General features: G+C 68.6%; 51 protein-coding genes (1 of these 51 only partly in view). 28 read left to right on the top strand and 23 right to left on the bottom strand.

All coding sequences use genetic code 11. The features are described 5' to 3' along the window. The 6 genes from BSZ40_RS05000 to glf form a co-directional block, all read left to right on the top strand. Positions 1–169, top strand: partial view of a DUF6541 family protein gene (locus BSZ40_RS05000; RefSeq protein ID WP_073823934.1) — the end only. Its footprint begins 1,811 nt before the window's first position; the window shows 169 of its 1,980 coding nt (coding positions 1,812–1,980); its start codon lies off the left edge, out of view; it ends in the stop codon at positions 167–169. Positions 170–233: 64 nt separating this feature from the next. Further along, positions 234–1,115, top strand: a complete 882-nt coding sequence (locus tag BSZ40_RS04995) for an ABC transporter permease (RefSeq protein ID WP_073823932.1) — start codon at positions 234–236, stop codon at positions 1,113–1,115. Continuing rightward, positions 1,116–1,844 carry an ABC transporter ATP-binding protein gene (locus tag BSZ40_RS04990; protein WP_073823931.1) on the top strand — a complete coding sequence of 243 codons (729 nt, stop codon included), beginning with the start codon at positions 1,116–1,118 and terminating at the stop codon, positions 1,842–1,844. Between the two features lie 2 nt (positions 1,845–1,846). Beyond that, positions 1,847–3,436 (top strand): glycosyltransferase, encoded by a 1,590-nt coding sequence (locus BSZ40_RS04985; RefSeq protein WP_073823929.1) that lies wholly within the window; start codon positions 1,847–1,849, stop codon positions 3,434–3,436. After that, positions 3,433–4,320 (top strand): glycosyltransferase family 2 protein, encoded by an 888-nt coding sequence (locus BSZ40_RS04980; RefSeq protein ID WP_073823928.1) that lies wholly within the window; start codon positions 3,433–3,435, stop codon positions 4,318–4,320. Before BSZ40_RS04985 ends, BSZ40_RS04980 begins: the two co-directional genes overlap by 4 nt. 45 nt (positions 4,321–4,365) lie before the next feature. Beyond that, on the top strand, positions 4,366–5,529 hold the full coding sequence (gene glf, locus BSZ40_RS04975; RefSeq protein WP_222842748.1) for a UDP-galactopyranose mutase: 1,164 nt from the start codon (positions 4,366–4,368) through the stop codon (positions 5,527–5,529). A 42-nt stretch (positions 5,530–5,571) separates the two neighbouring features. On the opposite strand, the gene BSZ40_RS04970 is transcribed toward glf, so the two are convergent. After that, the gene (locus tag BSZ40_RS04970; RefSeq protein ID WP_073823926.1) at positions 5,572–6,210 is read right to left on the bottom strand and encodes a TIGR03089 family protein; all 639 of its coding nucleotides are present in this window, start codon (positions 6,208–6,210) and stop codon (positions 5,572–5,574) included. A gap of 162 nt (positions 6,211–6,372) precedes the next feature. On the opposite strand from BSZ40_RS04970, the gene BSZ40_RS04965 reads away from it, so the two are divergent. From BSZ40_RS04965 to BSZ40_RS04955, 3 genes are read left to right on the top strand one after another with little or no spacing between them, the layout of a single operon-like run. Then, positions 6,373–6,705: a WhiB family transcriptional regulator gene (locus tag BSZ40_RS04965; protein WP_073823925.1), complete on the top strand. Its 333-nt coding sequence runs from the start codon at positions 6,373–6,375 to the stop codon at positions 6,703–6,705. After that, entirely contained in the window at positions 6,706–9,930 is a 3,225-nt protein-coding gene (locus BSZ40_RS04960) for a glycosyltransferase (protein ID WP_073823923.1), read from the top strand. Continuing rightward, positions 9,927–11,471 carry a DUF5719 family protein gene (locus BSZ40_RS04955; protein ID WP_073823922.1) on the top strand — a complete coding sequence of 515 codons (1,545 nt, stop codon included), beginning with the start codon at positions 9,927–9,929 and terminating at the stop codon, positions 11,469–11,471. The genes BSZ40_RS04960 and BSZ40_RS04955 overlap by 4 nt, the downstream gene beginning before the upstream one ends. A gap of 3 nt (positions 11,472–11,474) precedes the next feature. Here BSZ40_RS04955 and BSZ40_RS04950 read toward each other — a convergent pair whose 3' ends face one another. Beyond that, complete coding sequence (locus BSZ40_RS04950) at positions 11,475–11,921, bottom strand: metallopeptidase family protein (RefSeq protein ID WP_342741911.1); 447 nt, start codon at positions 11,919–11,921, stop codon at positions 11,475–11,477. A gap of 71 nt (positions 11,922–11,992) precedes the next feature. On the opposite strand from BSZ40_RS04950, the gene BSZ40_RS04945 reads away from it, so the two are divergent. Beyond that, on the top strand, positions 11,993–12,343 hold the full coding sequence (locus tag BSZ40_RS04945) for a DUF3499 domain-containing protein (protein WP_073823918.1): 351 nt from the start codon (positions 11,993–11,995) through the stop codon (positions 12,341–12,343). Here the strand turns inward: BSZ40_RS04945 and BSZ40_RS11540 are convergent. Next, positions 12,340–13,200, bottom strand: coding sequence for an RDD family protein (locus BSZ40_RS11540; protein WP_073823917.1), 861 nt, complete (start codon positions 13,198–13,200; stop codon positions 12,340–12,342). The genes BSZ40_RS04945 and BSZ40_RS11540 overlap by 4 nt on opposite strands. An 18-nt stretch (positions 13,201–13,218) precedes the next feature. Here BSZ40_RS11540 and BSZ40_RS04935 point away from each other — a divergent pair, with 18 nt between their 5' ends. After that, positions 13,219–14,214, top strand: a complete 996-nt coding sequence (locus BSZ40_RS04935) for a stage II sporulation protein M (protein ID WP_073823915.1) — start codon at positions 13,219–13,221, stop codon at positions 14,212–14,214. A gap of 3 nt (positions 14,215–14,217) precedes the next feature. On the opposite strand, the gene BSZ40_RS04930 is transcribed toward BSZ40_RS04935, so the two are convergent. The 5 genes from BSZ40_RS04930 to BSZ40_RS12535 are packed head-to-tail and all read right to left on the bottom strand — an operon-like array spanning position 14,218 to position 19,360. After that, positions 14,218–15,507: a DUF58 domain-containing protein gene (locus BSZ40_RS04930; RefSeq protein WP_073823914.1), complete on the bottom strand. Its 1,290-nt coding sequence runs from the start codon at positions 15,505–15,507 to the stop codon at positions 14,218–14,220. Continuing rightward, positions 15,507–16,472, bottom strand: coding sequence for an AAA family ATPase (locus BSZ40_RS04925; protein ID WP_073823912.1), 966 nt, complete (start codon positions 16,470–16,472; stop codon positions 15,507–15,509). Before BSZ40_RS04925 ends, BSZ40_RS04930 begins: the two co-directional genes overlap by 1 nt. 2 nt (positions 16,473–16,474) lie before the next feature. Then, the gene (locus BSZ40_RS04920; RefSeq protein ID WP_073823910.1) at positions 16,475–17,638 is read right to left on the bottom strand and encodes a DUF4350 domain-containing protein; all 1,164 of its coding nucleotides are present in this window, start codon (positions 17,636–17,638) and stop codon (positions 16,475–16,477) included. Next, the gene (locus tag BSZ40_RS04915; protein WP_084542635.1) at positions 17,635–18,240 is read right to left on the bottom strand and encodes a DUF4129 domain-containing protein; all 606 of its coding nucleotides are present in this window, start codon (positions 18,238–18,240) and stop codon (positions 17,635–17,637) included. Before BSZ40_RS04915 ends, BSZ40_RS04920 begins: the two co-directional genes overlap by 4 nt. A 1-nt stretch (position 18,241) precedes the next feature. Then, the gene (locus tag BSZ40_RS12535) at positions 18,242–19,360 is read right to left on the bottom strand and encodes a glycerophosphoryl diester phosphodiesterase membrane domain-containing protein (RefSeq protein ID WP_073823907.1); all 1,119 of its coding nucleotides are present in this window, start codon (positions 19,358–19,360) and stop codon (positions 18,242–18,244) included. A gap of 187 nt (positions 19,361–19,547) precedes the next feature. On the opposite strand from BSZ40_RS12535, the gene mtrA reads away from it, so the two are divergent. The 6 genes from mtrA (at position 19,548) to secA (ending at position 28,181) form a co-directional block, all read left to right on the top strand. Beyond that, positions 19,548–20,234 (top strand): MtrAB system response regulator MtrA, encoded by a 687-nt coding sequence (gene mtrA, locus BSZ40_RS04905; RefSeq protein ID WP_073823905.1) that lies wholly within the window; start codon positions 19,548–19,550, stop codon positions 20,232–20,234. Further along, complete coding sequence (gene mtrB / locus BSZ40_RS04900; RefSeq protein ID WP_124853184.1) at positions 20,231–21,931, top strand: MtrAB system histidine kinase MtrB; 1,701 nt, start codon at positions 20,231–20,233, stop codon at positions 21,929–21,931. Before mtrA ends, mtrB begins: the two co-directional genes overlap by 4 nt. Continuing rightward, entirely contained in the window at positions 21,928–23,580 is a 1,653-nt protein-coding gene (locus BSZ40_RS04895; protein WP_073823901.1) for an LpqB family beta-propeller domain-containing protein, read from the top strand. The genes mtrB and BSZ40_RS04895 overlap by 4 nt, the downstream gene beginning before the upstream one ends. Before the next feature lie 126 nt (positions 23,581–23,706). Then, positions 23,707–24,399: a ComF family protein gene (locus tag BSZ40_RS04890; RefSeq protein ID WP_073823899.1), complete on the top strand. Its 693-nt coding sequence runs from the start codon at positions 23,707–23,709 to the stop codon at positions 24,397–24,399. A 167-nt stretch (positions 24,400–24,566) separates the two neighbouring features. Continuing rightward, on the top strand, positions 24,567–25,220 hold the full coding sequence (gene hpf, locus BSZ40_RS04885; RefSeq protein ID WP_073823898.1) for a ribosome hibernation-promoting factor, HPF/YfiA family: 654 nt from the start codon (positions 24,567–24,569) through the stop codon (positions 25,218–25,220). Between the two features lie 171 nt (positions 25,221–25,391). Beyond that, positions 25,392–28,181 carry a preprotein translocase subunit SecA gene (gene secA, locus BSZ40_RS04880; protein WP_073823896.1) on the top strand — a complete coding sequence of 930 codons (2,790 nt, stop codon included), beginning with the start codon at positions 25,392–25,394 and terminating at the stop codon, positions 28,179–28,181. Positions 28,182–28,227: 46 nt separating this feature from the next. Here the strand turns inward: secA and BSZ40_RS04875 are convergent, their stop codons facing one another. Both BSZ40_RS04875 and BSZ40_RS04870 read right to left on the bottom strand, forming a co-directional pair. Then, on the bottom strand, positions 28,228–28,638 hold the full coding sequence (locus tag BSZ40_RS04875) for an Rv3235 family protein (protein WP_073823894.1): 411 nt from the start codon (positions 28,636–28,638) through the stop codon (positions 28,228–28,230). Next, entirely contained in the window at positions 28,635–29,378 is a 744-nt protein-coding gene (locus tag BSZ40_RS04870) for a LysM peptidoglycan-binding domain-containing protein (protein WP_073823892.1), read from the bottom strand. Before BSZ40_RS04870 ends, BSZ40_RS04875 begins: the two co-directional genes overlap by 4 nt. Before the next feature lie 170 nt (positions 29,379–29,548). Here BSZ40_RS04870 and BSZ40_RS04865 point away from each other — a divergent pair, with 170 nt between their 5' ends. Beyond that, complete coding sequence (locus BSZ40_RS04865; protein WP_073823891.1) at positions 29,549–30,052, top strand: hypothetical protein; 504 nt, start codon at positions 29,549–29,551, stop codon at positions 30,050–30,052. On the opposite strand, the gene BSZ40_RS04860 is transcribed toward BSZ40_RS04865, so the two are convergent. Then, positions 30,039–30,260, bottom strand: a complete 222-nt coding sequence (locus BSZ40_RS04860; protein WP_073823889.1) for a helix-turn-helix domain-containing protein — start codon at positions 30,258–30,260, stop codon at positions 30,039–30,041. The genes BSZ40_RS04865 and BSZ40_RS04860 overlap by 14 nt on opposite strands. A gap of 185 nt (positions 30,261–30,445) precedes the next feature. Between BSZ40_RS04860 and BSZ40_RS11535 the strand changes: the two genes are divergently transcribed. Both BSZ40_RS11535 and BSZ40_RS04850 read left to right on the top strand, forming a co-directional pair. Continuing rightward, positions 30,446–31,009, top strand: coding sequence for a hypothetical protein (locus tag BSZ40_RS11535; protein WP_143180883.1), 564 nt, complete (start codon positions 30,446–30,448; stop codon positions 31,007–31,009). Next, entirely contained in the window at positions 31,006–32,268 is a 1,263-nt protein-coding gene (locus tag BSZ40_RS04850; RefSeq protein WP_073823886.1) for a CpaE/TadZ family protein, read from the top strand. Before BSZ40_RS11535 ends, BSZ40_RS04850 begins: the two co-directional genes overlap by 4 nt. Here BSZ40_RS04850 and BSZ40_RS04845 read toward each other — a convergent pair. From BSZ40_RS04845 to BSZ40_RS04830, 4 genes are all read right to left on the bottom strand, one after another. After that, positions 32,253–32,795: a dihydrofolate reductase gene (locus BSZ40_RS04845; RefSeq protein ID WP_073823884.1), complete on the bottom strand. Its 543-nt coding sequence runs from the start codon at positions 32,793–32,795 to the stop codon at positions 32,253–32,255. The two genes, BSZ40_RS04850 and BSZ40_RS04845, sit on opposite strands and share 16 nt — an antisense overlap. Beyond that, positions 32,792–33,592: a thymidylate synthase gene (locus BSZ40_RS04840; protein ID WP_073823882.1), complete on the bottom strand. Its 801-nt coding sequence runs from the start codon at positions 33,590–33,592 to the stop codon at positions 32,792–32,794. Before BSZ40_RS04840 ends, BSZ40_RS04845 begins: the two co-directional genes overlap by 4 nt. A gap of 10 nt (positions 33,593–33,602) precedes the next feature. Then, positions 33,603–34,028, bottom strand: a complete 426-nt coding sequence (locus BSZ40_RS04835; RefSeq protein ID WP_073823880.1) for an OsmC family protein — start codon at positions 34,026–34,028, stop codon at positions 33,603–33,605. Between the two features lie 66 nt (positions 34,029–34,094). Further along, positions 34,095–34,589, bottom strand: coding sequence for a DUF2505 domain-containing protein (locus BSZ40_RS04830; RefSeq protein ID WP_073823877.1), 495 nt, complete (start codon positions 34,587–34,589; stop codon positions 34,095–34,097). Between the two features lie 83 nt (positions 34,590–34,672). On the opposite strand from BSZ40_RS04830, the gene BSZ40_RS04825 reads away from it, so the two are divergent. Beyond that, positions 34,673–36,133, top strand: coding sequence for a sensor histidine kinase (locus tag BSZ40_RS04825; RefSeq protein WP_073823875.1), 1,461 nt, complete (start codon positions 34,673–34,675; stop codon positions 36,131–36,133). A gap of 212 nt (positions 36,134–36,345) precedes the next feature. Then, a complete protein-coding gene (locus tag BSZ40_RS04820) occupies positions 36,346–38,112 on the top strand; it encodes a DUF7926 domain-containing protein (protein ID WP_073823873.1) in 1,767 nt (588 codons plus the stop codon). 169 nt (positions 38,113–38,281) lie between these two features. On the opposite strand, the gene BSZ40_RS04815 is transcribed toward BSZ40_RS04820, so the two are convergent. Next, positions 38,282–38,530, bottom strand: a complete 249-nt coding sequence (locus BSZ40_RS04815) for a WhiB family transcriptional regulator (protein WP_073823871.1) — start codon at positions 38,528–38,530, stop codon at positions 38,282–38,284. A 191-nt stretch (positions 38,531–38,721) separates the two neighbouring features. Between BSZ40_RS04815 and BSZ40_RS11530 the strand changes: the two genes are divergently transcribed. After that, positions 38,722–39,120, top strand: coding sequence for a hypothetical protein (locus BSZ40_RS11530; protein WP_143180882.1), 399 nt, complete (start codon positions 38,722–38,724; stop codon positions 39,118–39,120). On the opposite strand, the gene BSZ40_RS12060 is transcribed toward BSZ40_RS11530, so the two are convergent. The 6 genes from BSZ40_RS12060 to BSZ40_RS04785 form a co-directional block, all read right to left on the bottom strand. After that, positions 39,028–42,000, bottom strand: a complete 2,973-nt coding sequence (locus BSZ40_RS12060; RefSeq protein ID WP_073823869.1) for an FHA domain-containing protein — start codon at positions 41,998–42,000, stop codon at positions 39,028–39,030. The two genes, BSZ40_RS11530 and BSZ40_RS12060, sit on opposite strands and share 93 nt — an antisense overlap. A gap of 33 nt (positions 42,001–42,033) precedes the next feature. Beyond that, positions 42,034–43,371, bottom strand: a complete 1,338-nt coding sequence (locus tag BSZ40_RS04805; protein ID WP_073823867.1) for an ABC transporter permease — start codon at positions 43,369–43,371, stop codon at positions 42,034–42,036. Beyond that, positions 43,368–44,735, bottom strand: coding sequence for an ABC transporter permease (locus BSZ40_RS04800; RefSeq protein ID WP_073823865.1), 1,368 nt, complete (start codon positions 44,733–44,735; stop codon positions 43,368–43,370). Before BSZ40_RS04800 ends, BSZ40_RS04805 begins: the two co-directional genes overlap by 4 nt. Continuing rightward, positions 44,732–45,472 carry an ABC transporter ATP-binding protein gene (locus tag BSZ40_RS04795; protein WP_073823863.1) on the bottom strand — a complete coding sequence of 247 codons (741 nt, stop codon included), beginning with the start codon at positions 45,470–45,472 and terminating at the stop codon, positions 44,732–44,734. The genes BSZ40_RS04800 and BSZ40_RS04795 overlap by 4 nt, the downstream gene beginning before the upstream one ends. Positions 45,473–45,560: 88 nt before the next feature. Next, a complete protein-coding gene (locus tag BSZ40_RS04790) occupies positions 45,561–46,229 on the bottom strand; it encodes a response regulator (RefSeq protein ID WP_073823861.1) in 669 nt (222 codons plus the stop codon). Beyond that, entirely contained in the window at positions 46,226–47,563 is a 1,338-nt protein-coding gene (locus BSZ40_RS04785) for a sensor histidine kinase (RefSeq protein WP_084542632.1), read from the bottom strand. The genes BSZ40_RS04790 and BSZ40_RS04785 overlap by 4 nt, the downstream gene beginning before the upstream one ends. A gap of 82 nt (positions 47,564–47,645) precedes the next feature. On the opposite strand from BSZ40_RS04785, the gene ligA reads away from it, so the two are divergent. Beyond that, positions 47,646–49,982: an NAD-dependent DNA ligase LigA gene (gene ligA / locus BSZ40_RS04780; RefSeq protein WP_073823859.1), complete on the top strand. Its 2,337-nt coding sequence runs from the start codon at positions 47,646–47,648 to the stop codon at positions 49,980–49,982. Positions 49,983–50,088: 106 nt separating this feature from the next. Here ligA and BSZ40_RS04775 read toward each other — a convergent pair whose 3' ends face one another. Further along, entirely contained in the window at positions 50,089–51,375 is a 1,287-nt protein-coding gene (locus tag BSZ40_RS04775) for a phospholipase D-like domain-containing protein (RefSeq protein WP_073823857.1), read from the bottom strand. Positions 51,376–51,432: 57 nt separating this feature from the next. Here BSZ40_RS04775 and gatC point away from each other — a divergent pair, with 57 nt between their 5' ends. From gatC to BSZ40_RS04755, 4 genes are all read left to right on the top strand, one after another. After that, the gene (gatC, locus tag BSZ40_RS04770) at positions 51,433–51,732 is read left to right on the top strand and encodes an Asp-tRNA(Asn)/Glu-tRNA(Gln) amidotransferase subunit GatC (protein ID WP_073823854.1); all 300 of its coding nucleotides are present in this window, start codon (positions 51,433–51,435) and stop codon (positions 51,730–51,732) included. Beyond that, complete coding sequence (gatA, locus tag BSZ40_RS04765) at positions 51,729–53,237, top strand: Asp-tRNA(Asn)/Glu-tRNA(Gln) amidotransferase subunit GatA (protein ID WP_073823852.1); 1,509 nt, start codon at positions 51,729–51,731, stop codon at positions 53,235–53,237. Before gatC ends, gatA begins: the two co-directional genes overlap by 4 nt. Beyond that, positions 53,234–54,733: an Asp-tRNA(Asn)/Glu-tRNA(Gln) amidotransferase subunit GatB gene (gene gatB, locus BSZ40_RS04760; protein WP_073823850.1), complete on the top strand. Its 1,500-nt coding sequence runs from the start codon at positions 53,234–53,236 to the stop codon at positions 54,731–54,733. The genes gatA and gatB overlap by 4 nt, the downstream gene beginning before the upstream one ends. 300 nt (positions 54,734–55,033) lie before the next feature. Further along, entirely contained in the window at positions 55,034–56,416 is a 1,383-nt protein-coding gene (locus BSZ40_RS04755; RefSeq protein ID WP_073823848.1) for an NAD(P)-dependent malic enzyme, read from the top strand. The last annotated feature ends 401 nt before the right edge of the window (positions 56,417–56,817 follow it).

Here is a 56,817-nt window from a genome sequence, read left to right as displayed (position 1 = left end):
CCACGTTCTAGACTTCGGCGAGGACTACCTGTGGGGCGGGGATCACTACGGCAAACACGAGCAATTCCCGGGGCTGGAGGGCCTAGAGGCTGCCGGGGTGGCGGAAGTGGTGGATCAGGAGGGCACCGCCCGGCTGTTGCACCTGCGCGTGTGTGATGAAGCGCCGTAATGGGGCGCACATACCGGGCCGACACCTGCCCTAGACTGGCGCGGAAAGAAAGTGGAGGAACTGCGTGAGTACTGCCATTGAACGTCAGGACTTCCGGCGCCCTGGCCGGTCGGTGGGATTGTTGGAGGTGATCCGGCAGCCCTACCTCACTAGTCTGATAGTCCACAAGGAGCTGCGCGCCCGCTACCGGGGCTCGGTATTTGGCATGCTGTGGTCGTACGCTAAGCCGGCCACCCAGTTCGCGGTCTTCTACTTCGCGATCGGCGTGTTCATGAACATGAACCGCAACATTCCTAATTTCGTGATCTACATGTTTTCCGGCGTGATCGCGATCAACTACTTCTCCGAGGCCTTTGGTAACGCCACCCGCTCCATTGTGGGTAATGCCCCCTTGGTGAAGAAGATCTATCTGCCGCGGGAACTCTTCCCCATGTCTGCCCTGTGGGTGGCCTTCGTGCACTTTTTGCCGCAGCTTGCGATCCTGCTGATCGGTGCGCTGTTTTTCGGCTGGCAACCCTCCCTGACCGGCATCGGTGCCGTCCTCATCGGCTTTCTCATCATTTCGTTCTTCTCCCTCGGGCTCGGCTTGTTTGCGGGGGCCATTAACGTTTTCTTCCGCGACGCAGAGAACTTCGTGGATCTCATTTTGATGGTGGCGACCTGGACCTCGCCGGTGCTCTACAAGTGGAGCATGGTGCACGATAAGCTCAGCCAGCCGCTGGGCGGCTTCTTCTGGTTGCTCTATCAAGCCAACCCGCTGACGGCGGCCGTGGAGCTCTTCCACTACGGTTTTTGGCATCCGACTCTTGGCCCTGACGCGGCCGATCCGTTGCCCCCGCACCTATTGGAATGGGGCCTGCTTGGCCTCGGGTTCTCGGTCCTAGTGCTGGTGATCGGTGAGGTGGCCTTTAGGCGGATGGATCCTCGTTTTGCCCAGGAGCTCTAAATGACTGCGGTTATCAAGGTTGACGACGTCGTCAAAGAGTTCTCGCTGCGTAGCACCCACACGTTGAAGGACCGCCTGGTGTGGAGCTTGACCGGCAGGCGCGCGCAACTGGTCAACAAGTTCCGGGCCCTAGATGGGGTGTCCTTCACCGTCAACAAGGGGGACTCGATCGGGCTGATCGGCTTCAACGGCTCCGGTAAGTCAACGATGCTGAAGCTGATCTCGGGTGTTATGCAGCCCGACGCCGGGGGCGTGCAGGTGCGCGGCCGCATGGCGGGCTTGATCGAGGTGGGGGCAGGCTTCCACCCTGACCTGACCGGCAAGGAAAACGTCTTCCTCAACGGCGCTATCCTGGGGATGAGCCGGGAAGACATAGAAAACGCTTTCGATGACATCGTCGCCTTTTCGGAGATCGACAAGTTCATCGACACCGAGGTGAAGTTTTACTCCTCCGGGATGTTCCTGCGTTTGGCATTCTCGGTGGCGGTACACACCTACCCTGATGTGTTCCTCATCGACGAGATCTTGGCGGTGGGCGACGAACCTTTCCAGCGCAAATGCCTGGACCGGATCGGCCAATTGCAGGAACTCGGTACCTCTCTAGTCATTGTTAGCCACGACTTGGACATGATTAAGCGCCTGTGCAACCGCGGGGTCATGTTGGAGCGCGGCAAACTCATCGTCGACGGCACCGCCAGTGAGGCTGTGGACCGGTTGCGGGAAGGATAAAAATGGACGTGCAGGAGTTCGCCACCCAGCTGCGGGAGGCGCTGGATGGGCAGGATGTGGGTTTTTCGCTCACCAAGTCGGCGACCGAGGTGCTGGAGCACCTCGGCCCGCAGTGGTTGGCGGCCGCCATGAAGCCGGTGCTGCTGATAAACCAGGGGCGCATGCAGCACTTTGAGCTGCACACGGAGGGAGCCGAACCGATGCGCAACCTCGCCGAATCCGGGGGCGGTCCCCGGCGGGGGATTGCGGTGGTCGGCAGCGGGGAGCGCGCCCCGCGGGCGGCGCACCTGACGCTCCCGACGCCGGAGATCCTGGCGGGCGAGACCAGCTTCTCCTTCGGGCAGCGACCGAACTTCGTGGCCAAAACCATCTCCGCTATCTACACCCGGGCCTACTGGCAGGTGCCCCTGGCGTTGGACTCCTACCGGCAGTGGCGCAACAAGCGGGCCGGGGGGCGCGTGCGCGGCGAACGCATGACGACGGTGCCGATGCAGCAGCACACCGACGTGGCGGGCCGCACGATGTGGGTCGCGATGCACTGGGCCGAGTCCGGGGGGGCCGAGTCGTGGGCCTGGGAGCAGGCGCGGCTGGCCAAGGAGGCCGGTTTTGCGTTGGTCATCACCTTCGACCGGGCGGCACCGCAACGGCAGTTGGCCAAGGCCTTCGCCCTGACCGAGGATGTCTACTTGGTGGGCAACAGCCTGGAGCGGCCCCACTGGCCCCTCTTCGTTGCTGAACTGTTGCGCAAGCACGACATCTCCCACCTGCACATCCACCACTCCGAACTGGCCTACGCGGCGTTGGCGTCGCTGCGGCTGACCCACCCGCAGATCCGGGTGGAGGATTCGACCCACATCGTGGAGCACCGGGGCGGCGGTTTCGTGGGCACGTCGATCGAGCTGAGCGACTACCTCGACCTGCACCACGTGATCTCCCCGCAGCTGGTGGATCTCTACACCGCTAACGGGGTGGACCCCGCCAAGCTGGCTTTCCACCCGCTGACCGGTTTCTCGGCCGATGCGCCGTTGCCGCGCACCAGCCGTGGTGGGGGGTCGTTGCGGGTGGGCTTCCTGGGCCGGTTGTCTGCGCAAAAGCGCCCCTATCTGTTCCAGCGCACCGCGGCCGCCTGCAAGCTGGCGGGGGGCAGCGAGCTGCGCTTCATCATGCAGGGGGCTGGGGAGCTGGAGAAGATGGTCGAGCGCGACCAACGGCGCCTGCGCCTGGATTCCTATGTGGAGCGGCGCGACTGGGCCCCGGTGGCGGGTTTCTTGGCGGATATCGATGTGCTGCTGGTGACTTCCGAGAACGAGGGGTTGACTCTCACCGCCCTGGAGGCGAACGCGGCGGGCGTGCTCGTGCTGTCCGCGGACGTGGGCTCCCAGCGCAGCGTGGTGGCCGACGCCGCCCTTCTGCCTGCCCAGCCGGTGCAGTTTGTCTCCCAGGCGGTGCGCCTGTTGCGGGCCCTGGCCAAGGATGAGGCCCTCTTTGCCTCCCTGCTGGCGCAGCAGGGGCGTAAAGTGGAGCAGATCGCGGCGCAGCAGAGCGCCTCGGAGTTCTACGCCCAGCATTACCAGGAGGTCATGGCGCGATGAAGGTCGCTGCAGTTGTTGTCACGTTCAACCGGTGCGCTCTCCTGCAGCGGGTGCTGGACGCCTTGGAGGCGCAGGAACGTGCCTTGGATCACCTGTACGTCATCGATAACGCCTCCACCGACGACACGGCATCGGTGTTGGCTACCCGCCCCTGGCAGGTGCCGACCACGGTGCTCACCGCCAGCGTCAACACCGGGGGAGCCGGCGGCTTCACTAAGGGAATCGAGGCGGCCTACGCCGGCGGGGCGGATCTCATCTGGTTGATGGACGACGACACCCTGCCCCACCCCTCGGCCTTGGGGGAGCTGCTGGACGGCTATGCGGGAGCTACCCAGTTGCGGGGGGCGGCACCGAGCTTCGCCTGTTCGCAGGTGCTGTGGACCGACGGCTCGTTGTGCGAGATGAACACCCCGGAGACCACCTGGGACTGGCCGCGGCCGCTGGTGGCGGGCAAGAACTGGTTCGACGTGAAGTCGTGCTCGTTCGTCTCGTGCCTGGTCTCGCGCGAAGCGGTGGCTGCCGTCGGCCTGCCCTACCGGGAGTACTTCATCTGGTACGACGACTCCGAGTACACCCAGCGGTTGTCGCGGTGGCGGCCGGGCATCTTCGTGCCCTCCTCGCAGGTGGATCACCTGCTGCCGCAAAACCGCGGGGTTAACTGGGGCGATGTGAACGAAAAGACCATCTGGAAGTTCGAGTACGGCATTCGGAACCAGATCTCGGCCGCCTGGGCCCTGCGACGCCCGCACCTGGTCGCCGAGCTGGTGGAGAACATCGTCGGACAGATGCGGGGGGCGGGGGTGCCGCGGCACCTGAAGCTGCGCCTGGCCAAGGCAGCCGCCAAGGGATTGTTCTTCCACCCGGCCAAACGTTTTCCCCAGTAAGGGTCCCGACAGCGCCGCTGGTCGGGGGAGCTGAACTTTTAACTCATGGAGGTTGTGGTGGACTATGACATCGTGGTGGTCGGGTCGGGCTTTTACGGCCTGACGGTGGCCGAACGTTGCGCCAACGAGCTGGGCCTGCGGGTGCTGGTGTTAGAAAAACGGGCGCACCTGGGGGGTAACGCCTACTCGGAGGCCGAACCGACCACCGGCATTGAGGTGCACCGGTACGGCGCGCACCTCTTCCACACGTCCAACGAGCGGGTGTGGGAGTACGTCAACCGCTTCACGAGTTTCACCTCGTACGTGCATCGCGTCTACACCACGGTCGGTGGGGTGGTCTACCCGATGCCCATCAACTTGGGAACCATCAACCAGTTCTTCTCGGCCGCCTACTCGCCGAGCCAGGCCCGGGCCCTGATCGCGGAGCAGGCCAGCGAACTGGGGGATAAGGAGCCGGAGAACTTGGAGGAGAAGGGGGTCAGCCTCATCGGCCGGCCCCTCTTCGAGACCTTCATTAAGGGCTACACCGCCAAGCAGTGGCAGACCGATCCGCGGGAGCTGCCGGCGGGCATCATCTCGCGGTTGCCGGTCCGCTACAACTACGACAATCGTTACTTCGCGGACAAGTACGAGGGGCTACCGGTCGACGGCTACACGGCCTGGCTCGAACGCATGGCTGACCATCCGCACATCACGGTGGCCCTGAACACGGACTTTTTCGACACCGTGCAGCCCTTCCATAAGGAAGCGCTGGTGGGGCGTGTGCCCGTGGTCTACACCGGCCCGCTGGACCGCTACTTCGACTACCAGGCCGGGCCGCTGTCTTGGCGCACGCTCGACTTCGAGCAGGAAGTGGTGGAGGTCGGCGACTTCCAGGGCACCTCGGTGATGAACTACGGTGACGAGGACGTGCCCTACACGCGCATCCACGAATTCCGGCACTTCCACCCCGAGCGGGACTACCCGACGGACAAGACGGTGATCATGCGCGAGTATTCGCGCTTCGCCGGGCCGCAGGACGAGCCGTACTACCCGGTTAACACCGCCACCGACCGCGAGCGGTTGGCGGCGTACCGGGAGCTGGTGGCCCAGGAAGAGGGCGTGCACTTTGGGGGGCGGCTGGGTACCTACCAGTACCTGGACATGCACATGGCCATCGCCTCCGCCCTGACCGCGTTCGACAACGTGATCGCCCCCCAGTTCCGCTAGCGCGCGGGCGGCGGGGGTATACCCCCGCCGCTCTGCCTGCCGTTAGTCCTGCCTGGTGGCGCGCTCTATCTCGGCGATGCGCGCCAGGTCGTCGTCGGCGCGGGCCAGCACGAGGGAGCCGCCGCTGAGCAGCTGGCTCAAGCAGCGGTGCGCCAGGTCCGCCAGGCCTGCCGCATCGTCCCGGGCGGGCACGGTCAGCAAAATGCGTGCGGGGTCGGCCTGCTGCTGCCAGGTGACCGGGCGGTCGGCCAGGTCTCCGGTGGGCGGCAGGGGCGGTGGGGTATCAGGATGCACCGCCACCTCGGCTGCCGCGTCCAGCCAACCGGGCGGAATGTCCGCCGCGGGGGCGCGCAGCACTCCCGGGTCCATGATCTGCAGCAGGGCCAGTTCGGCGTCCGGCTCCGGGTGGGCAGCTGGCCGATCAGACACGAGGAGGTGGGCCGGGGCCGGCGTGAACGTCACGGCGGCGCCCCCGGCCACCGCGCCCAGCGACCACACCACCAGCCGCCAGGAAGGGGGCAGATCGAGGTAGACGTCGGCGGCGTCCTCTTGTACCACCAGGTCGGAGATCTTGGAGACCCAGCGCATAACTACCGTGCCGGTGAGTTCGGTGCGCCGCGCGGTGTAGTCGGTGATGGCGGGGCCAGGGCGGACCGTCAAGGCATCTAGGGCTTTCTTCACGGGTACGAGCCTAGGCCCAGAGCCTGCCTGCCGCGAAACAATTTCAACTTGATATCGGCCCGGCGTGTCGCGCGCCAGGCTGCGGAAAAGTCGCTTCGATGTTGTCTGCCTGTGGCCAGCGGCGTCTTGACGGATGTGAATCCTGTCGTTGTAATTATCCTCATGGCAGGGAACGAAGCCGCAGAGGCGAGTACGTGGAACATCTTTGGGGACGGCCCCATCGCCCGCTCAGCCGACCGTGCCTTGGCCACGGCTCTCGGGTTTGGGGAGTCTGATCTGGCCTGGTTGGGTTTGGCACTGTGCGCGCAGACCGATCCCGAGGCCTTCTATCCCGACAAGGGCGGCTCCACCCAACCGGCTAAGGCGGTGTGCGAGAACTGCGAGGTGCGGCAACAGTGCCTGCAGTACGCCTTGGACAACGACGAACGCTACGGGATTTGGGGCGGCATGTCCGACCGGGAGCGTCGACGCTACAAGCGGTCAGGGCGCCGCTAGGTGGCTTACGCCCGGCGCCCGAACCTGACGGTGACGGCGGTGGTGGTCACCCAGGGGGCGAGTGAGTTTTTGCCCCGTACGCTGCGGGGGCTGGCCGCGCAGACCATCGCCCCCCAGCGGGTGGTGCTGGTCGATGCGGGTCCGCGTCCCAGCCCGTGCCCGGCCCCCGACGGCGGCGAGCTGGTGGAGGCCCCCAGCCCGAACCTGGCAACCGCGCTGGCAGCGGTGCCGGACATTGCCGACGAGTGGCTCTGGATCCTGCACGACGACTCCGCCCCCGCGCCGGACTGCCTGGAACAATTGCTGCGGTTGGCGGATTCCGGTCCCACGGTGGGCATGGTGGGGGCCAAACAACGTGGTTGGACTGGTACCGACGTGCTGTTGGAGGTGGGGCTGCGCACCACCGCCTCTGGGCGGCGCACCACCGACATCGACGACGGCGACATCGACCAGGGCCAGCTCGATTCCCGCTCCGATGTGTTGGGAGTAGGCACGGCCGGTGCGTTAGTGCGCCGGGAGGCGTTAACCGCGGTAGGCGGCTTCGACCCGGCCCTGGGCCCGTTCGGCGACGGGCTGGAGTTATCGCGGCGCCTGTGGCGCGGCAAGTGGCGCGTGGTGGTGGCCCCCCGCGCCATCGTGTACCACGCGCGCGCCAGTTACCGGGCGGTGCGGCACGGTGCGGACCCGGACCCGCGCCGTTCCTTCGCTGCCCGACGGCGCGCGCAGCTGCACTACTGGCTGAGCGGAGCGCATTGGTGGGCCCTGCCCTTCCTCCTGCTCTGGGTGGTGCTTCTGGGGGGCGCTCGGGCCCTGTGGCGGATAGCCACCAAACAATCGGGCTTGGCAGTGGCGGAGTTGCAGGCCGTAGGGGAGTTGCTGACGCACCTGCCCGCCTTGCGCCACACCCGGCGGCGCAGCCACCAGGTTGCCCAAGTCGGTCCGGGGATCTTGCGGCCGCTACAGGCCACCTCCCGCGAGCTCTTCCAACGCGCCTACGAGGCCAACCGGCACAATCGGGCCGAGCAGCGTGCCGCGCAGGCCCCCTCGAATCTGGAGCTGCAGGAATTGGCAAGCCTGGCGCGGCAGCGCCGCTGGACACTGGGCGCCGTCCTGGCCATAACGGGCCTAGCCAGCGCCGTGGTCTTTGGGCCCCTGGGGTGGCAGCTGACGGGCGGGGCCTATGCGGGCTTTAGCGGCTCGTGGCGGGACCTCGCCCAGTACGTGCGGGCCGACATGGTGGCCGACGGGTTGCAGCTAACGGGCGGGTTGGATCCGTTCGCCTTTGTCGTGCTGGGCCTGACCCTGCCGTTCGCACTGGTGGGCGTAAACCCCGGCCCGGTGCTGGCCCTCCTGCACGCCGCCGCCCTCCCGCTGGCGGCGCTAACCGCCTGGGCGGCCGCCGGGGCGGCCACCCGGCGCGTGAGTTTGCGGGCGTGGGCGGCCCTGGTGTGGGCAGTCCACCCCAGCTTGCTGCTCGGCCTGAGTGCCGGGCGCACCGCGCCGGCCTTAGCCCACGTGTTCTTACCGCTCGTCGCCCTGTTCCTGGCGCGGACCTGGCGCCTGGAGCGCGTGGACGTGCTCGCTCCCGTCGCGGGGCGAGGACGCGGGCGCGTGCAGGCCCCCACCCGCATGGTGGCTGTCACTGCCGCCGCCGGGGCGGGGCTGGCGCTCGCGATAGTACTGGCCGGGGCTCCCTCACTGCTTGGGGCTGCCGTGCTCGCGGTGGGGGTGCTCGCCTGGCGGGTGCGCCGCTCCCGGTGGCGGTTGGTGTGGGTTGTGGCGCCCGCGGTGGCGCTCCTGGCCCCCCTGCTGTGGCAGACGGTGCGTCAGCCGGCGAGTTCGACGTGGCGCGCCTGGTTCGCCAGCCCTGGCCTGCCGCTCGGTGAGCAGAGCACGCACCCGCTGTGGGCGGCCCTCGGCACCGCCCCCGGGCGGGTCATAGCGGCCTGGCAGCAGGCTGATCTGCCCGGTCCGGCCCGGCTGCCTCTGGGCCTGTGGCTGGTGCCGGTGGCGGTCCTGGGGCTCCTGGCCTGCTGGCAGCTGGTGGGCGCCCGGCAGGCCCGGGGAGCGGTGTGGCTGGGAGTGGGTCTCGCGGGCATGGGGGCGCTGCTGGCGGTGATCGCGCCCTGGATAGCGGTCGGGGTCGGGCCGATGGCCGGGGTAAGTGACCAGTTCGTGCTGGTGCGGGGTTGGAGCGGACCGGGCGCTAGCCTGCTGACTTTTGGGTTGGCGATCGCGGCCCTGGCCGGACGGCCGCAGCCGGTGCACAACCGGTGGTGGGTCCCCGCCCGCCGGGTAGGCGCGGTGGTGGGCAGCGTGGGCTGCGTGGCCGGTCTGGTTGCTTGGGTGGCGCTCTGCCAGCTGACTGCCGACTTCCGGCTCGTGGAGCGGGCACCGCAGCTGCCCGCCGCTGTCGCTTACGCGCAGGATGCGCCCTATCGGTCGCGCGTTTTGGTGCTGGAGCCGGGCACGGAACTGCGGGTGGCGGTACGGCGGGGCACCGTCGCCCAGCTGACCGACATTTCGGCACTCACCGCGCTGGCCGAGCTCCAGGGGCCGGGGCCCACCGGAGACCGCTTTGGCGCCGGGGTACGCCCCGTGGCGGACGCCAACCTGGAGGTCCTAGTGGCCCTGACCTCGGCCCTCACCGGCACATCGGACGCCCAGGCCGCTAGCACCCTGGCGCACTACGCCATCGACGGGGTGGTGGTGCGGCGGCACGCCGACACGGGGGCGGACGGGCTTACTCCCTGGGCCACCACCGCTCGGCTAGCCACCGCGCTGGACACGGTTGGGGGCCTGCGGCGCGCCACGCGCACCGAGGACGCGATCTTGTGGCGGGTGGGCAGCGCCGACCCGCAGGCCCCGTCCGCTCACCTGGTGGCGGCCCGCGTGCGGCTGCGCGGCGAGAGCGGGGTCAGCCCCCTGCCCGCCGGGCCAGTGCACGCCGACGTCACCCTGCCCGCGGGGACGTGGCAACAGGTGGAAATTGCCGAGACCGACCCGAGTCGGTGGCGGCTGCTTATTGACGGCCAGGACCGGCCACTGCGGGCCGAAGAAGGCATATTGCGCGCCGACGTGCCCGCAGGCGCGCAGACGCTCAGCCTTAGTCCGCGGCACCCGGGGGCCACGCTGTGGTGGCTGGTCCGGGCCGGGGTGTTCGCACTGGCAGCGCTCTTGGCGTTGCCGCTGCGCCGGGCGAAGAGCGGAGGGCAAGCGGCATGAGGAAACTGGCGGGCAAACCGGTGCGGCTGCTGGCCGCGGCGGGCCTGGGGGCGGCAGGGCTGGTCCTGTTATTTACCCCGACGCCCCCGCAGCAGTACGTCGCCGCGCCCGACATCAAGGTGCTGCCGGGAACCATCGTCGACGTCTGCCCGCGCCTCAGCCTGCCCGACCTGGGCCAGGACATTAACGTCGACGGCTCCCTAAGCGCGGGGCAGAGCACCGGTCGAATCCAGGCCGGCAGCGTGCCGCAGGCGGCCCCCACCCCGGGAGAGCTGAGCCTGGTGCCGCTGCCGGAGCCGGAGGCGACAACGTCCTCCGCAGACGAGGCCGCCGTCGGCCAACAGCTTGGCAGCTATCAGCTGGCGGAGCTGGCCGGGACGAGCGGGGCGTGGCTACAGGCACCGCCGGTCGGGCAGCAGGCCGCCCAGGTGGCGGGCTACGCCAGCGTGGCGGTGACCGAGTCGCTCTACTCCGGTTTCGCGGCTGCCCCGTGTACCGGAGCAGCCTCCGAGGTCTGGCTGGTGGGCGGTTCGGCGAGCGCGAGCGACGGTGGCACCCTGCGGCTGGCCAACCCCGGGCGGCGGCAGATTGAAGTTGAGGTCGCCTACTACGGGTCGACGGGGGAGGTGCAAGACGCGCACCGGGAGCTGACGTTGGCGCCGGGGGCGGTAAGCGAACTGCAGCTCGAAGCGGCGCTGGTGGGGGAGGAGCGCCCGGCCGTCCGGGTCTCCGCCTCCGGGGGCGGGGTGGCGGCGGCCCTCCTCAGCTACACCGCCACCGGTTTGCAAGGAGAGGGCATCTCGGTGCTGACCGGCAGTCACCTGCCCGCCCCGCTCCAGGTGATCCCCGGGGTGCTCACTGGGGGACAAGACAGCACGGTAGTGCGGTTGGTCAATCCAACCGCGGTGGAGGCCAGCGTCGAGGTCAACGTGTCTGGGGAGCAAGGCATGGCCCCCCTGCCGGGGGCGGAGGCGGTGCGGGTGCCGCCCGGGGTGGTGGTGGACGTGCCGCTGACGGGAGTGGTGGGCAAGACGGCGATCGTGGCCAGAGCAGATCAACCCATCGTGGCCAGCGCCCGCACGAACGGGCAGGCGGCCGGGACGACGGGCCGGGCCACCGCGTCGCCGGACAGCCCGAGCCCCGGGGCCGCCAGCGCGGCGCCGACGAGTCCGGCGGCTGCCGGGCCCGAGCCGCAGGCCGGGCAGGTAGTCGACCATGCCTGGATTCCCGCTGCCAGCGCGGCGGGAGCCGCCGTCAGTCTGCTCCCGCCCGATGTGAGCGCCGAGCTCTATTTGACTAACGCCGCAGACGCGGCGGCCGAGGTGCGGGTGGGCGGCCAACAGGAGCCGGTGCGGTTAGCGCCGGGCGGCACCCAGGTGTTACCGCTTGCGCCCCAGACGGTCTGGCTGACCATCGACACTGATGCCCCCGCCGTGCACGCCATGTTGCTGTTGACCGGGCCGCAGGGGCAGATCGAGGCCCTGCCCCTGACGCAACCCGCCGATCGGCTCCGGGACGTGCCGGCCTGGCGCGGCCGCTAGCGGCTACCGTCCGGCTATCTCGTCGGGGGAGCGGCCGAGCGCCCGCGCCACCTGTTCGACGAGCACGGCGTAGACCAGCTCCTCCCGCTCGTGCCCCTCGGCTGACCGCATCTCACACGGGCGCCGGTAGATGACTATGCGGTCGGCCAGCCGGGTGCGGCGGTCGGCCGAAAATAGGCGGCCGAGCGGCACTCCGCCGGTCTCCCACGGGGACGGATCAGAGGGGGGCACGTCCTCCACGGCGAACTCCATGTGCGCCACTGGGGGCCACTGGCGAGCCAAATCGCGTGCCAGCTCCACGACGAGGTCGTCAAAACGTTCGCGGCGGGTGCGGGCGGCGGGCAAGCGGTGATCCAGCAGCGGGCCCCGCAGGCCGCGTCCGCGGCGATCGCGGCGCCGCCGCCAACCGTGTTCGGGCATTGTTTGCCCGGCTCCTGGTGTACCGTTCACAGCGCTCACCCTAGCTTCGCCTCGGCGTGGAGGACACGCGGACCACCCGAAGGACTGTAGATTGGGGCGCCGTGAGAACCTTTCGGAGCTGCTCCCGGTCCGGCTGCCCACGGGCCGCCGTCGCGACGCTCACCTACGACCACGCGGCCTCGACCGCCGTGCTGGGGCCGTTGGTGGCTAACTGCGATCCCCACGCCTACGACCTGTGCGAAGAGCATGCCCAAAGCCTCACCGTGCCGCGCGGCTGGCAGGCCGTGCGGTTGATCAATCAGTTCCCGCCCCGCCCAATCGGTTCCGAGGACCCCACGGCCCTGTCGTTGGCGCTGCAAGACCGCGACGCCGCGGCCGCCTCCCGCCTGCGGCCAGAGGGCGACCCCGAGCCCGGCACCCCGCACCTGCGGGTGGTGCCCGATCTCACCTAGGCGCCGATCCCGTAGACGCCGCGCTCCAGCTGATTGCTCTCCTGCTGGCGGCGCTGCGCTTGGTTGCGGAGGAAGACATACTCGCGGTCGCGCCGCGCCGTGAGGGTGGCCGCCAGGAACCGCTCCGGGTGGGTGCCCCACGGCGGCGGCGGAGAGACGTAACGCTCGAATTGGGCGGCCAGCTGCCTGGCTACCACCGCGCGCTGGGCCAGGGCCCCCTCGCCGCCTGCCAGCAGGAGGCGACGGCCCGCCAGCGCCAGGTGCGGTGGCAGGCGGTGCACATCCGCCTGCCGCGCCCACTGCTCTAACTCGGGCGGACACACCAGCGGCAGGGTGATGCCCGCGCTGTGCGCCGTGGCCACCACGTAGGTCCCGGCCAGCAGGTCACCGCCGCGCTTGGAGCGGGGGGAAAACAGGGTGAACAGGAACGCCACGATGCCGAAGGTCAGCCACAGCTCGATCACCGCCGTCACCGTGCGAATCAGCACGTGCCGGGCGGCGACCGGCCCACCATCGTCGCGTACCACCCGCAACCCGGTGGCGTACTTGCCCACTGACCGGCCTGCGCTCACCAACTCGACTATGAACGGGCAGAGCACGGTGATGCAGACTACGAGCACGGTCACAGCGATGAAACGCTGGGAGTCCGTATCCGGGCCGAACTGGTGCGTCGTGGCGATGAACAGACTTAGGCAGACCAAGAAGTACAAAGTGAAGTCGATGACGGTGGCGATCGCGCGCAGCAGGGGAGAGGCGGGAGCCGCCTCAATCTCGACCGCCTCGCCGGTCACGAGCCGTTCAGCGACAAGTCGCCGACCGAGAACGTCTTCAGTGTCGGGGTGCTGTGCCTGGTTCACATGTGGCAGGGTACAAGGGTGGATGTCGAAGCAGTGCGGGCCACGCGCCAAAGTCAATGGGATGAGTTGACTCTCCTGCGGGCCAAGCGATCGTTGACGGGCCCCGAGGTCGACCGGCTGGTGGAGCTGTATCAGGACACGGCCGCGGACCTGTCGCTGCTGCGCTCACAGGCCCCCGACCCGGACGAAATCGCCGCCCTGTCGCAGCGAGTGGCGGAGGCGCGCCACCGGGTGACCGGGGTGAAGTCACTAAGGTGGGCCGACCTGCGTGACTTCTTCCTGACGGACTTTCCCGTCGTCCTGTACCGGTTGCGCTGGTGGACGCTGACCTGCACCCTCCTGTTCGCGGTGGTGGCGGCCCTGCAGGCGTGGTGGTTGGCCACGCAACCCGCTGCTTTCGCGGCCCTGGGCCCGTACGCGCAGCTGGAGCGGTACGCCAACCAGCTGTTCGCCGAGTATTACTCGAAAGACCCGGCCCTGGAGTTTACCTCCATGGTGTGGACGAACAACGCCCGCATCGCGGCCCTCATGGTGGGGGCGTCCGTCACTGGCATCGGTCCCGGGGCGGTGTTGGTGCTAAACGCGCTGCAGGTCGGGCAAAGCGCCGCGATCATGCACCACTTCGGGCAGCTGGACAAGTTTTTCCTGTTGATCGCCCCCCACGGCCTGCTGGAGTTGACCGCGGTGTTTATCGCCTGCGCGGCGGGCTCGCGCCTGGCGTGGCGCCTGTTGGTGCCGGGTCCGCAGCGGCGGGTGACGGCGGTGGCCGCTGAGGGACGCAGCCTGGTCACGGTGGTGCTGGGCTTGGTGGCGGTGCTCGGGGTGGCGGGCCTGCTGGAGGGCTTCGTGACTCCGGCCGCCCTGCCGTCGGCCTTGAAGGTGGGTCTCGGGGCCGGAGCGTTGGCGCTGCTGTGGTGGTACACGCTGGCCGCCGGGGGGCGGGCCGCGCGGGCGGGGCACACCGGCGACCTGGCGGCCCCCCGCGCCGGCTACACGACGCGGGAGGCGGGCTGAGCGCTAGAGCCTGCCCTTTGCCTTGAGCTCCAGGTAGTGGTCGGCCAGGCGAGGGGCAAGCTGCGCGGCCGGGGCCTCCACCACCGAGGCGGCCCGCCGCTGCAGGCGGAGGCGGGTGTCTTGCCGCCCAATCTCGGCCATCTCGGCCGCGGCCGCCGTGTAGACCGCGGCGACGTCGAGGCGCGTGGCGCGCAGCGTGACCTCCTGCGGGTCCCCGGCCCCGGCGACCACCACGACGTGGCGGGTAGACAGCGCCTGCACCATGTCCAGCAGGCCCATGGTCAGGTGGGCTTCCACGCCCGTCAATAGCACCACCAGCGAGCGCTGGGACAGGGTCTGGAGCACCTCGTCGGTCAGGCGGGCGTAGTCGGCCTCCAGCAGCTGGGGCGTCAACCCCGCCAGGCCCGCCGCCACCTCGTGCAGGACCCGCTGCCCCCGGCTGGGAGCCACCCGCACCCGCACCTCGGTGTCAACGGCCAGCAGTCCCACCTGGTCGCCCGCCCGCTCGGCCAGCGTCGTCAGCAGCAGCGCGGCCTCAATGTGCTGTTCCAGGCGGGTGGTGTCGCCAATGCGGTAGGCAGCCGAGCGGCCGCTGTCGACTACGAGCAGCACCTGCCGGTCGCGTTCGGGGCGGAACGTGCGCACCATCGTTTGGCGGCTGCGGGCGGAGGCGCGCCAGTCGATGGCGCGCACGTCGTCGCCGGGAGTGTACTGGCGCAGCGAATCGAATTCGCTGCCCTGCCCGCCGTGCAGCACCAGGGCATTGCCGTCTAGTTCCCGCAGGCGCGCCAGCCGACTGGGCAGGTGGCGCCGGGAGGCAAACTCCGGCAGGACCTTGACGCAACCTGCCACCCGCACCGAGTGCTGCTTGCCGGCCAAACCGAGCGGGCCGAAACTTCGCACGGTGACGCGGTCGGCGCAGTGCACGCCCCGCCGCTCGGGGGTCAACGTGATCGCCAGGCGCCTGCCGCGGCCGCCCGCCAGGCGCACGGAGAAGCGATTGTTGACCGCTCCCGCCGAGGGCGGCCAGGCGTCACGCACCTGCAGGTCCAGCGTGCGGCGGGTAGGGTTTCGCAGCTGAAGCTGCGTGGTCAGCGACTCGGTCAATCGCACCGGCGGCAGCGGGCTGCGTTGCAGTTCCAGGCGCCGCGGATGCACCGCCACCAGCGCATCCAGGCACAGCAACCCCAGCCAGGTCACCGCGACCAGCGCCACCCCGGCCAGCGTGGGTGCGAGCAGGAGGGCGACGGCGGCCAAGCCAGTCACCGCGACGGCACGCCGAGAGATGACCATCAGCGGGGCACCGGCACCGTGGCGAGCACCGAGTCGAGCACTTTCTCGCTGGTGATACCTTCCAGTTGGGCCTCAGCACGCAACACCAGGCGGTGGCGCAGCGTCGGCAGGGCCAGCGCCTTCAGATCGTCAGGGGTGACATAGGACCGGCCGCTGAGCCAAGCCCACGCCCGCGCCGCGTGCAACAGGGCGGTAGCCCCCCGGGGCGAGACCCCGAGCTGCACGGACGGGGACTGCCGGGTGGCGCGCACCAGGTCCACGGCGTAGGCCAACACCTCGGGGGCCACCTGCACGGTGGTGATCGCCGCCCGCGCCGCGGCGATGTCCCCCTCCTCCACCACGCCGCTCACCCCGACGCTGTCCAATTCCCGCGGATTAAAACCAGTCAGGTGGCGGTGCAAGATCTCCACCTCTTGTCCGCGTTCGGGCAGCGGCATCACCACCTTGAGGAGGAACCGGTCCAGTTGGGCCTCGGGCAGGGGATACGTGCCCTCGTACTCGACGGGATTTTGGGTGGCCACCACCAGGAACGGCTCGGGCAGGCGGTGCGTGGCACCCCCCACGGTCACCTGCCGCTCCTCCATGGCCTCCAGCAGCGACGCCTGCGTCTTGGGGGGAGTGCGGTTGATCTCGTCAGCCAGCAACAGGTTGGTGAAGACCGGGCCACGACGGAACTCAAACTCGCCATCCACGTAGACCAGCGAACCGGTGACATCACCCGGCATGAGGTCGGGCGTGAACTGGACGCGTTTCATCTCCAGGCGCAGGCTCTGCGACAGGGCGCGCGCCAGCAGCGTCTTGGCCACCCCCGGGACGCCCTCAAGCAGCACGTGTCCACCGGTGAGCAGGCCGATTACCAGACCGGTGATGGCGGCCTCCTGCCCGATAACGGCCTTGCCTACCTCGGTGCGGATTTGGCCGATGCGCTGGCGGACCGCCGACGCGGGAGAGAGTTGGTCTTCCATGGTCACTTCCTTTGCTGCTGCTCGAGGGCGGCGAGATCTTGGGCCAGTTGCACCAGGGCGGCATCCGTGGTGGGGGCCTCCCCGTAGAAAAGCTCGGTCAGCTCGTGCCGGTTGCGGCCGGTGGCGGGCACGAGACGGTCGAGGAACGTGTGCGGATCGGTGTGGGCGGGCAAGCCGAGCGCCTTGCCTAGCCGCAGGGCGGTGGCGGCGCGCAGCACGCGGGCGACGTGGCGGCGGTCGCGGGCGCGCCGGTAGAGCGCGGCCCGCCCGTGGATGGTTTCGGCGGCCGGAATGACGGCAGGCAGCTCTTCGACCACCACCGGACCGAAGTGCTTGCCGCGCCACCAAGCCACCGCCAGGGCGAGGAACAACAAGTAGGCCAGCAGCGGCAGCAGCAGGGGCGGCAGGGTCGGCGTGCCCGCCTGGCTGGCGGTGGCCGTGGTCGGCAGGTACCACACGAGGTGGGAGGTTTTGCCGAGCAGGCGCAGCAACAGGGCGGCGTTTGCCTCCTGCGTGATCTGCGAATTGGCGGCCAGGTAGCCGTCCGCGAGCACCCGCACCGTGGCAGGCGAGCCGCCCGGAGCGGGCAACACCAGATAGAGCGCCTGCCCCCGGGCGACAAAACAGGCCGTGGCCCCCGGCGGGGGCGGGAAAGCCCCCGCCACGTGGGCCAGCCGCCCGGCCGCCTGGGCAGCGGGGTCCTTACAGTCCACGGACAGCTCGTCGGCGTCCAGGTAGGTGTAGCTCTTTTCGATGCTCTGGGGCACCAGGGGCTCGCTCAGCCGGTCGGGACCGAGCAAGACGATGTCGCCGCCGCCCTGCCCCAGCTGCCGCCAGGCGCTCGCGGGCAGGTCGGTAAAGGAGGAGACGACGATGGTGGAATCCGGACCGGCCTGGGCGGCGACATCGGCGGCGGTGTAGACCACGTCGACAGTGACACCGCGCTGGCGCAGCACCTCCGCCAGCGCCATGGTGCCGTCCGGGCCGGGATTGGTGGGGGACAGGGGGCGGGTGGACAGCGGGCGGGCCGTGAGGCTCAACAGCCACACCGCCCCGACAGCGAGCGCCAGGGCGAGCAGGGCCAGCTGCAGCCAGGCCCGCCGGTTAGAGAGGGCCGGGCCGGGCGAGGGGGTGCCGTAGGCGGCGGGCAGACCGACCGCGCTCACGGGGTCACCCGGGTGGTCGCTTGCGCCAACTCACGCAGGAACGCGTCGCTGGCGGCACTCGCGGGGGCATCGCCGTAGACGACGCTGTCAAAGAGCTGACCCGCGGCAGCAAACTGGGCAGCCAGGGGCGGCAAGGCGCCACCCGCCAACCGGGCGGCTTGGGTGGCGGTCAGGCCGGGCTGGTCAGCGATCAGCAGCTGCTCGTCCAGGTCCCGGATGAGGGCCCGGTAGCGTTCCAGCACCGCCAAATCCCAGTTGCCGGTCGCGGCCGCGGCGTCGGCGGCCGCCCGCAACTGCTGGGAGTTGCGCGCGTCGTCGAAGAGCAGGGCCGAGCCGGGGGCGGCAGTTGGGGCCGCCCGCCAGCGGGAGCGGGCCACGGCCACCGCCACCCCGCTCACGACCAGCACCAAAGCCAGCAACGCCAGTGCTGCGGCGGGCCGAAATCCGGCCAGCCCCTCGCCTGAGTCGGAGAAGGCGCTGGCGAGCCACTCCAAGAGCTCCTGATACCAGGGGCGGCGCGAGTGGTAGACGGGCTTGGCCAGCTCGTCCAGCAGCCACTGCCGGGCCTCGTCGGGGTCGGGCGTTACCGGGGGCGCATACATGTCACTGCTGCGCGGCGCGCGCCAGCTCCACATCCAGGCTTTCGCGGCGGATGCGCTGGTCGATGTAGAGCAGGGCCGTGGTGGCGGCCGTGAAAGGCACGGTAAAGGTGGAGGCCAAGGCCTGGCCGAGGTAGAGCACCGCCACCGCGGCCGGTGGTGTGGCCTGGCTCGGGTCGCTGGAGATCGACATAAACGCCAGCACCGGGAGCGTGATAAAGCTGGAGATGAAACCGGAGACGATCCCCGCCAGAATGCCGGTGACGATGATGATGCCGAACAGGCGCCAAAATGACCGCCGGGTCAAGGCCAGGGAGCGTTTGATGGCCGCGCCGACCGTGGTTTTTTCCAAGATGAGGACCGGGGCCGCAAACAGCAGCCGGATGGACAGGTAGGCCGAGGCTGCCAGGCCGCCGAGGCCCGGCACCACTAGCAAGAAGAGGGCGGCACCGGGGTCCCAACCGCTGTCGCGCATCAGGGTGGCCAGGCCAGCGAGCAGCGCAATGATCACGGCGGCGGGCAGCAGCTGCAGCACGTAGACGATGACGGTCAGACCGAGCAGGGCAGGGATGCGCCCGCGCACTTGCTTCCAGACCGCCCCGGGTCCCAGCACCCGGCCCAGTACGGCCCGTGAGACGGCCAGCACAATGAGGCCGGAAAGCACGGTGGTGGCCAGCAGCGCGAGGAGCAACGGAACCAGCATCGGCAGGGTGCTTGGCAGGATGCTCTCCCACAGCTCTTCCAGGTTCGCGTCGGCGGAGGCCTGTGCCAGCAGCTGCCGCTCGGTGTAGTAGCTGAACACTCCTCCAATGGCCGCCACCACCAGCATGACCAGAAACGACATGCCGAACATGACGGCCGGGTTGGCGCGAATGGCCCCGAAGGCACCATTGACTATGTCGCCAAAACGCAGCGGGCGCAGCGGGATGATCCCCGGTTTGGGCACCCACAGGCCGGGCGGGTAGTTGCCCGGGCCCCCGCTCGGCCCGCCGCCTGTGGGGCCGGTGGCGTACTGGCCGTAGGCGGGTAGCCCACTGGGGGTGCCCGTCGGCTGGCCGGGGGTGGCCGACGACGGCGGGCCCGGGACTTGTTGGTCGTCGCCCCAACTCCATTCGTTAGCCATACCAGTCCTTTCCGCGCCGTGCCGTGTCGCATTTTGACTACTGCCTGACCCTATCGTGTTCGGGGCGGGCATTTGGCGACAAACCGCCGCCGCGGGCGCCTGGCGCGGGCAAAGCGTGACCAAAAACCCGGCAGCACGCCCGGCCACAATCTGCCCTTCCCGGCCCACTGTGGGGGACAATGCGCCTATGACTGCGCGAATCCTGGTGGTAGACGACGACACCGCGTTGGCGGAAATGATTGGCATCGTGCTTGAACGCAGCGGTTTTCAACCGGCGTTTTGCGCCGACGGGGCGGCGGCGTTGGCGGCGGTCGCGGAGGTAGACCCAGACCTGATCCTGCTCGACGTGATGCTGCCGGGAATGGACGGCATTGAGATCTGTCGGCGGGTGCGGGAAACCTCCGGGGTGCCGATCGTGATGCTGACGGCGCGGGCGGACACCACGGACGTCGTGGCGGGCTTGGAGGCCGGCGCTGACGACTACGTGCCCAAGCCTTTTAAGCCGGCCGAGCTGGTGGCCCGGGTGCGGGCCCGGCTGCGGCGGCAGGACGAGCCGACGAGCGAACAGCTGACCATCGGCGACCTGACGATCGACGTGGCGGGTCACGAGGTGCGGCGGGGAGACGAACTTATTCCCCTCACGCCGCTGGAGTTTGATTTGATCGTGGCGCTGGCCAAGGCCCCGCGCAAGGTCTTCACGCGGGAGGAACTGCTGGAGCAGGTGTGGGGCTACCGGCACGCCGCCGATACCCGCTTGGTTAACGTGCACGTGCAGCGCCTGCGTTCCAAGATCGAACGGGACCCGGAGCACCCGGAGATAGTGGTCACCGTCCGGGGGGTGGGCTACCGATCCGGCGGTTCGAAGGCCGAATGAACTGGGCGCCCAAACGGTGGCGGGCGCATCTGGGGGAGCGCGTCGCCCTCATATTGACAATGTCCGGGGTGGCATTGACGGTGGCCATCTACCTGGGCTTGGCCGGTGTCGTGCGGCAAGACACGTACGACTCGCGGGTGCAGACCCTGCTAGGTGACGCCGCGGTGCGGGTGGCCTCGGCCCAAAGTCGCCTGGATGGCGCGGCGTTCACGAGCGCGGAACAGGTGCAAAGCGCGGCCAACGAAACGGTCGCGGGACTCTACGAGTCGGCCCGCGGGGTGGGGGCCACCGGGGTGATGCTGCGGCGGGCCCCGGCGGAAAACAGCGCAGTGACGATCAACGACCTGCAGACCTCTAGTCAAATACCGGGGTTGGTGACGGCCGAGCTGCGCGGGGCGGTCCACGACCTGGACTATGCCCAGCATTGGCAGGCGGTGGCGCTGCGGGGACCAGGGCGGCAGGTGCCCGGCATCGTGGTGGCCTCCCGGCTGGTGCTCCCGCTGGCGGGGGTGCACGAGCTGTATATCGTCTACACCTTGGCGCCCGAGGAACAACTGGTGGACCAGTTGCTGAGTTTCCTGCTGGTGGCCTCGGTGGCCGTGGTGATCTCCCTGGGGGTCATCACCTACCTGGTGGTGCGGCGTCAGCTGCGGCCGGTGGCCCAGATATCCGACGCCGCCGCCCGCTTGGCGGAGGGCAACTTGTCTGAGCGGGTGCAGGTGCGGGGCGAGGATGAAGTGGCGGTGCTCGGCCAATCGTTCAACAACATGGCCGATTCCTTGCAGGATCAGATCGACCGCCTGGGCGAGCTGTCGCGCCTGCAACAGCGCTTTGTGTCCGACGTGTCGCACGAACTCCGCACCCCGTTGGCCACCATCACCGCCGCAGCCCAGATGCTGCACGACTCCAAGGAGGAATTCGATCCCCTCCACCGCCGCCCCATCGAACTCTTGGCGGAGCAGACGACGCGGTTTGACGAAATGTTGGCCGACTTGCTGGAAATTTCCCGCTTTGACGCCGGAGCTGCGGTGCTCACGCTGGAGGACCGCGATATCCGCGAGGTGGTGCACCGCACCGTGGAGTTGGTGCGGCCGATCGCCACGGATCGTGGCAGCGATATCGTCGTGCACGAGCCGCAGGAACGCTGCGGCGTGGCCATCGATCCGCGGCGGATCGAGCGGGTGCTGCGTAACCTGTTGTTCAATGCCGTGGAGCACGGCGAGGGGCGGCGCATCGACGTGACGGTAGCCAAGTCGGCTACCGCGGTGGCGGTGCGGGTGCGGGATCACGGTGTCGGGATGCGCCGGGAGGTCGCCGAGCACGTGTTCGATCGTTTCTACCGGGCGGACCCCTCCCGGGCCCGTACCTTGGGCGGCACGGGCCTGGGTTTGGCGATTTCGCTGGAGGACGCCCGCCTGCACGGCGGCACCCTGGAGGCCTGGGGCCGCACCGACGAGGGGGCCTCCTTCCTGTTGACGCTGCCGCAGGGGCCCGACACTCCGATCGGGGAGCCGCCGCTGCAGGTTGAACCGCCCGACCGCGAGTTTGTCACCCCGCCGCTTGGCACCGCGCTCAATCCGATGCTGCTGCAGGAGATCACGCAGGCCGCCGACGTGCCGCCGCCGCCCGAGACCGGTTGGCAACGGTGGCGCAGGCGGTGGCGCGAGTTCTGGTCGACGGGCAAGGAGCAGTCATGAAACGTGCTAGTCACTGGTTGGCGCTGGTGGTGCTCCTGGCCGGGTGTGCGTCGTTTCCCACCGACGGTCCGGTCAATGCCGCCAACCCGGAACTGCCGCAAGGGGCCGATATCGCGCAGCAGGCGTCCGGCCCCGGGCGGGACGCCAATCCCCGGCAGATACTGGAGGGCTTCCTGCGGGCCAGCGCGGCTGGCTTCGACGACGACTTTGCCACCGCCCGCCTCTTCCTGACCAAGGAAGCAGCCCGCGCCTGGCTCCCGACCGACTCGGTGCTCATCTATCCGACCGACAAGAGCCCGGAGCTCGCGTTGACGCTCGGAGGGACCGCCAGCGACGAGTCGGCTTCGATGCAACTGTCGGCACCGGTGACCGGGGTGGTGGACGCGCGGGGGGTGCGTACCTCTCCCGCCTCCTCGACCCCCACGCAATTGTCTTTCGAGCTGGTGCGGGACACTGACGGACAGTGGCGCATCTCCCGGCTGGACGACGGCCTGCTGTTGTCGTCGGTGGCCTTCCAGACGGCATTCACGGAGCGGACGCTGTCCTTTATTTCGGTGGACCAGCAAGCCTTCGTCCCCGACGTGCGTTACCTGCCGCGGCGTCGCCTGCCTACCCACATCGTCAACGCCCTGCTGTCCGGGCCGGTGAAGTGGCTGGAGAACGCGGTGACCACCGCGGTGCCGTCGGGGGCGGTGCTCACGCTGCACTCCGTGGAGGTGACCGACGGGGTGGCCCGGGTGGAGCTGACCACCGACACCTCGGGACTATCGGCCAAGGACCGGGCACTGTTGCGGGCCCAAGTGTTGCAAAACCTGACGGGAGTTCCCGCCGTCGGCTCGGTGGTGGTGACCGTCAACGGGGCCTCCATCACCGAGCGGGAGGTTACCCTCGGCGCCACCCGGCGCCAGGGGGCCCTGCTGGCCGTGCGCGAGGGGCAGATCGTGCGCCGTGATGGTGACAAGTTTGCCCCGCTGCCGCTAGCCGTCAGCGTCGACAATCCGCAGCACCCAACCTACGTTGGCGACCGCGTGGTCTTCCTCGCCAACGGCAAGCTGTGGCAAACCACCCCGGAGGGGCAGGTGACGGAAGTTGGCGTCGACGCTAACCTCCCGCCCTCAGTCGACCGGTTCGGCTGGATTTGGGCCGTCGGCCCCACGGCCGCGGGCGAGCTGCAGGTGGTGCAGTTACCTGGCAACGGCGGCAAAGTGCTGGCCCCGTGGTTGGCGGCCGCGCGCATCCGCCGCCTGGCTCTCTCCCCCGAAGGAACCCGGGTGGCCGTGGTGCGGGAGGTCGGCTCCGGTTCCCGCGTCGAGGTGGCGGCGGTCAGGCGCGATGCCCTCGGGGTGCCCCTGTCGCTCGGGGATCCCATCGTCTTGGGGGAGTATCCCCAGGTGGTGGAGGAACTGGGCTGGGAAAACCCGACCCAGTTGTTGGCCCTGCGGCAGGTCGAGCAACATGCAGTGCTTGAGTCGCTGTCGGTCGGCGGCACCCGCAACTCGGTGCGCATCAAGGACACGGCCGTCGACTTAGCCGTGTCGCCGGAGCGCGGCCTCTTCATCAGTACCGCCGCGGGCGAGCTCTACGAACGGCAGGGGGGCGTGTGGCGGCTGCTGGCCACCGGCATCGCGCAACCCTCCTTCGGGGATTAGGCGCGGGCAGCGCGCCCCCGGGGTGGCCGCGGTTTAGGGGATCCACCGCCCCCGCCCGCGCGCCGGGCGGCCGCGGTCTGGGGATAACCGGCGAGGTTGCGCGGCGGCGGTAGGCAAACTAAGAGCATGCTGCTGCCATCGTCCTGGCGGGCCCTGGGCGCCGCCGCCTGGGACCTGCTCGCTCCGCACTGCTGTGCCGGGTGCGCCCAGCCCGGCCACCGGTGGTGCCAGTCCTGTCGAGCAGACTTCGCCACCTTGCGGCTGGTGGAGACCATGCCGGTGCCCATCTGGGCCCTCAGCACCTACCGGGACGGAGCCCGGCGCGTCGTGCTGGCCTATAAAGCCCGCCGCCGCCCCGACCTCGACGAGCCACTGGCGGCCCTGCTGCGGGGGGTGGGCCGCCAGCTAGCCCCCCGGCTGGCGCCCGGCGGCCACCTGCAGGTCATTCCTGCCCCCTCCGGGTGGCAGCGGCGGTGGCGGCGCGCCCTCGTGGCCACCCGCCTCGCCGAAGCCTTCGCCGCTGGGGCCCGCGCGGCAACGGTGTCGGCCACCACCCGGCAGGTGTTGGCGCGCCGCGGGGCGGGCGGTAACCTGCACCACCTCACTGCCCGCCAGCGTTCCCGTCGCCGTCGCGGACACCTGTACGTGCGCCGCCCCCCAGCGAGTGACGCGCCCGTGGTACTGATCGACGACGTGCTCACCACCGGGGCGACCCTCAGCGCGGCCAGCGCCGCCCTGACGGCGGTGGGCTGCCACGTCGTCGGGGCCGTGGTCCTGGCCGCGACCGCCCGCCCCGCTCCGGAACTACCGGACGATTAGCGGCCGTCAACCGGCAAGTTGGAAGGGGAAAACCGCTATGCTGTTGCGATCAGCTTCACCCGCAAAGTTGCGGGGTGAAAGGAGGTGGGAGACACACACATCGCCCACCGCCGTGGTGGGCGCTCAGACAGCCGGGGCACCGTCCCCGTTCACACGTGGAGGACACCATGGACATCACGATCAATGCCCGTAACGCCGAGATTCACCCGAACTTCCGCAGTTACGTCGAAGAGAAGGTCCGCAAAGTCGAGCAATACGACCCCCGCGTCCAGCGCGTGGAGGTCGAGCTCACGCACGAACGTAACCCGCGCCAAGCCGACACCGCCGAGCGCGTCGAGATCACCGTCATCTCCAAGGGCCCCATCATCCGCGCGGAAGCCAGTTCCTCGGACCGTTACGCCGCATTGGACATCGCCGCCGGGAAGCTGACCGAGCGGTTGCGGCGCGCGCGGGACCGCATGAAGAACCACCACCGCGGCCCGCTGGCCGCCGAGGTGGCACCGTCCGCCGCAGAAGTTGAGCAGGAGACGACGCCGACGGCCCCGGCTCCCGCCGCCCCAGCGGTGCCCAGCGATGTTGGCCAGGCCGTGGAGTCGCAGCTGGGGGATTCCCCGGTTATCGTGCGGCAGAAGCTGCACGAGGCCTCCCGTCTGACGGTGGACCAAGCCCTCTACCAGATGGAGCTGGTTGGGCACCCCTTCTTCCTGTTCATTGACGAGGACACCCTGCAGCCCTGTGTCGTCTACCACCGGCACGGCTGGACCTACGGGGTCATCCGCCTGGATGCCACGGTGCTGCCCCCGGAGACGGCCGCGGAATAACTACCTCTGCCTGGGGGCGGCCACCGGTTCGTGGCCGCCCCCAGGTGCGGCGTGACCTACGCCCGGCGCGAAGGTAGGCCAACCGGGGCGGTCGGCGCGGCTAGGATGGCAGCGCCCGTAATGGGTGTGTCCAGCGAGGAAACTCGCGCGAACTGGGGTAGGAGCGAAACCGTGGGTCTTATTGACAGGATCTTGCGCATCGGCGAAGGCCGGACGCTGAAGCGGTTGGAGCGCATCGCCGACGACGTCGAGGCGCTCGCTGAGGATTTCCGGGCGCTCAGCGATGAAGAATTGCGGGCGATGACCGACGAATTGCGGCAGCGTTTGGCGGCAGGGGAGACCTTCGATGACATTCTCGCTGAGGCGTTTGCCACCGTGCGGGAGGCCGCGGATCGGGTGCTGGGCCTGCGCCACTTCCGGGTGCAGCTCATGGGTGGGGCCGCCCTGCATTTGGGCAATATCGCCGAGATGCGTACCGGGGAAGGTAAGACGTTGGTGGCGACCCTCCCGTCCTACCTGCGGGCCCTGGACGGCAAGGGTGTGCACGTGGTGACGGTCAACGACTACCTGGCCAGCTACCAAAGTGAACTGATGGGCCGCGTCTTCAGGTTCCTGGGGCTTACCACCGGCTGCATCTTGGCGGGGCAGAACCCCGCGCAGCGGCGCGAGCAGTACGCCTGCGACATCACCTACGGCACGAACAACGAGTTCGGTTTTGACTTCTTGCGCGACAACATGGCCCAGCGCACCGAGGACCTGGTGCAGCGGGGGCACAACTTCGTGATCGTCGACGAGGTCGACTCGATCCTCATCGACGAGGCCCGCACCCCGTTGATCATTTCCGGTCCCGCCACCGGGGATGTCAACCATTGGTACGCCGAGTTTGCGCGGATCGTGCTGGGGCTGGAGCGCGGCTACCACTACGAGGTGGATGAGAAGAAGCGCACGGTCGGGGTGCTGGAGCCCGGGATCGAGGAGGTGGAGGACCTCCTCGGCGTGGACAACCTTTACGAGGCTGCGCACACGCCGCTGATCGGTTTCCTCAACAATGCGCTGCGGGCCAAGGAGCTGTTCAAGCGCGATAAGGACTACATCGTGCACGACGGCGAGGTGCTGATCGTCGACGAGCACACCGGCCGGGTGCTGCCCGGGCGACGATACAACGAGGGCATGCACCAGGCGATTGAGGCCAAGGAAGGGGTGGAGATCAAGGCGGAGAACCAGACCTTTGCCACCATCACCCTGCAGAACTATTTCCGGCTCTACCCGGAGGGCTCGCGGGCGGGCATGACTGGTACCGCCGAGACCGAGGCGGCCGAGTTCGCCTCCACGTACAAGATCGGGGTGGTGCCCATCCCGACGAACAAGCCGATGATTCGGCAAGACAAGGACGATCTGATCTACAAGACCGCCAAGGCCAAGCTGGCGGCGGTGGTGGACGACATCGTCCAACGACACCGGAAGGGCCAGCCGGTCCTAGTGGGCACCACGAGCGTGGAAAAGTCCGAGGAACTGTCGCAGCTGTTGCGCCAGGCAGGGATCCCGCACGAGGTCCTGAACGCCAAGCAGCACGAACGGGAGGCCGCCGTGGTGGCGATGGCCGGCCGCAAGGGAGCGGTGACGGTGGCCACCAACATGGCCGGTCGCGGTACCGACATCATGCTGGGCGGCAACGCCGAACACATCGCACGGGCCAACCTGGCCGCGCGCGGCATCGAGCCGGGCGACGACTCCGATGCTTTCGACGAGGCGTGGCCGCAGGCGTTGGCGGAGGCCCGGGCGGCGGTGGCCGCCGAACACGACGAGGTCAAGAGCCTGGGGGGCCTGTACGTGCTGGGCACCGAACGGCACGAATCGCGTCGCATCGACAACCAGCTGCGTGGGCGGTCGGGGCGGCAGGGCGACCCGGGCGAGTCGCGTTTCTACCTGTCGATGGAAGACGACCTGATGCGGCTGTTCAACCAGGGACTGACGCAGCGCGTCATGCAGATGACGAGCTTCCCGGAGGATCTGCCGCTAGAGCACAGCTTCGTCACGAAGGGCATCGCCTCGGCGCAGCGGCAGGTGGAGGCCCGCAACTTCGACATTCGCAAGAATGTGTTGAAGTACGACGACGTCATGACCGAACAACGGGAAAAGGTCTACGAGCAGCGGCGGCAGGTGCTGGGCGGAGCCGACCTGGGCAATCAGGTGTTGGCTTTCATTGACCTGGTGGTGCCTGCGGCGGTGGCCGCGCGCACGGCCGAGGGAACGCCGGCGGATTGGGATCTGGAAGGTTTGTGGAGCGCGCTGCGGTCGCTCTACCCAGTGCAGGTGAGCCTGGAGGAGTTCCTGGAGGAGGTCGGGGGACTGCAGGCGGTCACGCCCGAGGCCGTCACGGAGGAGCTGCTGGCGGACATTCGCCACGCCTACGAGATGACCGAGAGGGCCATTGAGGCCAACCCGGTGGCCCTGGCCCAGCTCGGGCAGACCCCGATGCGGGAGTTAGAGCGGCGGGTGCTGCTATCGGTGGTGGACGCCCGGTGGCGCTCCCACCTGTACGAGATGGACTATCTCAAGGAAGGCATCGGCTTGCGGGCGATGGCCCAGCGTGACCCGCTGGTGGAGTACGCCAACGAGGGCTCGCAGATGTTCAAGGCGATGATGGATGCCATCCGGGAGGAGACCATCCAGGGGGTCTTCGCTTTCGCCAAGCGGTTCGAGGCTGCCTACGCTCAGCAGCAGGCCAGCCAGGCGGCGGTTGACAAGCCGGCCGAGACCGGGCGGCACGCCGGGGCGAAGAGCGTGATGGGCGATACCGGACACAAGGCGGCGGAACAGAATGTGGCCTACTCCGGTCCCGATCCTGACGATTCTTCGACGGCGGTGAACGAGGAGGATGCCGCCGAGCTAGATGCCACCGGCACCGTGCCGCGCAATCGCGCGGAGCGGCGCGCCGCCAGGCGCAAACGGCGCCACTGATGCAGGAGGGTTCGGCCAGGGGCCGGGCCCTTTTGCTGTAGGCCAGTTAGCCGATCTCCAGGGCGGTGGCGCGCCACCGGCTGTGGAAGAGCTCGACCCGCACCGCGACGGCTCGCACCCGGTGGCCGTCCGACAGCGAAATGGAAACCTCGTGGGTGTCGCTGTCGAGGGAACACACGTGGTGCGACAACACGAACACTTGGGTGCCCGGGGCGGCGGCCCCGCGAATGCGGTAAGTCAGGCCGGCGCGCCGCGCCAGGGCGGTGAAGAGCCGGGGGGTGAGCCAGCGGCTGAGCTGGTGCACGTCACGCACGCCGATTATGGCCTCCAGGCAACATTTGGCCAGCGCAGCTGCCCACGGGCCGGGTTCCGGCAGCGGTCGCAGGCGCGGGCGGGGGAACGGGGAGGCGGGAGCGGTAACGGGGGCCAGCGGGCGCCGGGCAGCGGTGGCGGTCATGGGGTGAGCTCCTTCGGGATGGTCAGGGTGTGCCCTGGCAGCAGGAAGTCGGGGTCAGGGCCGATCTGGGCCGCATTAGCGGCGTATACCAAGCGCCACGCAGCATCTATCTCGGTGGGGGTGGCGGTGGCGGGCAGGTACTGGGCCGCGATGTGCCACAGGCTGTCCCCTGGCTGGACCAGGTGGCGGGCCGGGGGGCAAGACGTGGGCGGGGTGGGCGGGGGAGAGGTGGTTGGCCAGGTGAGGGTCGGAGCCGTGGAACTGGGCGGCGCAGTGAGCGGCCAGGTGAGGGCAGGTATTGGGTCGGGGGGTTCCGGGACCCCGGGCAGCGCCAGGGCGGGAGTTAGCCAGGTGGCGGTGGCCAGCGTGCCGGCCGTGAAGCCGCGGGCCAGGCGGCGGAGGAATGGGGCTCCCCAGTGCCGCACAACCTGGGCGAGTCGCTGCGATCTGGTTAGTCCCGCCAGCAGCAGGAGCAGGCAGCTCACGCAGTACCAGGCGGCTAGCGCCACCCCACTGGCCCCCAGCACCAGGGACAACACCTCGCTGATGAGGCTCTCGGACGCGGTGGCATCCCACCAATGGGGAGGCAGGTTCTGCCAGCTGCGATAGGTACCGACAGCGGCGAGACTTCCTAGGGTCATGCTGGCCAACAGCGTGCCGCCGCTGGCCACGACCAGCACCGGCAGCGGCGGGTGGCTTTGCTGGGGTGGCGTGGCAGACAGCCAGCGGACCGTTGGCATCTTTTCCCCTAGTTCGTGTCAGTTCGTGTCGGTTTTTGTGACTAGGGTCATGGCTAACCGCGGCGATGTCAAGAGGAGTGGCGCGAACTGTGCATAACCGAGGCGAACTGCGCGGTACTTGCGGGTGCGTATCCGGCGCGCACCCGGGCACAGGCGAGTAGGGTGCGGGCATGGACCTTGAGTTCTTCCTGGCAGATCTGGCCTCGCGGCTGGAAGCGGTCGAGCGCGCTGGGCTGGCACAGGAAGCGGCGGAACTGGCTGAGGCGGAGCGGGCCACGGTGGCCTTAGCGCAGCGCCTGTGTGCAGCGCAGGGGCTGGCGGTGGGCTGCGTATTTTCGGATGGGGCGCGTCTGACTGGGTGCGTGCAGGAAGCCGGCAAAAACGTGTTGGTGCTCGAAGAAACGACGCGGGTGCACTACGTGCAAGTTCCCCGGATAACCGCCGTTACCGGCTTAAAGATGAGTGCCAGTGACTTGGGGGGAGTTTCCGCCAAGCGGACGCTGGGTTTCTATGCGCGGCAGCTGGCGCGTGCGCGGCGCCGCGTCATTGTCAAGGCCGCCGGAACCTACGCCGGGCTGCTAGTTAATGTGGGGGCAGATGTTCTAGACCTCCGGGCCGATAACGGCATCCTCACCGTCTCCACCCGGCAGGTCGACTATGTCACTGCGCTTTAGAGCTGCCCTTGGAGGCAATGCGTTCGCGTTGCGTGGCGTAAGCCCGCTGGATATAAGCATCCAACTCGCTCTCCTCGATGCGCCAGGTCCCCTTCCCGCCCACCTGGATGCCCAGGAGCTCACCACTGTGCAGCATGCCGCGCACGGCGGAGGAGGTGACGCCCAGTTGCTCGCAGACGTCCGCAATCGACAAGAACCTACGTGTCATGTCCCCGATTATCGCACTGGCTGGCCCGGTTTTGCCAACCGCCTGTCTGCTTGTGGATAACCATTATTGCCCCCTGTGGATAGCGTCCGGACGCGGCGGATTTTTTGCATTATGGAAGGGTGAATGTGAGCCAAGCGCAAAGATATAGGCGGCCCAGCTGGGGCGATCCTCGTTTCATTATGGGGGTGCTTTTGATTGCTGTTTCGGTGGCCGCCGGGGCACTGGTCGTGGGCAACGCCACTGCCAGCACCACCTTCTACGTCGCCACGCGCACCGTCGAGGTGGGGGCCGCAGTGCAGGCGGCCGATTTCGTGCCCGTCAACGCCAACTTGGGCAGCGCTGCCGACGCCTATGCCACGGCGCTCCCGGAGCGGGCAGTAGCCAGGCGCACCATCGAGCAGGGCGAACTGCTCGCAAATGGCGCGATCGAAGCGGAAGGCGCCGGAAGATGGCGCCGGGTGGTGGTGCCGGTGGAGGGCACCCTGCCTGCCTCCGCCCAGCCCGGTGCCGTGGTGGAGCTGTGGGCCACTGCCGCGGGGGCGCCGGTGGAGTCTGGGCAGGCACCGACCCCCGCGTTGATCGCGGAGTCTTTGACGATCGCCCGCATCGCAGACGACGAAGCCGGCCTGGGGCTAGTGCGGCGCGGGACGGCGGTGGAACTGGTGGTGCCGCGGGAGACGGTGCCCAATATCCTGGCAGCGGTGGCACAAAAGGGGACGTTGACCATCGTCCCGACGGGCCAACAGTGAGCGCCCGAGTCCTGCTGGCCGTCCAAGGCCCCGGCGAGGCAGCGCTCGTGCGCGCCATCGAAGAGAGCCCCCAGCTGGTGGTGGCACGGCGGTGCGCGGATCTGCCAGAGCTGTTGGCCGCAGCGGCTGCCGGGCACGGCGACATCGCGCTCCTGGACCTGGAACAGGAGGGGGTGGACGCCGCCACCCTGGCCGACCTCAAAAAACACCAGGTTCGGGTGGTGCTCAACGCCCCGCCGGGACAGACCGGTCGAGCCCACGCCCTGGGGGTGGCGGTCACCACTACCGACGCGCCGCCCAGCAGCGTGGTGGCGGTTCTGGAACGGGAGAGCGGCGGACGGCCTACCGTGCCCGTGGAGCTGGTGGCCCAGATCGAGCAGGCCAGTGCCCCGGCGGTCGGGGCCGGACTGACCATCGCCTTCTGGTCGGGGGCGGGGGCGCCCGGACGCACAGTATTGGCGATCGAGACGGCGGCGGCCGTCGCTGCTCGCGGGCACCGCACGCTCCTGGTTGACGCCGACACCTTCGGGCCGTGCCTGGCCCAGAGCCTCGGTTTGCTGGAGGAGACCTCGGCGGTGGCTGTCGCCTGCCGATACGCCGCCCACGGCCGCCTCACTGCCCAAAACCTGCCGGAAATGGCCGTCCGCCTGGCCGAAAACTGGGAGCTACTGCCCGGCCTTACGCGGGCCGATCGGTGGCGGGAAGCCCCCGGCGCGGCCCTTGCCAGCGTGCTGGAGATCGCGGCCCAGATTTACGACGTTGTCGTGCTGGACCTGCCCGGTGGCCTGGCGGAGCCAGGCAGCGATGGGTTTGGATCTACCCGCGATGACGCCACGCTGGCAGCTCTCCAGGCGGCCGACGTCGTGGTGCTCGTGGGAGCGGGCGACCCCGTGGGTCTGCGCCGTCTGGTGCACGCGACCAAAGACCTGGAGGACTATCAGCTACTCGCCGCACCGGTGCGCCTCGTCGGCGCCATAAACCGGGTGCGCCCCACCCTCGCCGGTCGCCACCCGCACGCGGAGGTGGAGGCAATTGCCCGCCGCTACACCGCCCTGCCCGAGATCGTCACTATCTGCGAGGATCGCGAGGGCTGCGACGCTGCCCTCATGCGGGGCCAGCCGGTGCGCAGCAGCAACTCGCACGGCATGGTGGCCAACGTCGAGGCCCTGGTGGATGTGTGTCTCGCCCATAGTCCCCTGGCTGCCGTCCCCCTAGCCCCGCGCGGTCGCCGGGTGCGGCGCCATCAGCGGCGCCGGTAGGTGGTCACCCGCCAGCGGGCATCGCCTGAGCGCGGCCGCCACTGCGGGTCAGCCTGCACCGGCTGCCACTGCGCGGCAGGCAAGGGCGGCGCATAGACGAGGGCCGCGTCGGCCACCTGCCGCGTCGGATCGGAGCGCACATCCAGGTCGATGGTGGTCACCACGCATTCATCGGTGAACGGCAGCGCGGCCTGGTAGATCGTCCCGCCGCCCGCGATCCACACCTGCCCGGTGGGGGCCGCGGGCGCCAGCTGCCTAGCGGTGGCCAGCGCGCTAGCCAGATCGGGCACCACGTGCGCGCCGGGGGCACGGTAGGCGGACTGAGAGGTGATGACCACCATCTCGCGCCCGTCCAGCACGCCCCCGATCGACTCGTACGTTACCCGCCCGAGCACCAGCACCCCGCCGAGGGTGGAGGTGCGAAAAAAGCGAAAGTCCGCGGGCACCCGCCACAGCATGTCGCCGGCCGCCCCAATGACACCGCCCCGATCCTGCGCCCAGATGGCGCGCACCAGCCCGCCGCTCATACGGCGATCGGCGCGCTGATCGCGGGGTGGTGGCGGTAGCCGAGCACTTCGACGTCGGCGGCGGTGTAGTCGTCAATGCTGGCGGCGCGCCGGAGCCGCAACTGGGGGAAGGGATACGGCTCGCGGCGCAACTGCTCGGTGACCTGATCGACGTGATTGGCGTAGATGTGGCAGTCGCCGCCCGTCCAGACCAGGTCCCCCACCTGCAGGTCGGCCTGCTGGGCCAGCATGTGGGTCAGCAGCGCGTACGAGGCCAAATTGAAGGGCACTCCGAGGAAAAGGTCCGCGGAACGTTGATACACCTGGAGCGAGAGGCGGCCGTTGGCGACGTACAGCTGGAAGAAGGCGTGGCACGGTGCCAGAGCCATTTGGTCCAGCTCGGCGACGTTCCAGGCCGAGACCAGCATCCGCCGCGAATCGGGATCGGTTCGCAGCAGGTGCAGCATCTCGGCAATCTGGTCGCGGGAGTGCGCATCGCGGGTCGGCCAGCTGCGCCACTGCACGCCGTAGATGGGGCCAACATCGCCGTCAGCGGCCGCCCACTCGTCCCAAATGTGCACGTTCTTTTCTTGCAGGGAGGTGACGTTGCCTTCCCCCCGCAGGAACCACAAAAGCTCCTCCACCACCCCGCGCAGGAAGACCCGTTTGGTGGTTATCAGCGGAAAATGTTGCCCCAGGTCGTAGCGCAGTTGGCGCCCGAAGAGGGAACGCGTGCCGGTGCCAGTGCGATCAGTCTTGGTTACTCCGTGCTCCAACACCTCAGCGAGCAGCGCCTCGTAGGCGGGACGGGCAGGCATAACTGTCTCCTTAGTCTGCGGCAGCTTCGTCGACCAGCCGGAACGAATACTCGGCGCCGTGGCGCAGGGTGTGGCCGATGGTGCAGTTCTTCTCGATAGCCGCCGCCACACGGCCCCGCAGATTCTCCTCCGCGGTCGGCTCCAGGCCCGACAGGTCGGTCAGCATCTCCATCGAGATGGTGTCGTAGCGGTTCTCGTCGGCAGGTTTGGTGGATTCCACCCCGATGTGGGCCGAGAAATCCTCGCCCAGTGCCTGGGCAAACCGACGATCGGCCGACAATGTGTGGCAGGTGGCCAGCGCTAACTTCAGCAGCTCGCCGGGAGTGAACTGGCCGGGGCCATCGCCTATCTGTACCTCTGCGCCGGATTCGTTGCGGCCAACGTAGCTGCGGTTGCCTGTGCGGGTGGCCCACAGGGCCGGGTGTTGTTCAGTCATGCCCCCATGGTGACACGCAGCGGGCGGGGGGCGCGTGCCAGCACGCCGCCCCCCGCCCAGCCCAGGTCAGCCCAGGAGCTTTTCCACCAAGGCCGCGTCCATGGCAAAGGCCCGCGGCACCCGGGCCACGGCCTGCTTCTCCACCGTTCCGCCCAACAGCGGAATCTTGACCTCCAGGTCGCCGTCGATCACTCGGCGAGACCCGGTGGCGGTGGCCTCGATGCGGGTCGTGGCGTGGAACGAAACCGTCGGCTTTTCCATCACCGCGTGCAGCGTGCCGGTGCGGCTACCGTCCGCGCCGGGGGCGGACCAGGTCTCCTCGATCTGCACGTCGCGCGAGCCGGGGATGAACTTGCGGAACTTTTCCGGCGCCATCTCCGGGGTGAGGCTCACGGTGAAGGCCAAGCGGGAGGAGCCGTCGGCGGCCACCTCCACCTGGGGGACGGCGACGTCTCCGCCGGCCAGGGCGGCGCGCGCCTCGACCAGGGACTGGGAAGTCAGGACCTCGCCCAGGCGGGCGGGGGTAGCGGAGAAGTCGTCAGCGTGGGACAACGTTGTCATGGAAACTCCCGAGACTAGGGTGTTGATGAAACCCCGATAGGCTAGCAAGCGTGCCGCACTTAAATGACATATTGCACGTTGCAATGTCGGATCGATTTTCCCAAGAGGACGCCGTCTGGGTGCATCGCCTGGTCGCTGACTGGCAGGTGCTAGCAGACCTGTCTGCTTCGGACCTGTTGTTGTGGCTACCTATCGCTGAGTCGCGTTTCGTGGTGGCTGCTCACTGTCGACCCGCCACCGGCCAGACGGTCCACATTGACGACCTCATCGGACGGCACCAGCCGACGGCGCGCGCCGAGACCCTGGTGGAGGCCCTGGAGACGGGGGCGATCGTCGGGCCGTTGGATACCCGCTGGACCGGGTCCTACGCGGTGGCGGAGCGGCTGATTCCGGTGCGGCACAACGGCCGCACCATCGCCGTGCTGGCCATGCAAACCAACCTGGGGGCCGCCCACGCCCCCACCTCGGAGCAACTGTGGAAGTCGCAGGCGGCCGAGATTTTGTGCGACATGATCGTGGCCGGCACTTTCCCGTGTGAGGAAAGCCCGGGTTTGCGGCGCGGCAGCCCGCGCGTCGTGGACGGGGTCTTGCGACTAGACACCGACGGGGTGGTGTTGCACGCCAGCCCCAACGCTATTTCGGCATTCTCGCGGTTGGGCGTGTGCTCCCCGCTCGTCAATTCCGTCCTGGCCGAGTGCGTCACCAACGCGCTGGAGGACTACACCCAAGTCGACGAGACGCTGGCGGTGGTGCTGATGGGGCGCGCATCCTGGCGGACGGAAGTCGAGGCGCGGGGGCAGCACTTGTCTTTGCGGGCAATCCCGCTGACGGACGGGGCCGAGCGGCTGGGGGCCGTGGTGCTGGTGCGCGACATCACCGAGATCCGGGATCGGGAACGGGAGTTGATGACGAAGGACGCCACCATTCGCGAGATTCATCATCGGGTGAAGAACAATTTGCAGACGGTGTCGGCGCTGCTGCGATTGCAAGCCCGGCGCTCCGATAACTCCGAGGTGCGGCAGGCCCTCGGGGAGGCCGAGCGCCGGGTGACGATGATTGCGATGGTGCATGAGGCGCTGTCGCACACCATCGACACCCGCGTGAGTTTCGATGAGGTAGTGGGGAGAATCGTGCGCCTGGCGGCGGCGGTGGCAACTTCGGACCACACGGTCACCACCCGCATTGAGGGAAGCTTTGGGCAGGTGGACGGTGATGCCGCCAGCGCGCTCGCGGTGGTGCTCTCGGAGCTCGTGTCTAACGCTGTTGAGCACGCCTTCGCCGATCGGGATGGGGAGATCCTGGTGACGGCCGCCCGCGATGAGGAGCAACTGGAGATCCACGTGTTGGACGACGGCGCGGGAATCAGCCCCGGCGCCTCTGGCTCGGGGTTGGGCACCCGGATCGTGCAGACGCTAGTGCGGGGGGAGTTGGCTGGCTCTATCGAGTGGCGCGCGCGCAGCACCGGGGGGACGGACGTGAAAATTCGGGCCCACTGGTTGGGGGCCCACGGGCGGCGGCAGGCCCGGGCGCAGGCGAGGAACTAGCGCGCGGCGAGCCGCATTTTGCCGTGCCGCGGGGCCGAAACCGCCCTGAAGCGTTTCAAGTTCGGAATATCACACCCTCTCAACCGTTACAGATGTTACACAGGGGCAAATCGGGGCAAATTAGGGGCGTTCACAGGCTAGTCTCAGGGATGGGGTTAGCTACTCTTTTTAGAACGCATGTTTAAGCACCTGTGCTTGGAAGGAAAACACTGATGACGAGAAGTCGCTCGATCAGGACGTGGCTGGGGGCGGTAGCTACCGCTTTCGTCGCCCTGGCCGTGGTCTTTGGGTTCGTCAACGCCGCCACTGGCTCGGCGGCCGCGGACGTCAACCCGCAAATCAAGATTGAAAACTTGAGCTGGCAAAAGACCGACATAAGCGGCAAGGTCCACCCGGACCAGACCATGCTGCGTCGCTGGCAGTTCATGACCGCCTCCTTCGACTGGAACGGCACCGCCGCAAACCTCAAGGCTGGCGACCAGTTCCGGATCGAGATCCCGAAGGACTCCGCGTTCAAGATCTGGGAAGGCCAGACCAAGAACCTGGAAGTTGACTACGACGGCGGCAAGGTCTCCATCGGGACCTGCACCCTGACCTCCTCGGCCGTGGACTGTGTCTTCGACCAGAAGGTTGACGAGCTGCGCGCCCAGGGCTTCTCCGAGTTCCGCGGTTCCGGCTCTGTGCTGCTGGAGGCCTACAAGGCCACCGACGTCGGCACCCTGACGTTCACCGTCAACGGGGAAGAAAAGGTGCTGAAGGTGCCCGGCGGCAAGGTCGGCGTCTGGCCGTTCCAGAAGAGCGAGTTCTACAAGTGGGCCAACGGCCTGACCAAGGAGTCCAACCGGATCTACTGGCACATCGAGTTCGGTACCGCCTACGTGGCGAAGAAGCTGAACGAGGCGGGCAGCAAGGTCGTGTTCGATGGCAACCAGCGCTCGACCCTGGTTTTCGAGGACACCCTGGAAGACGGACACACCTTCGTCCAGGACCCCTCCAAGTGGCTGCTGGTGTTGCGCGACCAAGACCAGAGCACGGTGGGGCGCTGGGAGGCGTTGGTGCGTGGTGACGGCTCCGACGTGTCCACTAAGTACGGTGACTACGACATGTCCGTGACCTACCCGGCGCCCAACCAGGTGCGCATTGAGGTCACTGGCCCGTGGCAGAGCGACGTCAACATGCGCCTGTCCTACGAGTCGCAGCCCACCACCGACAACGGCCTCATCGACCAGAACCACACCTACCGCAACGCCGTGCGGCTGCTGCAGACCGATGTGGTCTCGTCGAACTCCATCAAGTACAGCTCGACCTTCGACATCAACGCGCGTATGGCGCCCGGCTTCGGCTCGCTGAAGTTCGTCAAGAACGTCACCGGTAACGCCGCTGACAAGGTTCCTGCCGACCAGCAGTACAGCCTGAACCTGCGCTACGTGCTGCCGGGTGGGGCCACCGCCAGCGTTTACGAAGGCTGGAAGGTCCCCGGCACCCTGGACGCCGACGGCACCGGAGGCAACGTCAACGTCAAGGTGACCAAGGACTCCCCCCTTGACCTGACCGACACCTTCCCGGTGGGCACCACGGTGACCATCACCGAGGAGGCCCCCGCCGCCACCGACGACTACACCTGGAACGCCCCCGTCATCAAGATCGACGGCAAGGACGCCACCTCCGTGGTGATCAAGGACCAGGTCCGGGCCGAGGTGCAGCTGACCAACGAGACGGTGGCCAAGCCGAAGCCGACTCCGACGCCGACGCCGACCCCGTCGGCCACGCCGTCGGCAACTCCGACGCCGTCGGTGACCCCGTCCGCCCCGGCGCCGGTCCCGAGCACCACGCCGTCCGCCCCGGCGCCGCAGCCGTCGGGCAAGCCGAAGCTGCCCAAGACGGGTGCCGACGCCGTGACCTTCGGGGTGTTGGCAACCGCTGCCGTGGCAGGTGGCGCCCTGCTGCTGGGGGTGGCTCGCCGCCGCAAGCGCGCCTAACCTAGGCTGCTGACGTTGTGGGGGTCTGCCGGATGGCAGGCCCCCACAACTGGCTTTGGAGGCAACGGCGTGCGGGGCAGCCGGGCGGCGCCCTGGTTAGCTCCCGCCGAGGAAAAATAAAAGGTGCTGCGGAATTACTCCGCAGCACCTTTCCAGTTGAGGCTAAGTACTAGCCTGCCCGCCGAGCCCGAGCGGCCCGTCGTTTAATAGAACGGCGCTCGTCCTCGCTCTTACCACCCCATACCCCGAAATCTTGGCCGTTCTTGATAGCCCAGTCCAAGCAGGTGGCGGTAACCGGACAACTAGCACAAATGGACTTAGCCTCTTCGATTTGGGCAATAGCCGGTCCCGTGTTGCCCACTGGGAAGAACAACTCGGGATCGTGGTCGAGGCACGCGGCGCTGCTACGCCAGTCCATTTCTGCTCCTTGTATGCTGGCGGCCACCCGCGCGGTGGTCGCCGTCCAACCAATTGCGCTACAGCTTCACATGTGAACAAACTGCCCACAAGGGGGGACAAGGCAACAATCTGGCAAACCCCCGGTGGGGATTGTCACACGCGTGTCGGGGGGTGAAGGATGACACGTTTACCGTGCGCTACCGTGGAGTGATGGTGAAGAGTGTTTTGCGCGAAAGTCTGGCCCAAATGCCGCGGCCGACGCTGCTGGCCTGGAGCCTGACCCCGGTGCAAATCCTCTTGCACCTGGCAATTGGGACACTGGCGTGGGCGGTCTACGGCTCCCAGTGGCTGGGGCGAGCGGCGCTGCTTGGCGGCAGCATGGTGCTGCTGGCGATAGCGTTCGCAGCGGGGGGCCGGGGCCTGCGGCAGGCCACCTTTTGGGCGCGACGATTGTTGCTGACCGCCTGCGGCCTTAGCGCGGTGACGATGCTGTTCTGGCTACCGGTCAGTCCGCTGCTAGTAGCCGGGGTGCTGCTCAACGTGCTGCTGGCCGGCGGTGTCCTCCACCCGGCCACCGGTGCCTTTTTGCAGCGACAGCGGTCCCTGTAGGCGAAGCGGCACGACGCTGCGCCCAGTTACTACCAGCGCCCCCCACGCCCCCGGCAGCGGTGGGCCGGGGTCCAGGCCGATCAGGGCCCGCACGACCCGGTGCGCCCCGGCCGTCACCACGAGCGTGCCGTGGGTGCGGGCGCGCCCGAGCGGGCCACGGGTGAGGGTCAGGGCATCATCCGGGGTGGTGACCGCGAGAACAGGGTGGCCCGGAGCATTGGCCAATTCGGCGCGAGCGGCGGGGCCGAGGAGGTCGTGGTCGTCGCAGACCAGCGGCTGGCACCCGGCGGCGCGCGCCTGGCGTGCCAGGTGGGCCAGGAGCGTGCTGCGGCCCGTCGACGGCAGGCCGATGATGAGGACGTCCCCGCACTCGCCCACCACCGCCCCGGCGGCCCCGTGCCCGAAGACGAGGCGGTCGGGGCCGCTGGCGGCAGTCAGGAGGGCGGCATCAGCGTGGGGTGGTACCGGCAGGAGGCGCGGGGGCGGCGGCCCGGTCCACGGGGGCGGGGGCTCGGTCGGGTGGGGGACGAGCGCGGGCCACCACTGGTCGGCGTGACGGTAGATGCCGTGCCCGGGCCGGGGTCGCACTGGGACGCGGCGGGCGGGGGCGGGTAGACAATCTAGGACGCCACCGCCGAGTGCCAAGATGCGCTGACAAGCGGCGTGCCAGCGGGCCGGCCGGGTATCGGCGCTCAGGATCAGCTGCACTCCGGCGGCTCCCGCCGCCCCCATTAGCTCCTCCACATCTAGCGCAGCGCAGGGAGGCGCGGGAATCCCGTCCAGCAAGAGCACGGCGGCGCTCGGGGCCTGTCCGATCCGCTGCACGAGCGCCTGCCAGTGTCTGGCATCGTCCCACCGGGCGAGCGTGCCCAGGCCCCCGTGTCCTCCCAACAGCTGCTGAAACGGCTGCGGATTGGCCGTGACAATATCGACGCTGCGCCCCGCGGCCAAGGCCGCGCTCGCGCAGGTCAGGATCGCGGTGGTGCGGCCCGTGCGTGGTGCCCCGAGAATGGCCAGGGGCTGGTCGCCTAGCCCGTGGGCGGTCCACGCCTGCGCGTCAATGTCATCAACAACGACGATGCCGACACCCGCCGTCGCCGGGGCGGGCAGGGGGGCGCGCCCGACGGGCAAACTGTCCGGCAGGGGCTCGGCCCAGGGCCGGGTGGGCGCGGGCCGACCAGCGGCTAGTTCGTCGGCTAGGGCGATGGCCTGGTCCGCCCAGGTGCCGAGGGCTGGGGTGCGGATCTGCACCAGTTCGTCGGTACGGATGAAGCCGTGCCCGGGGGCGGCGGGCAGGTGGGCGGCGGCGGGGGCGCCAAGCACGTCGGTGGAGTCAGCCTCCTGGGAGACACGCAGGCACACCCGCAGCGCGGTGTTGGCGGCGATGTCAGGGCTGATGGCCCCGGCGGGTCGTTGCGTGGCCAGCAGCAGGTGCACGCCGAGGGACCGCCCCTGGGCCGCCAGACGCACCAGGGAGTCGAGCACGTCCCGGTGGTGGTCTGCCAGGACCCGAAACTCGTCGACGGCGATAACGAGGCGCGGCAGCGAGGCCTGCTCGCCGGGCAGCCGCTGCAATGCCGCGATATCTGGGGCGCCTGCGGCCGTGAGCACCCGTTCGCGGCGGGCAACTTCGGCCCGCAGCGCCTGCAAGGCGCGGCTGGTGGCGGCCGGATCCAGGTCGGTGAGTAGGGTCGCAGTGTGGGGTAGCCGGGCCACCGGTCGCAGGCCGGCGCCCCCCTTATAGTCCACGAGGATGAAAACGAGGTCCTGCGGGCTGGCATGGACGGCGAGCGCCAGTAGCCAGTAGGCCAACAGCTCCGATTTGCCCGCCCCGGTGCGCCCCGCAATGAGGGCGTGCGGGCCGTCGTGCACCAGGTCCACCAGCTGGTTGGTGCCTGCCTCGGTGCGACCAAGCGGGAGCCGGAAGCTGGGGGCGGCCCAGCGGTGCGTGATATCTGCCCGGCTGAGGGGAATCAGCTCGTGCGCGTGGCAGGGGCGACCGGGCGGCGGGGAACCGGCCAGCCAGCGGTCCTCCGCATGGGCCAGCCAGTCGGCACCTGGCAGGGGCCCGGAGGCCTCGACCACCACGCACGCTTCCGCCGAGGGTGGGGGCTCGGTGTAGATGACCACCCCGGGGGTGGCGGGCAGGGCTGTTGCGGTCGGGCCGGGCCGTAGCTGCACGGTCAGCCCGTTGGCGTGCGCTTGCGCCGCTAGCCACAGCCCGAGGGCCCGCCGGTGCGGGCCGGTAGTTTGCAGCACCTGCCCGGCGCGGACGGACAGGTGGGTCGGAACCCGCGACGCGGGCCGGGCCGCGCGGCAGGCCCGCGTGTGCAGGACTATGCTCCGCCCGGGCCGCGGGGCGGCGGGAGGGGCTTGCCGCAGGCGGCCGGGCCGGGGCGGGGTGCGCTGGTGCCACAACCAACCGCCACCGCCGCCGAGCGCGAGCACCCCAAGGGCGGCCAGCGCCAGCGGTAAGGGGGAGCGGCGGCCGAACAGGAGAGGCACTAGCACCAGGAAGAGCGCTACCGGCACCAGCAGGCGGAGGGCATGGCTGAGCCACGGGGGTGGCCCGCTGCGCAGGGGAGCCGGGGCGCGGGTCCGTAAAGCCAGAACTGTGGCCCCTACGCGCAGTCGGCGCCCGGCTGCCAGCCGCACGGCGCAGCCCGGGCGAAGCCGCCGCCCCCGGTAGCGCAAGGGGGCCGCCCCCGGGCAGACCTCCAGGCGCACGCCGCGGCGCCCCTGCCAACACTTCGCCTGGCGGCGGGAGACGCTGGGATCTTGGAGCAGACCACTGGCGCGTCCCCACACCCGTGGGCGGGCCGTCACCGGGATGACGGCTCCCAGGTCCGGTCCGCGCGTGACTTCCAAAAAGGTCTGCACGCCCGCACCGTAATGTCCGCCGCTGGCCGCGCGCTATCCCTGTGGATAACCGGCCTCCGGGGAGGGCCGGAGGGTTTGCCAGCCCGCCGCCAACGCCCCGAATAGTCCGCCGCCGATCGCGATGAGTATGCAGAGCATGACGGGCGACCACGGCACGGTGACGGCCAGCCACTGCGTCGAGCCGGCCAACGCGGAGACGATGAGCAGCCCCAGGGAGATGCCAGTGGCGATCCCCACGCCCACCCCCACGAGCGAGAGCACGATTCCCTCCACCACGAACATGGTCCACAGCTGCGTGCGGGACATCCCCAGGGCGGCCAAGGTGAAGATCTGGTGACGGCGGGACAAAGCGGAGGAAATTAAAGCGTTGGTAATGCCGATGAAAGCCACGGCGGTGGTAATGGCCGCCAGTAAGGTGCTGAAGAGCAACATGCGGTGGATGGACACCTGCTGGGAGTGTAATTCCCCGGCTATGTTGTGCACGAAGTGTTGGGGCAGGCCGAAGGACTGGGCGGTGGAGAGCACGTCCGAGACGGCGTTTATCGACGACGGGTTGGTCAGCCGGACGCAGATTGCCTGGAGCGGAGCGGGGTTAGCGGACGGGGGCACGAGCAGATTAATGGTGGGTTGATGGTCCATCACGCGGACCCGATAGGTCCGATAGTTATTTTTTTGCCATTCTAGCGCAGCCAGCTGTTTCGCTTTGGTAGATTCGAACTCTTCCTCGGTTGAAGCGGTAAGGGGATTATAAGGGGCCAGGAAGACATCGATTTTTTGCCCGTCGGTTAATTCCAATCGTTCTGCCCCCGCGGGGCTGAGGAGGATTTCCTGTGCGGTCAGTGGTGGCCCCTTGACTCCGAACCGTTGATAGTGTTCCCAGTCGCTCTGGGTAGCGGAAAATAGGGCTTCGGCAAATACTCGGTCTCCACTGCGTAGGGCGTGCTCGGAGAGGGAGAGTCGGGCGGTGGCCGCCACGCCAGGCAGCCGCTCCACGGTGCTTTGCAGACGTGTGGCCTGTTCGGCGTCTGTGAGGGTCGACAGCTCAATATCACAGGGGAAGCGGGCGGCAGCCACCCGCGTTATCGACGTATTAGCAGTGCCGGCAGCGGTGGCGGCCGCGATCACGATGGCCACCGCGATGATGAGCGGAACCAGTGCACGCATGGTGCGCCGCGGGCGGGCGGTCAGGCTCGCCAGGGCCAGCCGGGTACCGACACGGAAGCGGTTTGGGGCCAGCCTTTCGAGCGGGCCACGGACGGCGCGCACCAGGTGCAAAAGGCTGGGAATGGCCAGGCAAACACCCACCAGTATCAGCACCGAGGCGAGCAGCAGGGCCCCGATCTGCAGGGTGGAGAATTGAAAACCAATCATTGGATGTTCCACACCACCACGGAGCTGGCGTAAATGTACCGAAAGAGCGCTAGGCCCGCGACGATGGCAGCGGCGGCCAGGGCCAGGCGGGTCCAGCGATAGCTGGGCGAGCGGTGCCCCTGCGGGGCAGAACTATCCAATAAGCGCAGGCGGCGGAGCGGAGGAAAGGCGGCGATGGGGACGGCGGCGAGGGTCAGGGCAAACGGGAGTATCACCGCCAGCGGGGTGCTGATATTCCCCACCTGCGCCGGGCTGACCCCGAAGAAGTCTGCGATAAACACGTTAAAAAACAGTGAAAGGAAGTGTCCCGTCACCAACCCGGACACTCCGGCGGCCAGCCCGACCGCCAGCGCCCCCCAAGCCAACGGCCGGTAGAGCTGCCGCTGATCGGCGCCCAGCGCCCGCAGCAGGAGCAACTCACCCCGGTTGCGTTTGACCAGCAGGGAGAGCGCACTACCGGCCACCATGACGGCCGTCACCCACACCAGGCCCAGGAAGGCGCTGCCTAGCAGCAGCACCTGCAGCTGCAAAGGCCCCAGGATCGTCAACTGCTCGTCGATCAGTATGTCTACTGACTGGAAGCCGGGTGGCAGGTAGTGCACATCGGAGGCCTCGACGTCGGCGAGTTCTTGGCTGTCGAATTGCCCGGCGTCCACTGTCTCCCCGTCGGGGGACAACGTCGTCATGATGGAGTCCTCTACCTGGGCGGTTTCCACCCCCGGTTCAACCTCCACCGCGTAATCCGCCCAGTTGGTGATGAAGGAGGTGTCACGCGCCAGCTGTTCGGCCACCCCCGGGCTGGTGGCGTCCACGTAGATGGGAGCGAACTCGTGCAAGAAGTGGGCGGGGGAGGCCACGATGCCGACGACGGTGGTTTCCACCTCGGTAACTAGCTGCTCGTTGGCGGCGACACCGAGGTCTTCCCACCTGAGGTGCACGCTGTCGCCCACGCCAGCCTGCAGCTGTTGGGCCGCCTGGGAGGACAGCACGATGCCGTCCCGGTTGACGCCGCTGCCTTGCTGCAAGGGCGGCAGGGCCCGCCAGTCGCCCGCCTCGACGGCCCGGAGGGTGACGGTCTGGCTCCGGTCGGCGGCGGTCATGACGGCCGGCCAGGACACGAGCGACCGGACCGCGGCCACCCCCGGCACCTCTTCGAGCACGGCCATATCGGGCAGCGGCGCTGAGCCTGGGGTCAGGACCAGGTCGGCGTTGCCGACGTCCGTCCGGATCGCGGCGGCCATGGCTTGCTTGGTCAGGCTGTAGCCGAGGGGCAGCAGGCAGGCAAAGGCGGCGGCGACGCCGAGAGCTACCAGGGCCCCCACCCAGCTGCGCCGGGGGCCCGCCAGCCACAGCCGTCCAATCACAGGTAGGCCCCCAAAACCAGGGCATCAATCCCGGTCCGCACAGACTCGATGGTGGGCCGATCCACCTGCCCCACGATTTGCCCGTCCGCCAGCAACAGGACGCTGTCGGCGTGCGCGGCTGCGGTTGCCTCGTTGGTCATCAGCACCACGGTTTGGCCCAGTTCCCTCACTGTGGTGCGCAGCAGAGCCAGGATTTCGGCGCTGGCACGCCGATCGAGTATCGAGGTGGGCTCGTCCGCAAAGACCACCAACGGTTGGTGCATGAGGGCCCGGCCGATCGCCACCCGCTGCGCGAGGGCGGGCGGCAAGTCTGGCACCGGGCGGGGCAGCATCGCGGCCAGTCCCAGGGCGTCCACCACCCGGGTGAACCATCCTGCGTCAAGGCCGCGTCCGGCCAGTTCACACGTGAGGGTGAGGTTCTGCGTCACCGACAGGGGCGGCAAAAGCTGGGGCGTGGGGAACACGAAGCCGACCCGTCGCCGCACCGTCGTCAGCTGCTCCTCCGGCAGCCCCACGATCTCTTGCCCATCCAGGAGGATGCTGCCCGCCGAGGGGACCTGGAGTGCTCCCAGCAGGTGCATGAGCGTAGTTTTGCCCGCGCCGGCCGGTCCCATGATGGCGGTCAGCTGTCCGGCGGGGATAGTCAGACTGATGTTGGTCAGCACCCGGGTGACCTGGGGCGCTGGACCGATGATCTTGGTGACGTTCGTGGCCTCTATCACGGCTGGTGTTGGCATTAGTCCTCCCGCAGCTCACGATAATGCGGGCCCGGGGGACGGGCGTCGCGCCGCGGGATGATGACTTGATCCCCCTGGTGGCGGACGCTCAAGCTCCCGGGTGCACGAGGCCAGTTTCGTAGGCGGTAACCACGGCCTGGACTCTGTCCCGGGCACCGAGCTTGGCCAGGATACGCCCGACGTGGGTCTTGACCGTGGCCTCGGCGACGAAGAGGTCGGAGGCGATCTCGCCGTTGGACCGGCCGCGCGCCATCAACACGAGCACCTCACGTTCCCGCTCGGTCAATGCGTCGAGCACCTGCGAGTCGGTTTGGTGATCAGCAGGCAGGTGCTGGGCGACATGCGTCAGCAAGCGTTTGGTGGAGGACGGGGCGATGACGGCGTCCCCGTTGTGCACCGTGCGGATGGCCTCAAGCATGTCCTCGGGGGGTGCGTCCTTCAGGAGGAAGCCTGATGCCCCCGCCCGCACCGCCGTCAGCACGTACTCGTCCAGGTCGAAAGTGGTGAGCATGATGATGCGGGGCAGCTCGCCGCGTGCGGTGATGTGTTGGGTGGCGGTCAGGCCATCCATGTTGGGCATCCGCACATCCATGAGCACGACGTCTGCCGGGTGGTCGGCCAACAACCGCACCGCTTGGGCGCCATCGGAGGCTTCCAGCACCACCTCCATATCAGGTTGGGAAGCGATAACGAGGGCGAATCCGGCGCGCACCAGTTGCTGATCGTCGACTAGGGCTACGCGAATGGGGGCGGTCATGTTGGGTCCTTCGGATCGGGGTCGGGCGAGACGGGCGGACGGTGAGGCGTCGGCGCCGGGGCCACGGGCGGCGCCGGGGCGATGGGCGGGGCCGGGGCGGGGCGGGTGGTGGGCAACGGCCCGAGGGGAATGTGGGCACGCACCCGAAAGCCGCCGCCCTCGCGGGCACCCGCCTCCAGCGTGCCGCCGAAAGCGGCCACCCGTTCACGCATGCCAATCAGGCCGTGTCCCCGGCCGTCGCTGGTGGCGCCCACGCCGCGTCCGTTGTCCTCGATTACGAGGATAAGGGCGGAGGCAGTCCACTGCAGCAGCACGGTGGCGTTGGCCGCAGGGCCGGCATACTTGAGTGCGTTGGTCAGGCTTTCTTGCACCACCCGATGCACCGCCAACCCCAGCCCGGGGGGCAGCACGTGCGGGGTGCCAACCCTGACAATGGAAGTGGGCAGTCCGGCCTCCACGACGGTGTTTATGAGGGAATCCAGGTCGGCGCCCATGGGCTGGGGCAGCCGCTCCAAGGCATCCATCTCGGGTGTGCGCAGCACCCCCAAAATGGCGCGCATGTCGGTGAGGGCGGCCCGCCCGATCTCGGCAATGGTGGTCAGGGCCCGCTCGGCGGCCCCGGGGTCGGCCGCGGCCGCGTACCGACCGCCGTCGGCCTGCGCGATCACGACGGACAGCGAGTGGGCGACGATATCGTGCATTTCCCGCGCGATGCGGGTGCGTTCGGTGGCGGCGGCCGCGGCGGCCTCGTGGGCGCGCATATCCCCGGCCGCGGCGGCTTGGGCGGCGGCGGCGGCCGCGGCCTGCCGGGTCAGGCGGTGGCGCCAACCGAGCGTGGCGGCGGTGTGCATCGCGGCCAGGGCGGTGGCTGCCACCACTAGGCCGGTGGCCGTGGAGATAGTGTGCCTATCCAGGAGCACGGTGAGCAGAATGACCATGACGGTGGCCAGCCCCAACGCACTGTGGACAATGAGCGGGGCACACCGCGCAGCAACCCCCCACAGGGCCACCGGGAGCAGCAACGCGGCGGGCGGCACCGCCGCCATGCTCAAGACGGGAAAGACGGCGGCCAGCAGGCTCAGAAAGAAGGGCACCAGCGGGTGGCGCCGCAGGAGCACGACCGCCCCGCCCGCCCCCGCGGACAATAGGGTGCCAGCGACCTGGAGCAGGGGAGTTAGTCCAGCATCGGGTTGCGGCAGCGCCACCGCATCAACCGCGGTGAACACCAACATGCAGGTCACCGCCAGGCCCCCACGCAGGAAATCGGCACCGTCGACCGCCGGCCGCGGGCTCGTCGGCGGCGGCAAGAACGGACGGGGATGTTGGCGGGCCACGCCACCACCCTAAAGTGCCACGCTGCCCACAGCGTCCCCCTTCGGGCGGAGCAGCCCAGCTGGATGGGGAATGATGTAGCCCATGGAATTTGAGGTTGCTGCCCAAAGAGTGCAGGAATTGCGGGCCACCCTGCAGGCCGCGAGCGCGGAGTATTACGACACCGAACGCGAGGATGTGCAGGCCCTGACCTTTTCGGACGCCGAGTACGACGCACTCATGCACGAATTGCGGGACCTGGAGGCGCGCTTCCCGACCCTGCAAACCCCGCAGTCGCCAACGCAGCGGGTGGGGGGCACAGCGCCGGGCGCCACCAGCTCGTTTGCCCCGGTGACGCACGGCGAGCGCATGCTGAGTTTGGAGGACGTCTTCTCCCTGGACGAGGTGGCGCAGTGGGTCACGCGCGTGGGAGCCGACCAGTCCCCAGTGACCGCCGAGGTCAAGGTTGACGGTCTGGCCGTGTCCCTCACTTACGAGCGGGGCGTGCTCACGCGGGCAGCAACGCGGGGCGACGGCCGGGTCGGGGAGGAAGTCACCGCACAGGTGAGCACCATCCACGGTATTCCCGCCACGCTCGCCGGGCGAGACCACCCCGAGCTGGTGGAGATCCGGGGGGAGATTTTCTTCCCGGTGGACCTCTTTGCCCAGATGAACGCTGAGCGGCAGGCCGCCGGGCTGCCAACATTCGTCAACCCGCGCAACGCCGCGGCCGGCTCGGTGCGGCAGAAGGATCCGCAGATCACCGCCGCCCGGCCGCTGCGGTTCCTGGCCCACGGCGTGGGCGCCTGGCAGCAGCCGTCGGGCGGTGCTCCGGACACCCAGTCGGAGCTGTACCGGCTGTTGGCCGCCTGGGGGGTGCCGGTGGCCCCCCAGACGCAGGTGGTGCAGGGCGTGGACCAGGTGCTGGAATTCATTGACCACTGGGGGCAGCGGCGCGCCGAGATCGAACACGAGATCGACGGCATCGTATTGAAGATCGATTCCTTTGCCCGGCAGCGGGAACTGGGGACCACATCGCGCACGCCACGCTGGGCGGTGGCCTACAAGTATCCGCCGCAGGAGGTGCGCACCCGCCTGCTGGACATTGCCGTCGACGTGGGCCGCACCGGCCGGGTCACCCCGTACGGGGTAATGGAAAAGGTGCTGGTGGCAGGCAGCTACGTCTCCCACGCGACCCTGCACAACGGCTTTGAGGTGGCCCGCAAGGACGTGCGCATCGGGGACCTGGTGGTGTTGCGCAAAGCAGGCGATGTCATTCCCGAGATCGTCGCCCCCGTCGTCTCGCAGCGCGACGGCACCGAGCGCATCTTCCAGATGCCGACCACTTGCCCGGCCTGCGGGGCGGAGCTGGCCCCCACCAACGAGGGGGAAAAGGACCTGCGCTGTCCCAACGTGGCTGCCTGCCCCGCGCAGCTACGCGGCCGGATCGAACACTTGGCGAGCCGCGGTGCCCTGGATGTGGAAGGACTGGGGGAGGAGGCCGCCCGGGCCTTGACCAACCCGGATGCCACCCGCACCGCGGCGGTTGAGGCGCTCGCGGGCGGGGCAGGTTTGTGGATTGATGATGCGCGGCACGTGTTGAGTTCGGCGCAACTGGCGCTGCCTCCGGCCGAGCGGTTGGACGCCGCCCGGGCGTTGGTCGACGAGTGGGCGCCGAGCCAGCAGGCCCCGCTGACGAGTGATGCCGGGGTATTTGCCCTGCGCCCCCAGGATTTGCAGCAGGTGCGGATCTATCGTCCGGCCCGTTTTGCCAAGGCGCAGGAAGGCGACTGGCATTTCGTGCGGGCGTTTTGGACCACCCCGTCGGCGCCCCGCAAAGACGGCACGGTGGCCAAGCCGTCGGCTCCCTCACGCTCCACGTTGCAGATGCTGGACAACCTGGCCGCGGCGAAAGGCAAGGAGCTGTGGCGTTTCTTGGTGGCGTTGTCGATTCGACACGTCGGTCCGGTGGCGGCCCGGGCGTTGGCGGCAGAGTTCGGATCTTTGAACGCGATTGCGGCCGCCAGTGTGGAGGAGCTCTCCGCGGTGGAGGGCGTCGGGCCGGTGTTGGCCGCGTCGGTGCGACAGTGGCTGGCAGACGAACACAATGCCGCCACGGTCGCGGCCTGGCGGGAGGCCGGGGTGGCCTTTGCCGACCCGGCGCCGACGGCGGCGGAGCAATCGGTGGCGGACGCCCCCGCCGTGTTGGCGGGCCTGACGATCGTTGTCACGGGCACCCTCAGCGGTTTCACGCGCGAGGAGGCGGCGGCCGCCATTGTTGCCCGCGGCGGGAAGGCGGGCAGCTCGGTGTCGAAGAAGACGGACTACCTGGTGGCCGGGGACAAGGCCGGGTCGAAGCTAAAAAAGGCCGAGGCGCTGGGGGTGCCGGTGCTGGGGGAGGAGGAGTTCAACGAGCTGCTGGCGCGCGGGCCGGAGGCCTGAGACGGGCCGTCCGTCGGGCCGCCCCCAGTGTGGGCGGCCCGGCAGGACTCGCGCTCGCGGCGGCTGCCAGCGGTAGCGGCTGGGCGGGCCAGGCGGCCCCGCCCAGCTACATTAGGGGTGCCAGGGGCCGCAGCAGGCGCTCGCCGAGACGGTGCAGGTAGGGCCGGGCCTGCCACTCGTTCCAGGTCAGGCGGCGGGACTGGGACAGGTCCCGACGGAAGACCCCTTCCATCACGGAGGCGTACCGTTTGGAGACGAACTCCAGGTTGATCTCGTGGTTGCCGGTCAGGGAGAGGCGGTCAATGTTGGCGGTTCCGACGGTGGCCCACCGCCCGTCCACCGTCGCGGTCTTGGCGTGGATCATCGCGCCCTGGTAGAGCCAGATTTCCACCCCGGACTCCAACAGGCGCGTGAAGTGGGCCCGTGCCACCCAGTCGGCGACGACGTGGTTGGAGATCTCGGGAATGAGCACTTTGACGTCCACCCCCCGCCGGGCGGCAGCGATGAGGCTGCCCATGATTTCTTGGTCGGGAATGAAGTAGGCCTGTGTGATCCAGATGCGTTCCACCGCCCGGTCGCAGGCGTCGATGTAGAGGCCCCGCACGGGAAAGAGAAGCTTGGCGGGGGAGTTTTGCGCCGCCCGAATGCGGGCATCCCACTCGCGCGCCCCCCGGTCAGGCAGCGGGGTGTGTTTGTTGTCCCGGTAGAGGTTCCAAAAGTCGGTGAAGGCGTTGTCGAGCTCCCACACGCTCGGTCCGGTGATCTGCACGTGGGTGTCGCGCCACGTCTCCCGGTACAGCCCGCCGATGTTGTAGCCGCCGACGAACCCAGTGGTGGAGTCGACCACGAGGATCTTGCGGTGGTCGCGGCCGAAGTGGCGGGGGGAGAAGGACAGCATGCCGCGGTTGAACACGGGGATGCGCAGCACCTGCAATTTGCGCAGCCGGGGGAAACGGAAGAAACGGGGATCGACAACCAGATTGCCTAGGGCATCGTAGATGATCCGGACATCCACGCCGCGGCGCGCGGCCGCCAGCAGCTCGTCCTTGAAGGCCTGTCCCCACTGGTCAGATTTCCAAATGTAGGTCTCGAAGTAGACCCGGTTCTTGGCCTGCCGGATGGCGGCAAGCATCGCGTCGTAGAGGGCGCGGGCGTCGGTGTAGGTGGTGACCGAGCTGGCTGCCACCCGCACGGAGCGCGGCGGGGCGGTGAGGAACGAGTCGGGTTCGCTTTGGCGGCGGCGTCGGAGCCAGTCGGCGGTAATCACGGAGGCGACGGCGCCTGCCTGCGCCACGACTATGCCGGTAATCCACCACTTGGCGGCGGTCGTGATTTGTCGCCGGGTGGGCGGGGCGAGCAGACGAAGTCCCAGCTTTTGACGCCACGTGTTCATGGGCAAATCTAAGCAGAGGATGCGGTCAGGCAGGCACCGCCTCGCTAGGATGGCGCCATGACCACCTTTTCCACCGCCGAGGTCGCCCGCGTGGCCGCCCTGGCGCGCATTGAATTGACTAGCGAGGAGGTGGAGCGGCTCGCCGGCGATTTGCAAGTCATCACGGCTTCGATCGAGCGGGTGAGTGAAGCCGTGTCCGGTGATGTGCCGGCCACGAGCCACCCGCTCCCCCTTACCAACGTGATGCGTGATGACAACATCGTGCCGACTTTGGGGCAGGCCGCCGCCCTGGCGGGGGCCCCGGCTGCCGAGGACGGCCGGTTTGCCGTGCCACAGATTTTGGGGGAGGAAGCGTGAGCATTATTCGCTCTTCGGCGGCGCAGCAGGCCGCCGCCCTGGCGGCGGGCGAGCTCAGCGCCGTGGAATTGACGCAGGCGCACCTGGAGCGGATCGCGGCGGTCGACGACGCCATTCACGCCTTCCTGCACGTCAACACGGAGGAGGCCCTGGCAGCCGCAGCGGAGGTGGATGCCAAGCGGCAGCGGGGTGAGGAACTCCACCCGCTGGCCGGGGTGCCAATCGCTGTGAAGGACGTGGTGGTAACCAAGGGGCAGGTGACGACGGCGGCCTCCAAGATGCTGGAAGGCTGGATTCCGCCGTACGACGCCACCCTGGTGCGCAAATTGCGGGCGGCGGGCCTGCCGATTCTCGGCAAGACCAACATGGATGAGTTTGCGATGGGGTCTTCCACCGAGCACTCGGCGTTTGGTCCCACCCGCAACCCGTGGGATCAGGAGCGCATCCCCGGAGGCAGTGGGGGCGGCTCGGCGGCCGCGGTGGCCGCGTTCGAGGCGCCACTGGCGATCGGCACCGACACGGGAGGCTCCATCCGGCAGCCGGCCGCGGTGACGGGCACGGTGGGGGTCAAACCCACGTATGGGGCGGTTTCCCGCTACGGCTTGATTGCGATGGCCTCCTCGCTGGACCAGGCGGGGCCGTGCTCGCGCACCGTGCTGGACTCGGCGCTGCTGCAGGAGCTCATCTCGGGACGCGATCCGCTCGATGCCACCTCGTTGCCCGACCGCCACACCGGGCTGGTGGAAGCGGCGCGGGATGAACGGGACTTGACCGGCTGCAAGATCGGTATCGTCAAGGAACTGACCGGCGACGGCTACGCCCTGGGGGTGCGGGCGTCGTTTGAGGCCGCGGTAGAGCTGCTGGTGGGGCACGGGGCTGAGGTAGTGGAGGTCTCCTGCCCGTCGTTCGTCCACGCCCTGGATGCCTACTACTTGATTATGCCGGCTGAGGCGTCGTCAAACCTGGCGAAGTTTGACGGGATGCGGTTCGGGCTCCGCGTCGAACCCAGCGAGGGGCCGGTGACGGCCGAGCGGGTGATGGCCGCGACCCGCGGGGCGGGCTTCGGGCCGGAAGTAAAGCGCCGCATCATTCTGGGGACCTACGCGCTGTCGGCTGGGCACGTCGACGCGTTCTACGGGGCGGCCCAAAAGGTGCGCACCCTGATCCAGCGCGACTTTGAGGCCGCCTTCGCGCAGGCCGATGTGCTCGTCTCGCCCACCGCCCCCACCACGGCCTTTAAGTTTGGGGCCAAGGTGGACGACCCGATGGCCATGTACCTCAACGACGTGGCCACCATTCCGGCGAACCTGGCGGGGGTGCCGGGGTTGTCGCTGCCGTCGGGCTTGTCGGACGACGGCCTGCCTGTCGGCTTCCAGATCTTGGCCCCGGCCCGGCAGGATGCGTTGGCCTACCGGGTGGGTGGGGCCCTGGAACGACTGTTGGAGGCCACGTGGGGCGGGGCGCTGTTGGAGCGCGCTCCCGAGATTAAGGAGGCGGCGGCGTGAGCGAGCTGCTGGATTACGACGAGGTCACTGCCCGCTTCGACCCGGTGCTCGGCATCGAGGTGCACGTGGAGCTGGGCACGGCCACGAAGATGTTCGACGGGGCCCCCAACACGTTTGGGGGCGAGCCAAACGAGAACGTCACCCCGGTGTCGCTGGGGCTGCCCGGTTCGCTGCCGGTGGTCAACGGCGAGGCGGTGCGCTCGGCGATCCTGCTGGGCATGGCGCTCAACTGCCAGATCGCTGACTCCTGCCGGTTTGCGCGGAAGAACTACTTCTACCCGGACGTGCCCAAGAACTACCAGATTTCGCAGTACGACGAGCCGATCGCCTTTGACGGCTACCTCGATGTGGAGTTGGACGACGGCGAGATCTTCCGGGTGGAGATCGAACGCGCTCACATGGAAGAGGACGCGGGCAAGAACACCCACGTGGGCGGTTCGACGGGCCGCATCCAGGGGGCCGACTACTCGCTGGTGGATTACAACCGGGCCGGGGTGCCGTTGATCGAGATCGTCACGCGGCCGATTACCGGGGCCGGGGCGCGGGCCCCGGAGGTGGCGCGCGCCTACGTGCAGCACCTGCGCGACATCTGCCGGGCGTTGCAGATTTCGGAGGCCCGCATGGAGCGCGGCAACGTCCGCGCGGACGTGAACGTGTCGCTGCGGCCCAGCCCGAGCGCGCCGCTGGGCACCCGCACCGAGACGAAGAACGTCAACTCGTTTAGGGCCATTGAACGGGCGGTACGTTACGAGATGTCTCGGCAGGGCGCGCTCTTGGCGGCCGGGCAGGCCGTGACCCAGGAGACCCGGCACTGGCACGAGGACACCGGCACCACCTCGCCGGGTCGCGAGAAGAGTGACGCGGAAGACTACCGGTACTTCCCGGAACCGGATCTGGTGCCGATCGTGCCCGACCCCGCCTGGGTGCAGTCGCTGCGCGACTCCCTGCCGGAGTTGCCTGCGGTGCGGCGTCGGCGGCTGCTCGCCGAGTGGGGCTGCACCGAGCTGGAGATGCGCGACGTGCTGAATGCCGGGGCGCTGGACCTCGTGGACGCGACCGTGCAGGCGGGGGCCAGCCCGGCCGCCGCCCGCAAGTGGTGGCTCGGTGAGCTCGCGCGCGAAGCCAACGAGCGGGGGGTGGAACTCGGGCAGTTGCCCGTCACCCCGGCGCAGGTGGCCGAGTTGAGCGAGCTGGTGGCCGAGGGCAAGCTCAACGACAAGTTGGCCCGGCAGGTGCTGGCGGGCATGCTGGCCGGGGAGGGCTCGGCCCGCGAGGTCATGACCGACCGCGGGCTGGAGGTGGTCTCCGACGACGCGGCGCTGCTGGCCGCGGTCGACGAGGCACTGGCCGCCCAGGGTGACGTCGTCGCCAAGATCCGGGCCGGGAAGGTGCAGGCCGCCGGGGCCATCGTTGGCGCTGTCATGAAGGCCACCCGCGGGCAGGCCGACGCCGCGCGGGTGCGAGAGCTGGTGCTGCAGCGCGCCGCGGAAGGCTAAGTTGGCAACTGGCGGGCCGGGAGCGGCGAGCTCCCGGCCCGTTGCCGTGCCTGCCGTCGCGGGGCGAGGCAGGCCCATCCACGGTGGGGCGCGTGTGTGGGGGAGAACCAAAAAGTGGGGTAGGCGGCGGTGAAACCGCTGCAAGATCGTCCACCTGCGACCAGTGGACTACCGGCCAAGGCCCGATGGGGTCTACCTTTGCCTGCGGGCGCCCACTCATTGCGGGTGAGTCTGCAGCACGCGGGCCAAGCGCTCAGGTGAACAGTGGCGCTGTCGCGCCCGAGGGAGTAAGGAACTGTTATGGCTCAGCCGTCACCCAGCTACACCGTCGTCCTGCGCCTGGAGGCCAATGCTTCCCAGGCCGACGCTTCGACGATCATCGAGAAGGTCACGAGCACCGGCGGCATCGTGATGGGGCTGGATGTGGCTGACGCCGAGGACGGCCGCATCGCCTACGACTTAACGTTTGACGCCCGCGACTCGCAGCACCGCCTGGAGGTCGTCGGTCTCTTGGAAAACCTGGCGGGGGTAAAGGTCCTGACGGTTGGGGACTCGACGTTCCTATCTCACCAGGGGGGCAAGCTGGAGATCGCCTCCCGGGTGCCGCTGCGTAACCGGCGGGACTTGTCGCGGGCCTACACCCCGGGGGTGGCGCGGGTGTGTCAGGCGATCTACGACACCCCGAGTCGGGCGCGGGACCTGACCATCAAGCGCAACACGGTGGCCGTGGTGACGGACGGCACTGCGGTGCTTGGCATGGGCAACATCGGCCCGGAGGCATCACTGCCGGTGATGGAGGGCAAGGCCGTGCTGTTTAAGCAATTTGGTGGCGTGGATGCCTGGCCGGTGCCGCTGGCCACGACCGACGTGGACGAGATCGTGGCCATTGTTAAGGCGATTGCGCCGGCCTACGGGGGCATCAACCTGGAGGACATCTCGGCGCCCCGCTGCTTCGAAATCGAGGAGCGGCTGCGGGCCGAGCTGGACATCCCGGTGTTCCACGACGACCAGCACGGCACCGCCATCGTCACTCTGTCGGCTTTGATCAACGCACTGAAGGTGGTGGGCAAACGGATTGAGGATGTGCGCATCGTCATTTCGGGCGTGGGGGCCGCCGGTTCGGCGATCGCCAAACTACTGATGGCGCAGGGGGCGCGGGACATCGTGGGCTACGGCCGTACCGGGGCACTGAACGGCGAGCAGACGCAGGGCATGAACCCGCACCGCGAATGGCTGGCGAAGAACACCAACCCGCGGGGAGTGACGGGGTCCTTGGTGGACGGCCTGGCGGGGGCGGATGTCTTCATCGGGGTGTCGTCGGGCAACCTGTTCCCGGCGGAGGTCATCAAGACCATGGCGGCGGACCCGATCGTCTTCGCGATGGCCAATCCGACGCCGGAGGTAGACCCGATCGAGGCCGCCAAGTACGCGGCGGTGGTGGCGACCGGGCGTTCCGACTACCCGAACCAGATCAACAACGTGTTGGCTTTCCCGGGGCTCTTCCGCGGGCTGCTCGACGCGGGTGTCAAGGACATCACCAACGAACTCCTGCGGGTGGCGGCGGTGGCGATTGCCGAGGTACTGAGCGAGGACGAGATCAACTCGGCGTACATCATTCCGGGCGTTTTCGACCCGCGCGTGGCCAAGGCGGTGGCGGCGGCGGTGACCGCGTCGGTGCACTAAACGCGGCAGTTGTGCGAGCGGGGGCGGTGACCAACACGGGCACCGCCCCCGCATTTTCGTTGCAAAATCAAGGAAAAACTTCGAAGTGATCTGCTTCACAGCAGTTCGGGTTGACAGTGGGGAGTGTGGTGGCGTAGTGTTTCTTCTTGCCGCCGCGGAGGTTTGTGTGACTGGCGCGGTTGGTAATTCACCTGATTGATTGGCTCCTTTGTGGGGTTGGTTGGTTTGTGTGGGTGTTGTTTGGGAACTCAATAGTGTGTTTGTGTTTGTTTTTGTGTGTTTGTTTTTGCCTGGCTCTGTTTTGGGGTTGGGTGTTTTTGTCAGGGTTTCTGGCTTGGACCGTTTATGGTTTTTGTTGGAGAGTTTGATCCTGGCTCAGGACGAACGCTGGCGGCGTGCTT

The organism is Buchananella hordeovulneris (assembly GCF_001907235.1).
GTDB lineage: Bacteria > Actinomycetota > Actinomycetes > Actinomycetales > Actinomycetaceae > Buchananella > Buchananella hordeovulneris.
Note: the sequence above shows the minus strand (reverse complement) of the source record. Positions and strands in the feature narration are given on the sequence as shown.

Bases quoted from the DNA above. Each gene is read 5' to 3' on its own strand.
- BSZ40_RS04990 (WP_073823931.1), top strand. From the start codon at position 1,116: ATGACTGCGGTTATCAAGGTTGACGACGTCGTCAAAGAGTTCTCGCTG.
- BSZ40_RS04985 (WP_073823929.1), top strand. From the start codon at position 1,847: ATGGACGTGCAGGAGTTCGCCACCCAGCTGCGGGAGGCGCTGGATGGG.
- BSZ40_RS04980 (WP_073823928.1), top strand. From the start codon at position 3,433: ATGAAGGTCGCTGCAGTTGTTGTCACGTTCAACCGGTGCGCTCTCCTG.
- glf (WP_222842748.1), top strand. From the start codon at position 4,366: ATGGAGGTTGTGGTGGACTATGACATCGTGGTGGTCGGGTCGGGCTTT.
- BSZ40_RS04965 (WP_073823925.1), top strand. From the start codon at position 6,373: ATGGCAGGGAACGAAGCCGCAGAGGCGAGTACGTGGAACATCTTTGGG.
- BSZ40_RS04955 (WP_073823922.1), top strand. From the start codon at position 9,927: ATGAGGAAACTGGCGGGCAAACCGGTGCGGCTGCTGGCCGCGGCGGGC.
- BSZ40_RS04930 (WP_073823914.1), bottom strand. From the start codon at position 15,507: ATGGTCATCTCTCGGCGTGCCGTCGCGGTGACTGGCTTGGCCGCCGTC.
- BSZ40_RS04925 (WP_073823912.1), bottom strand. From the start codon at position 16,472: ATGGAAGACCAACTCTCTCCCGCGTCGGCGGTCCGCCAGCGCATCGGC.
- BSZ40_RS04915 (WP_084542635.1), bottom strand. From the start codon at position 18,240: ATGTATGCGCCCCCGGTAACGCCCGACCCCGACGAGGCCCGGCAGTGG.
- BSZ40_RS12535 (WP_073823907.1), bottom strand. From the start codon at position 19,360: ATGGCTAACGAATGGAGTTGGGGCGACGACCAACAAGTCCCGGGCCCG.
- mtrA (WP_073823905.1), top strand. From the start codon at position 19,548: ATGACTGCGCGAATCCTGGTGGTAGACGACGACACCGCGTTGGCGGAA.
- mtrB (WP_124853184.1), top strand. From the start codon at position 20,231: ATGAACTGGGCGCCCAAACGGTGGCGGGCGCATCTGGGGGAGCGCGTC.
- BSZ40_RS04895 (WP_073823901.1), top strand. From the start codon at position 21,928: ATGAAACGTGCTAGTCACTGGTTGGCGCTGGTGGTGCTCCTGGCCGGG.
- BSZ40_RS04890 (WP_073823899.1), top strand. From the start codon at position 23,707: ATGCTGCTGCCATCGTCCTGGCGGGCCCTGGGCGCCGCCGCCTGGGAC.
- hpf (WP_073823898.1), top strand. From the start codon at position 24,567: ATGGACATCACGATCAATGCCCGTAACGCCGAGATTCACCCGAACTTC.
- BSZ40_RS04875 (WP_073823894.1), bottom strand. From the start codon at position 28,638: ATGACCGCCACCGCTGCCCGGCGCCCGCTGGCCCCCGTTACCGCTCCC.
- BSZ40_RS04870 (WP_073823892.1), bottom strand. From the start codon at position 29,378: ATGCCAACGGTCCGCTGGCTGTCTGCCACGCCACCCCAGCAAAGCCAC.
- BSZ40_RS04865 (WP_073823891.1), top strand. From the start codon at position 29,549: ATGGACCTTGAGTTCTTCCTGGCAGATCTGGCCTCGCGGCTGGAAGCG.
- BSZ40_RS04860 (WP_073823889.1), bottom strand. From the start codon at position 30,260: ATGACACGTAGGTTCTTGTCGATTGCGGACGTCTGCGAGCAACTGGGC.
- BSZ40_RS04845 (WP_073823884.1), bottom strand. From the start codon at position 32,795: ATGAGCGGCGGGCTGGTGCGCGCCATCTGGGCGCAGGATCGGGGCGGT.
- BSZ40_RS04840 (WP_073823882.1), bottom strand. From the start codon at position 33,592: ATGCCTGCCCGTCCCGCCTACGAGGCGCTGCTCGCTGAGGTGTTGGAG.
- BSZ40_RS04835 (WP_073823880.1), bottom strand. From the start codon at position 34,028: ATGACTGAACAACACCCGGCCCTGTGGGCCACCCGCACAGGCAACCGC.
- BSZ40_RS04830 (WP_073823877.1), bottom strand. From the start codon at position 34,589: ATGACAACGTTGTCCCACGCTGACGACTTCTCCGCTACCCCCGCCCGC.
- BSZ40_RS04825 (WP_073823875.1), top strand. From the start codon at position 34,673: ATGTCGGATCGATTTTCCCAAGAGGACGCCGTCTGGGTGCATCGCCTG.
- BSZ40_RS04820 (WP_073823873.1), top strand. From the start codon at position 36,346: ATGACGAGAAGTCGCTCGATCAGGACGTGGCTGGGGGCGGTAGCTACC.
- BSZ40_RS04815 (WP_073823871.1), bottom strand. From the start codon at position 38,530: ATGGACTGGCGTAGCAGCGCCGCGTGCCTCGACCACGATCCCGAGTTG.
- BSZ40_RS11530 (WP_143180882.1), top strand. From the start codon at position 38,722: ATGGTGAAGAGTGTTTTGCGCGAAAGTCTGGCCCAAATGCCGCGGCCG.
- BSZ40_RS04805 (WP_073823867.1), bottom strand. From the start codon at position 43,371: ATGATTGGTTTTCAATTCTCCACCCTGCAGATCGGGGCCCTGCTGCTC.
- BSZ40_RS04795 (WP_073823863.1), bottom strand. From the start codon at position 45,472: ATGCCAACACCAGCCGTGATAGAGGCCACGAACGTCACCAAGATCATC.
- BSZ40_RS04790 (WP_073823861.1), bottom strand. From the start codon at position 46,229: ATGACCGCCCCCATTCGCGTAGCCCTAGTCGACGATCAGCAACTGGTG.
- ligA (WP_073823859.1), top strand. From the start codon at position 47,646: ATGGAATTTGAGGTTGCTGCCCAAAGAGTGCAGGAATTGCGGGCCACC.
- BSZ40_RS04775 (WP_073823857.1), bottom strand. From the start codon at position 51,375: ATGAACACGTGGCGTCAAAAGCTGGGACTTCGTCTGCTCGCCCCGCCC.
- gatC (WP_073823854.1), top strand. From the start codon at position 51,433: ATGACCACCTTTTCCACCGCCGAGGTCGCCCGCGTGGCCGCCCTGGCG.
- BSZ40_RS04755 (WP_073823848.1), top strand. From the start codon at position 55,034: ATGGCTCAGCCGTCACCCAGCTACACCGTCGTCCTGCGCCTGGAGGCC.